The organism is Micromonospora yasonensis, from assembly GCF_026013475.1.
Lineage (GTDB): Bacteria > Actinomycetota > Actinomycetes > Mycobacteriales > Micromonosporaceae > Micromonospora > Micromonospora yasonensis.
In genome coordinates, this window is the sequence record NZ_JAPDPH010000024.1 from 1 (window position 1) to 50738 (window position 50738).

Annotated in this window: 41 protein-coding genes and 1 pseudogene; 26 read left to right on the forward strand and 16 right to left on the reverse strand. The window is 71.6% G+C overall.

Features of this window, described 5'->3' with window-relative positions; translation table 11 throughout:
* Positions 1-4 precede the first annotated feature (4 nt).
* A complete protein-coding gene (locus tag ONA70_RS07920) occupies positions 5-2680 on the reverse strand; it encodes a glycoside hydrolase family 2 protein (protein WP_265005686.1) in 2676 nt (891 codons plus the stop codon).
* A 54-nt stretch (positions 2681-2734) separates the two neighbouring features.
* Positions 2735-4336, reverse strand: coding sequence for a family 20 glycosylhydrolase (locus ONA70_RS07925; RefSeq protein ID WP_319956419.1), 1602 nt, complete (start codon positions 4334-4336; stop codon positions 2735-2737).
* 242 nt (positions 4337-4578) lie between these two features.
* Here ONA70_RS07925 and ONA70_RS07930 point away from each other — a divergent pair, with 242 nt between their 5' ends.
* From ONA70_RS07930 to ONA70_RS36890, 5 genes are all read left to right on the forward strand, one after another.
* Complete coding sequence (locus ONA70_RS07930; protein WP_265005687.1) at positions 4579-4899, forward strand: CU044_2847 family protein; 321 nt, start codon at positions 4579-4581, stop codon at positions 4897-4899.
* Positions 4896-8339 carry a tetratricopeptide repeat protein gene (locus ONA70_RS07935; RefSeq protein WP_265005688.1) on the forward strand — a complete coding sequence of 1148 codons (3444 nt, stop codon included), beginning with the start codon at positions 4896-4898 and terminating at the stop codon, positions 8337-8339. The genes ONA70_RS07930 and ONA70_RS07935 overlap by 4 nt, the downstream gene beginning before the upstream one ends.
* 238 nt (positions 8340-8577) lie before the next feature.
* The gene (locus ONA70_RS07940) at positions 8578-8754 is read left to right on the forward strand and encodes a hypothetical protein (protein WP_265005689.1); all 177 of its coding nucleotides are present in this window, start codon (positions 8578-8580) and stop codon (positions 8752-8754) included.
* A 58-nt stretch (positions 8755-8812) separates the two neighbouring features.
* Complete coding sequence (locus ONA70_RS07945; RefSeq protein ID WP_265005690.1) at positions 8813-11107, forward strand: FxsB family cyclophane-forming radical SAM/SPASM peptide maturase; 2295 nt, start codon at positions 8813-8815, stop codon at positions 11105-11107.
* Positions 11108-11205: 98 nt separating this feature from the next.
* Positions 11206-11571 carry an AAC(3) family N-acetyltransferase gene (locus ONA70_RS36890; protein WP_406601166.1) on the forward strand — a complete coding sequence of 122 codons (366 nt, stop codon included), beginning with the start codon at positions 11206-11208 and terminating at the stop codon, positions 11569-11571.
* On the opposite strand, the pseudogene ONA70_RS07950 reads toward ONA70_RS36890, so the two are convergent.
* Positions 11490-12026 (reverse strand): annotated as a pseudogene (locus tag ONA70_RS07950) (SDR family oxidoreductase); the annotation flags it as partial. The gene ONA70_RS36890 and the pseudogene ONA70_RS07950 overlap by 82 nt on opposite strands.
* Positions 12023-13036 carry a dTDP-glucose 4,6-dehydratase gene (gene rfbB, locus ONA70_RS07955; RefSeq protein WP_265005691.1) on the reverse strand — a complete coding sequence of 338 codons (1014 nt, stop codon included), beginning with the start codon at positions 13034-13036 and terminating at the stop codon, positions 12023-12025. The gene rfbB and the pseudogene ONA70_RS07950, both read right to left, overlap by 4 nt.
* 87 nt (positions 13037-13123) lie before the next feature.
* Here rfbB and rfbA point away from each other — a divergent pair, with 87 nt between their 5' ends.
* From rfbA to ONA70_RS08010, 11 genes are all read left to right on the forward strand, one after another.
* Positions 13124-14008, forward strand: a complete 885-nt coding sequence (rfbA, locus tag ONA70_RS07960) for a glucose-1-phosphate thymidylyltransferase RfbA (protein ID WP_265005692.1) — start codon at positions 13124-13126, stop codon at positions 14006-14008.
* Positions 14005-14628, forward strand: a complete 624-nt coding sequence (gene rfbC / locus ONA70_RS07965; RefSeq protein ID WP_265005693.1) for a dTDP-4-dehydrorhamnose 3,5-epimerase — start codon at positions 14005-14007, stop codon at positions 14626-14628. Before rfbA ends, rfbC begins: the two co-directional genes overlap by 4 nt.
* A gap of 521 nt (positions 14629-15149) precedes the next feature.
* Entirely contained in the window at positions 15150-16283 is a 1134-nt protein-coding gene (locus ONA70_RS07970; protein ID WP_265005694.1) for a glycosyltransferase, read from the forward strand.
* A gap of 21 nt (positions 16284-16304) precedes the next feature.
* On the forward strand, positions 16305-17180 hold the full coding sequence (locus ONA70_RS07975) for a glycosyltransferase family 2 protein (RefSeq protein ID WP_265005695.1): 876 nt from the start codon (positions 16305-16307) through the stop codon (positions 17178-17180).
* Positions 17177-18418, forward strand: coding sequence for a lipopolysaccharide biosynthesis protein (locus ONA70_RS07980; RefSeq protein WP_265005696.1), 1242 nt, complete (start codon positions 17177-17179; stop codon positions 18416-18418). Before ONA70_RS07975 ends, ONA70_RS07980 begins: the two co-directional genes overlap by 4 nt.
* Entirely contained in the window at positions 18411-19307 is an 897-nt protein-coding gene (locus ONA70_RS07985; RefSeq protein ID WP_265005697.1) for a glycosyltransferase family 2 protein, read from the forward strand. The genes ONA70_RS07980 and ONA70_RS07985 overlap by 8 nt, the downstream gene beginning before the upstream one ends.
* A gap of 1 nt (position 19308) precedes the next feature.
* A complete protein-coding gene (locus tag ONA70_RS07990; protein ID WP_265005698.1) occupies positions 19309-20454 on the forward strand; it encodes a glycosyltransferase family 4 protein in 1146 nt (381 codons plus the stop codon).
* A complete protein-coding gene (locus ONA70_RS07995) occupies positions 20451-21821 on the forward strand; it encodes an O-antigen ligase family protein (RefSeq protein WP_265005699.1) in 1371 nt (456 codons plus the stop codon). Before ONA70_RS07990 ends, ONA70_RS07995 begins: the two co-directional genes overlap by 4 nt.
* 206 nt (positions 21822-22027) lie before the next feature.
* Positions 22028-23347 carry a polysaccharide biosynthesis tyrosine autokinase gene (locus ONA70_RS08000; RefSeq protein ID WP_265005700.1) on the forward strand — a complete coding sequence of 440 codons (1320 nt, stop codon included), beginning with the start codon at positions 22028-22030 and terminating at the stop codon, positions 23345-23347.
* 237 nt (positions 23348-23584) lie between these two features.
* Complete coding sequence (locus tag ONA70_RS08005; protein WP_265005701.1) at positions 23585-24856, forward strand: DUF1800 domain-containing protein; 1272 nt, start codon at positions 23585-23587, stop codon at positions 24854-24856.
* 1 nt (position 24857) lies between these two features.
* Positions 24858-26117, forward strand: coding sequence for a DUF1501 domain-containing protein (locus tag ONA70_RS08010; RefSeq protein ID WP_265005702.1), 1260 nt, complete (start codon positions 24858-24860; stop codon positions 26115-26117).
* 78 nt (positions 26118-26195) lie between these two features.
* Here the strand turns inward: ONA70_RS08010 and ONA70_RS08015 are convergent, their stop codons facing one another.
* Positions 26196-28142: a S1 family peptidase gene (locus tag ONA70_RS08015; RefSeq protein ID WP_265005703.1), complete on the reverse strand. Its 1947-nt coding sequence runs from the start codon at positions 28140-28142 to the stop codon at positions 26196-26198.
* Between the two features lie 11 nt (positions 28143-28153).
* Between ONA70_RS08015 and ONA70_RS08020 the strand changes: the two genes are divergently transcribed.
* Genes ONA70_RS08020 through hutH form a run of 6 tightly spaced genes read left to right on the forward strand, consistent with a single transcriptional unit; the run spans position 28154 to position 35922 of the window.
* Positions 28154-29002 carry a MurR/RpiR family transcriptional regulator gene (locus ONA70_RS08020; RefSeq protein WP_265005704.1) on the forward strand — a complete coding sequence of 283 codons (849 nt, stop codon included), beginning with the start codon at positions 28154-28156 and terminating at the stop codon, positions 29000-29002.
* Positions 29003-29014: 12 nt separating this feature from the next.
* The gene (hutU, locus tag ONA70_RS08025) at positions 29015-30670 is read left to right on the forward strand and encodes a urocanate hydratase (RefSeq protein WP_265005705.1); all 1656 of its coding nucleotides are present in this window, start codon (positions 29015-29017) and stop codon (positions 30668-30670) included.
* Positions 30667-31866, forward strand: a complete 1200-nt coding sequence (locus tag ONA70_RS08030; protein ID WP_265005706.1) for an allantoate amidohydrolase — start codon at positions 30667-30669, stop codon at positions 31864-31866. Before hutU ends, ONA70_RS08030 begins: the two co-directional genes overlap by 4 nt.
* Positions 31863-33221: a formimidoylglutamate deiminase gene (locus tag ONA70_RS08035; RefSeq protein ID WP_265005722.1), complete on the forward strand. Its 1359-nt coding sequence runs from the start codon at positions 31863-31865 to the stop codon at positions 33219-33221. The genes ONA70_RS08030 and ONA70_RS08035 overlap by 4 nt, the downstream gene beginning before the upstream one ends.
* Complete coding sequence (hutI, locus tag ONA70_RS08040) at positions 33218-34396, forward strand: imidazolonepropionase (protein ID WP_265005707.1); 1179 nt, start codon at positions 33218-33220, stop codon at positions 34394-34396. Before ONA70_RS08035 ends, hutI begins: the two co-directional genes overlap by 4 nt.
* Entirely contained in the window at positions 34384-35922 is a 1539-nt protein-coding gene (gene hutH / locus ONA70_RS08045; RefSeq protein ID WP_265005708.1) for a histidine ammonia-lyase, read from the forward strand. Before hutI ends, hutH begins: the two co-directional genes overlap by 13 nt.
* An 18-nt stretch (positions 35923-35940) precedes the next feature.
* Here the strand turns inward: hutH and rdgB are convergent, their stop codons facing one another.
* The 11 genes from rdgB to ONA70_RS08100 form a co-directional block, all read right to left on the reverse strand.
* The gene (rdgB, locus tag ONA70_RS08050) at positions 35941-36558 is read right to left on the reverse strand and encodes an RdgB/HAM1 family non-canonical purine NTP pyrophosphatase (protein WP_265005709.1); all 618 of its coding nucleotides are present in this window, start codon (positions 36556-36558) and stop codon (positions 35941-35943) included.
* Entirely contained in the window at positions 36555-37283 is a 729-nt protein-coding gene (rph, locus tag ONA70_RS08055; RefSeq protein WP_265005710.1) for a ribonuclease PH, read from the reverse strand. Before rph ends, rdgB begins: the two co-directional genes overlap by 4 nt.
* Positions 37270-37863, reverse strand: a complete 594-nt coding sequence (locus tag ONA70_RS36665; protein ID WP_319956434.1) for a glycosyltransferase — start codon at positions 37861-37863, stop codon at positions 37270-37272. The genes rph and ONA70_RS36665 overlap by 14 nt, the downstream gene beginning before the upstream one ends.
* Positions 37860-39002 (reverse strand): glycosyltransferase family 4 protein, encoded by a 1143-nt coding sequence (locus ONA70_RS08065; protein ID WP_265005711.1) that lies wholly within the window; start codon positions 39000-39002, stop codon positions 37860-37862. Before ONA70_RS08065 ends, ONA70_RS36665 begins: the two co-directional genes overlap by 4 nt.
* 89 nt (positions 39003-39091) lie before the next feature.
* Positions 39092-39838: an MBL fold metallo-hydrolase gene (locus ONA70_RS08070; RefSeq protein WP_265005712.1), complete on the reverse strand. Its 747-nt coding sequence runs from the start codon at positions 39836-39838 to the stop codon at positions 39092-39094.
* Between the two features lie 223 nt (positions 39839-40061).
* Complete coding sequence (locus ONA70_RS08075) at positions 40062-41027, reverse strand: PLP-dependent cysteine synthase family protein (protein ID WP_265005713.1); 966 nt, start codon at positions 41025-41027, stop codon at positions 40062-40064.
* 10 nt (positions 41028-41037) lie between these two features.
* The gene (locus ONA70_RS08080; protein ID WP_265005714.1) at positions 41038-41412 is read right to left on the reverse strand and encodes a MoaD family protein; all 375 of its coding nucleotides are present in this window, start codon (positions 41410-41412) and stop codon (positions 41038-41040) included.
* Between the two features lie 71 nt (positions 41413-41483).
* Positions 41484-41972, reverse strand: coding sequence for a M67 family metallopeptidase (locus ONA70_RS08085; protein WP_265005715.1), 489 nt, complete (start codon positions 41970-41972; stop codon positions 41484-41486).
* Between the two features lie 54 nt (positions 41973-42026).
* Positions 42027-42524, reverse strand: a complete 498-nt coding sequence (locus ONA70_RS08090; protein WP_265005723.1) for a DUF2017 domain-containing protein — start codon at positions 42522-42524, stop codon at positions 42027-42029.
* Positions 42525-42526: 2 nt separating this feature from the next.
* Complete coding sequence (gene clpS, locus ONA70_RS08095) at positions 42527-42817, reverse strand: ATP-dependent Clp protease adapter ClpS (protein WP_111242404.1); 291 nt, start codon at positions 42815-42817, stop codon at positions 42527-42529.
* Positions 42818-42932: 115 nt separating this feature from the next.
* The gene (locus ONA70_RS08100) at positions 42933-44507 is read right to left on the reverse strand and encodes a P-loop NTPase family protein (protein WP_265005716.1); all 1575 of its coding nucleotides are present in this window, start codon (positions 44505-44507) and stop codon (positions 42933-42935) included.
* Between the two features lie 189 nt (positions 44508-44696).
* Between ONA70_RS08100 and ONA70_RS08105 the strand changes: the two genes are divergently transcribed.
* The 4 genes from ONA70_RS08105 (at position 44697) to ONA70_RS08120 (ending at position 50545) form a co-directional block, all read left to right on the forward strand.
* Positions 44697-47375: a LuxR C-terminal-related transcriptional regulator gene (locus ONA70_RS08105; RefSeq protein WP_265005717.1), complete on the forward strand. Its 2679-nt coding sequence runs from the start codon at positions 44697-44699 to the stop codon at positions 47373-47375.
* 16 nt (positions 47376-47391) lie between these two features.
* On the forward strand, positions 47392-48678 hold the full coding sequence (locus ONA70_RS08110; protein WP_265005718.1) for a nicotinate phosphoribosyltransferase: 1287 nt from the start codon (positions 47392-47394) through the stop codon (positions 48676-48678).
* 12 nt (positions 48679-48690) lie between these two features.
* A complete protein-coding gene (locus ONA70_RS08115) occupies positions 48691-49272 on the forward strand; it encodes an isochorismatase family protein (protein ID WP_265005719.1) in 582 nt (193 codons plus the stop codon).
* A gap of 64 nt (positions 49273-49336) precedes the next feature.
* Positions 49337-50545, forward strand: coding sequence for an MFS transporter (locus tag ONA70_RS08120; RefSeq protein ID WP_265005720.1), 1209 nt, complete (start codon positions 49337-49339; stop codon positions 50543-50545).
* Positions 50546-50738: the final 193 nt, after the last annotated feature.

Genomic DNA, 50738 nt, shown 5'->3' on the forward strand with positions numbered 1-50738 from the left:
GTTGTCACGCCAACGGGATCGATGTGGTCGGTACGTTGTAGCCGCGGATCCGCAGGTACGGCGCCTGGCCGCCGAGGTCGCTGGTCTGGTAGGTCGCCGTGATCGTGGTCGACTCACCCGGCCACAGGGAGACGTAGTTGTCGGTGTAGTTCACCGGCAACACCTCGTTGCCGCCGTTGCCGGCCGTGATCTCCGGTCGCAGGAAGAACGCGATGTTCGTCGGGCTGTTGTTGGTCAGCGTGACGGTGGCGGTCTCCTGCCCACCCGAGGCGGTCCGGGTCACGCTGGTCGCCAGGTTGGGGTTCGACGGCAGGCTGTTGAGCCCGGTCAGGTTGGCGTACGTCTTGACCGCCGTCATGTACCAGTTCTTCTTGTTCCCCAGCGCGTCCGGCTGGGTGGAGTACCAGTAGAGGTTGTTGCTGACCACCGCGCCCGCCGAGTCCTTGAGCTGCAGCCGGATGAAGTACGTCGCGGACAGGCCGGACACTGCCGGGAGGGTGAGGACCTGACTGGACGCGTTGGCGGCCGCGGTGACCGGCACCGTCGTCGTGTAGGCCTGGGTCAGGTTCGGGATGTTGTACACCGTCGCGGTGGCGGTCAGGCCGGTCCGTCCGCCCAGGGTGGAATTGACGACGTACACGTTCCTGGTCTTGTAGTCGTAGGCGATGTGGATCGGCTCGTTGGCCTTCTTGCTGCCGAAGTAGCCGCCGCCGGGCTTGAAGTAGTAGTCGTAGAGGTTCCAGTGCACCGCCGGCCAGGCGTTGTTGAGCATCCAGAAGATGACCCCGAACGACTGGCTGTACTGGTGCGAGTTCCAGGCCTCGAAGAACGACCTGGTGTTCTCGTAGTTCTGCAACTCCGACTTGCGGGAGTAGTCCTCGGCGCTGCCGGTGGTGCCGTAGCGCTTGTTCACGCCGTCGGTGTAGACCTGGATGTTGTCGAACACGCTACGCGGCTTGCCGGCGTGGTAGTTCCAGGTGGTCCCGATCGGCCACAGCTCGGTGGCGGGGATGAACTTCTGCAGGCTCTCCAGCGGCGGCGGGGCTTCCGTGCCCTCCTCGCCGGTGGTACCGAACGCGCTGCCCGACTGGGCGGGGCTGTCCCACCACAGCAGCGGCGGCTCCCACTTGTACGGGCCGTCCATCTTCAGGCCGGCATTGGCGTTCGACCAGGTCGCCACGTTGTCGACCGTCGGGTTCTGCCAGTGCAGCCGGGTGGCGATGTTCTTGTACGCGGTCAGGTGCGCGGCGGTCGGCGGCTGGTCGCTGCCGTAGTTCCACATGAACGGGCTGGCGTGGGCGCGCAGCGCCCGCAGCTGGCTCTCCAGGGACGCGTTGGCCACCTGCTCCTGCTCGGCCGTCCAGGTGTTGTCGTTCTCCCAGGCGCTGCAGCAGACGAAGCCGGGCATGATCATGATGCCGGCCCGGTCGGCCAGGTCGTAGAGTTCCTCGTTGCCCAGGGTGCCTTCCAGCCGGATGGTGTTGAGGCCCATGTCCTTGACGTACTGGACGTGCGTGGCGTTGGTTTTGGTGTCCCAGCGCTGCAGCATGTCCCAGACGTAGCCGCCGCCGCGGAAGAAGATGTTCTGCCCGTTGACCCGGTAGCCGACGAACGAGGTGCCGTTGACGGTGGTCCGGTAGTCGGTGAACTGGCGGACGCCGAAGTTGATCGACTTGGTGTCGGAGGTGGCGCCGGCCACGGTCGCCGAGGTGGCGAGCTGGTAGAGCTCCGGGCTGCCGAACTGGTAGGGCCACCACAGGGCGGGGTTGGCCACGTGCAACTGTGGATAGGCGGCCGGGTCGAAGGTGACCTCGCGGCGTTCGTTGGCGGCCAGGGTGACCGCCTGGTTGACCGAGATGGTGGGGTAACCGGCCTTGGTCACGGTGGCGCTGACCGTCGTGGTGACCGGGGCGTTTGTGGCATTGACGGCGTCGACGTAGACGGTCAGGTCAGCCGCGTTGGTCGCCGGCAGCGGCAGCACCGTCCTGACGTACGGATCGCGCAACGCGACCGGCCCGGTCGTGTCCAGCAGAGTTCTGCCCCAGAGCCCGGCGTTCATGTCGGGCGCCTCCGGGTTCCAGTCGACGGTGCAGAAGGAGAGGTCCTTGCAGTCGTGCGCGGGCGGGGTGACCAGGATCGCGAGCGCGTTGAGCGCGCCGGGCCTGATCAGGTTCGTCACGTTGTACTCGTGCACGACCATGGTGCCGACGGCGTTGGCGTCGAGTTGGGTGCCGTTGAGCCAGATCTGGGCCCGGTAGCTGATCCCCTTGAAGCGCAGCCAGTACGCCTGGTCCGCGGTGGCGGCCGAGGCGGTGAACTGCCCTCGGAACCACCAGTTCTGGCCGGTCAGGTCCGGCACCGACTGCAGATTCTGGCCGAAGTAGATGTTCTGGTAGACGTTGTCGGCGACGAGCCCGGCCAGGACGGTCGACGGAAGCGACACGGGATTCCAGCCGGCGGTGCTGTAGCCGACCTGGGAGATGGCCGTGCCGGGGTCCGTGACGCTGGTGGCTGATCGCAACGCCCAGCCCGACGACAGCTCGGTCGAGCCGACGGTGGCGGCGCTCGCGGTCGGCACGCCGACCGCGCCGACGCCGGCCACCAGGGCGAGCGCCAGCAGCAGTACCGCGACGGATCGGCGCGGGCGACGGGCAGGGCGGATGGCAACGGGCGGTGACATGGGTGGCCTCCTCGATCCGATCGAAGGAAAGCGGTGCGCCGCTCGATGCGACGCCTAGGAGCCGGTTGGCCAGGACACCTGGGTGGAGTGGTAGTAGTTGATCCCCATGACGTGCCAGCGCGGCCCCTGGGCACCCAGCCGTTGGTTGAACGACGCCCAGTCGTGGGTGCTCATCGGGGACCAGCCCAGCTCGGCGATCGCGGGCAGGCGCGGGAAGGCCATGTATTCCACGTCCGCGAGCGTCTCGATCGTCTCGGTCCACAGCGGCGCCTCGACCCCGAGCACGGACGTTTCGCCGACGCCCGCCAGATACGCCCCCGGGTCCCAGCCGTACGCGTCCTGGACATCGATGTATCCGGCCCAATGCTGACCGAGTCGGGTGCGGGAGTTGTACTTCATGTCGAGATAGGTGTGATTCGCCGGCGACATCACGACCTTGGTGCCGTTCTGCGCCGCCGCCGTCACCGCGGCATTGGACGTGGTGGTCCCCCAGAACTGGGCGACGGTCGACGGCAGGACCGGGGCGTTGACGATGTCGTGCCAGCCGACCACGGTCTTGCCGTGCGCCGCCACGATCTGCTGCGCCCGGTTCATGAAGGTGGTGTAGTCCGACGCGGTGGTGGAGCTGGCCTCGTCCCCGCCGATGTGCAGGTAGGGCCCGGGGGTCAGCGCGGCGATCTCGCCCAGCACCTGGTCGAGGAAGGTGTAGGTGATCTCCTTGCTCACACACAGCGAGCTGAACCCGACCTTCGTGCCGGTGTAGAGCTTCGGCGCCACGTTGTCACAGTTGAGTTCCGCGTACGAGGCGAGCGCCGCGTTCGTGTGACCGGGCATGTCGATCTCGGGCACGATCGTGATGTACCGGACGGCGGCGTACGCGACGATCTGCCGGTATTCGTCCTGGGTGTAGTACCCGCCCGTGCCGCCGCCCACCTCGGTGCTTCCGCCGTAGATCGCGAGGTTGGGCCAGCTGTTGACGGCGATCCGCCACCCCTGGTCGTCGGAGAGGTGCAGGTGCAGCCGGTTCAGTTTGTAGAGCGCGATCTCGTCGATGTACCGCTTGACCACGGACACCGGCAGGAAATGCCGCGCGACGTCGAGCATGGCCCCCCGGTGGGCGAAGCGGGGATGGTCGACGATCTGCCCGCCGGCCACCTCCCACGGCCCGGGCTGCACGCTCGCGCTCTCGACCGCCGGGGGCAGTAGCTGGCGCAGCGTCTGGACACCGGCGAAGAGGCCGGCCGGCTGGTTGGCGCGCACGACGATCGACGCGTCCGTGACGTCCAGTTGGTAGCCCTCGTCGCCGACCTCCGTCGGCGCCCCGGACAGCAGCAGGGAGATGCCGTCGGCCGGTCCGCTGCTCGGCGCGGCGGCGATCGGCACGGGATAGCCGGTCGAGGGGCGCAGGATGGCGGCGAGCTGGCCGGCGATGTCCGCCGCCGCGGCCGAACCGGCCTGGGCGTAGATCGTCGTCGTCGTGGTGATCCGGTAGGTCACCCCTTGCGTCGCCGTCGCGACGACCGGCGCCGGCAGGACGGACGCCAGCGACGCGCTGGTGGCCTCCTGCTGGACGTCGGAAGCGGCAGCGCCGCTCAAGCCGCTGGTAACGGCGAGCATCACGGTGGTGAGGAGCAGAGGTACGCCGCCGATCGTCATGGCTGCCTCCGGAGGCTAACGATCCGCAGGAAGCGGACTGTCACGCTCACCGCGCATCGATCCTTGTCGCTAGCAGTCAACGTAGCGGGCATCTTTTCGTAAGGCAAGCTTCCTAACAAATTTCGACCGCTCGCTGCGTCGGTCACGGCCCCCGGTCGATTGTGGACTTCGAGGTGTCGATGGCACCGTTGCGCGTGCGACCATTCAACGTGAGTCGATTTCGTTGATCGGGGAGTGTCGTCATGCAGCCTGATCACCCTCGGCGGGTACGGGTAGAGCCGGTGAGCGCCGGTGACGTGGAGTTCTTCGTGGAACTGGCGGACGAGGGCGGCCCGGAGACCGTCGGCACCGGGAGGCTGCTCTCCTTCGACGGGGTCCGCGACACGGTCCAGGCGGTCGCCGGTGAGCTGGCCCAGGTCTGGGAGCAGGTGAAGCCGGCGGAGGCGACCGTCGAGTTCGGGCTGTCGCTGACCGCCAAGGGTGGGCCGCTCACCGGCCTGATCGTCGCCGGCGACGGGTCCGCGACCCTCAAGATCACCCTGGTCTGGAAAGGCGGTTCGTGACCAACGCGGGTCATCCGGCGAGCGGCACCGGTGTCGCCTCCCTCCAACTGCGCCGACACGTGGTGCGGGTGGACGGTGTCGCCGGCGAGTTGCTGGGGAGTGGCTTCTTCATCGCGCCCGGCTGGGTGGTGACCGCGGCTCACGTCGTGTTCGACCAGGGCCGGGGGACCTTCCGCGAGCTGGTCGGTGTGACGCCCGCGGCCGGCGACGTCGGCGACGTGGCGGTGCAGGCCGAGGTGGTCGCGTGCTCCGACCCGCCGGACGGCACCACGCTGTGGCCCTTCCCGGACCTGGCCCTGCTGCGGCTGCACGACACCCAACCCTGGGTGGACCGCCACCCCTGCGTGTGGGCCGCGAAGGGCGAGCCACTCGGGGACGACTGCCACGCCTACGGCTTTCCGCCCCGGGAGCGCAACGCGCCGTCGTACGGCGCCCCCGCCCGGTTCACCTTCGAAGGCGTCGACGGCGACGGGTTCTTCCGGCTCAAGTTGGGCCAGGCGGCCCCGGGCCTGTCGGGCGCGCCGCTGCTGTGCCCGACGCGACGTGCCGTGGTGGGGGTGATGACCGGAACCCGGGACCGGAGCGGCGACCTGGGTGGCTGGGCGGCACCGATCTCCGCCCTGCTCGGCGAGGTGCCCGGCGTGCCCGAGGAGTTGGTCTCCTACGGGCGCGGCCTGGTGCGGCAGGGGACCGAGGCGGTGCTGGCCGACCGACGGACCTGGCATGCCGTGGTCCCGGTGACCGTCCCCGAGGAACTGTGGCCGGACTGGGACGGCTTCGAGCGGGTGCCCGGCTCGCTGCCGGCCGAGATGCTGCTCGCCGACTCGCGCGTGGTGCCGTACCGCCTTCGGGACGAGGACCTCAGACACGCCGTGCGCTGGTGCGAGCAGCCCACGGCGATGGAGGTGTGGCGCTTCGCCGGCGTCGGCGGCGCCGGAAAGACGCGCCACGCGATCGAACTGTGCCGGGTGATGGCCGAGCGGGACTGGCTCGTCGTGCGGTGGACCGAACTGACCGCGCTGCACGCCGCCGTGCAGGACGTCGCCGGCCTGCCGCTGCCGCGTCTGATCGTCATCGACTACGTCGAGGCGATCGCGGTCGACACGCTGCGCGCGCTGCTCGACAAGCTTCGCGCGAACGCCACACAGCTCGCGCCCGTACGGGTGGTCCTGCTCACCCGCACCGTCGCCGGATATGGGTTGAGCAGCGGGGACGTCCTGCGCGAGATCGGCAAGGGCGCGGGGCCGGCACTGCGGAGGATCTTGAACAGCAGCGGCGACCCGATCGCCATCCGGGGCATCTCGGCGGACGAGCGGAGCGAACTCTACGACGCCGCCTTCCGGGCGTTCCGACGCGCCTGGCTGGGCGACGAGCCGACCCAACCGGTGCCGGCGCCGGACCTCACCGGCCGGCAGTACGAGGTGCCGCTGGAGGTGTTGCTCGAGGCGTTCGACCGCGCGCTGTCGGGCAGCCTGGCCGCCAGCGACCGGCCGCCGGTCGACCGGGCGCTCGACCACGAGGCGCGGCACTGGAACGGCCGGGCGCCGGACGCGCTGCCCGAGCGGTCGCGCCGGGCCGCGGTCGCGCTGGCCACCCTCGCCGGTGCCGAGAACGACCACCAGGCCGACGCCCTGCTGCGGGTGCTCCCGGAGCTGCGCGGCGACGCGGCGGCGGCGCTGCGGAGGGAAACCGTGGCTTGGCTCTCGGGGCTCTACGCCGGCCCCCTGCACATCAACCCGGTCCGACCCGACCTGTTGGGAGAGACGTTGGTGGCCGAGGTTCTCGCCGGCCAGGGCGACGGCGGCAGGGAACTGCTCGGGGCGGTGCTCGAACAGGACGACGACGCCCAGGTCGCCCGCAGCCTCGACCTGCTGGCCCGGCTGGCCGTTACCGACAACGCCGCCGCGGGCTGTGTGGCGACCGCGCTGTTCGACCGCCATCGACAGCTGGTCGACCGGGCGGAGGGGCGCGCCAGCGGCACCGCGGAGCGGCCCGGGAATCTGGACCTCGCCATCGGCCTGCAGCGGCTGTTCGGCGGCGAGGTCGAGGCGAGAATGGAGGATCTCGCCCGGGCGGCATCGGCCAGCGACGTCGAGATGTTGGAACTGTCCGTGTCGTACAACCGGATCGGCGACCTGGCGCGACGCTCCGGCCAGAGCGAGCGGGCCGAGGCGCTGTACACGCGCGGTCTCGTCATTCGCGAACGGCTCTCCTGGGCCCATCCGGAGGACGACCGGTTCGCGCGTGAGCTCTCCATCTCCTACAACAAGCTGGGTCAGCTGGCCCTCTGGCTCGGGCAGCCCGAGCGCGCCCGCGGGCTGTACGAGAAGGGCCTGGCGATCCGTGAGCGGCTGGTCGAGCTGCACCCGGAGGACAGCACCTTCGCCCGTGACTTCGCGGTCTCGCAGGACCGGTTGGCCGAGCTCATCCGCGAGTCGGGCGACAACAGGCGGGCGGAGGTCCTGTACCGGCAGGTGCTGGCGATCCGTGAACGGCTGTGCGAGGAGGATCCGACCAACACGACGTTCGCTCGTGACCTCTCCATCTCCTACGACGTGCTCGGCGATCTCGCGCTGGAGGCGCGGCGGTCGGGTGAGGCACGGCAGCTCTACGAGCAGGGGCACCGCATCCGGGAGAAGCTGTGGGCCGACGAACCGGACAACACCACCTTCGCCCGTGACCTGTCGAACTCCTACGACCGCCTGGGCGACCTCGCCGTCGAGGCCGCGCGGTACGACGAGGCGAAGCAACGGTACGAGCTGGCGCTGGGGATCCGGCAGCGGCTGCGGGCCTCGCAGCCGCGCAACACCGACTTCTCCCACGACCTGTTGGTCTCCTACGGCGGACTGGGCGACCTCGCGGTCAGCAAGGGGCAGCTCGACGAGGCCGAGCGGCTCTACCAACTCGGGCTGCTCGTCGCCGAGGACCTGCTCGCGGCCGAGCCGCGCAACGCCACCTTCGCCCGCGACGGCTTGTTCTTCCACATCAACCTGGGCGAGCTCGCGGCTCGGCGCGGGGATGTCCGGGAGGCGGAGCGGTTCTATCGGCTCGGCCGCACCCGGGCCGAGCGGCTGCTCGCCGGCGAGCCCGACAGCATCCGGTTCGCGCGGGACGTCGCGTCCTGCTACGAGCGCCTGGGCAGGATTGCGCTCAACGCCGCGCCGGACGAGGTCACGGTCAACGCCGAGACGCTGCTCAGCGCGGCGGTGCACTTTCGCCGGAACCTGCGGGCCAGGGAACCGGGCAGCGTCGAGCTCGCCGAGGAACTGGCGTGGTCGTTGCAGCTGTTCAGCCGACTCGCCGACCGGGCGGGCATGGAACGGGCCATGGTCGAGGCCCGGGAGGCACTCGAGGCGTTCGAACACTCCGCCACGCTCAGCAGGTCCGGCCGCGAACTGCTCGACCGACTGCGGCCGCTGGACCCCGAGTCCCTGTGGTGACCAATATCGGTCAGCCGCCCTGGGGTGATGCGAACTTTAGGCCGAATGGATACTGTTGTCCTCCACATCCTCGGACCATGCTGAGGTGTGGAGGGCCGGGCCGTCCATCGATGTGGCCGCCGGCTACGACCCTCACACCATCCCACACAGTGCCAGCCCCCGATTCCCGGGGTGCCCACCGGGCCGCCGCCTGATCGCCGGGTCGCCAGGGCATCCCCGCAATAGAAAGAGCGAGCTCGTGAAGATCGTTGAGGCGCAGCGGGCCACCATGACCGAATCGCTCGGCGAGGTGCGGCGTACGCCGCTGCACCAGATCCCGGTCGACCAGGCGGCGGACATCGTCAGGAAGGTCATGCGCCACCGCGACGCGGCTCCGGGCACCGTGGAGGTGGCCCGGTTCGGATCCGCCGCGTGAGCGCGGGTCCGCCGTGACCACCGCCGGGTCGCCGCGGCCGTGGCCCATCAGCCAGTACGTGTTGAAGGTCCACAGCCGCTGCGATCTCGCCTGCGACCACTGCTACGTCTACGAGCACGCCGACCAGAGCTGGCGCGACCGTCCCCTGTTCATGGATCTCGCCACGGTGGAGGCGGCCGCCGGGCGGATCGCCGACCACGCGACGGCGCACCGCCTGACGGCGGTCAGCGTGGTGCTGCACGGCGGCGAACCACTGCTGCTCGGTCCGCGGCGGATGCGGGAGGTCCTTCAGGCGCTGCGCGGGCGGATCGAACCCGCCAGCCGGCTGGACCTACGCATGCAGTCCAACGGCGTGCGACTGTCCGAGGAATACTGCGACCTCTTCGTGGAGTACGACGTCCAGGTCGGCATCTCACTGGACGGAGACCGCGCGGCCAACGACCGGCACCGCCGGTTCGCCCACGGCGGTAGCAGCCACGCACAGGTCCGGCGCGGGCTCGGGATGCTGCGCCGGGAGGCGTACCGGCGCCAGTTCGCGGGCATCCTCTGCACGATCGACCTCGCCAACGACCCGATCGCCGTGTACGAGGCGTTGCGGGCCGAGGAGCCGCCGCGGATCGACCTGCTGCTGCCGCACGCCACCTGGGCACAGCCGCCGCGCCGACCCGACGGGCGACCCACGCCGTACGCGCAGTGGCTGCTGGCCGTCCACGACCGCTGGACGGCGGACGGCCGGCCCATGTCGATCCGGCTGTTCGACTCGCTGCGGTCCACCGCCACGGGTGGGCACAGTGGCAACGAGTGGGTCGGTCTCGACCCGGCCGATCTCGTGGTCGTCGAGACCGACGGCACGTGGGAGCAGGTCGACTCGCTGAAGACCGCGTACGCCGGCGCGCCGGCCACCGGGCTGAGCGTGTTCACCCACAGCGTGGACGAGGTGTCGGTCCTGCCCGGCATCGCCCGCCGGCAGACCGGGCTGGACGGACTCGCGGCCGAGTGCCGCGCCTGCCCGGTCGTGCGCCAGTGCGGCGGGGGGCTCTTCGCGCACCGCTACCGCGAGGGCAGCGGCTTCGACAACCCGTCGGCGTACTGCGCCGACCTGAAGGAGCTGATCGTGTCGCTCAACGCGCGGATGACCGCCGAGCCGGCACCCGTGCCGGTCGACGGGGACGGTGCGGACCTGCCCGACGGCCTGCTGGACCGGATCGGCTCCGGCCACACCGACGCGCACGCCGTACGGTTTCTCGCCGACTCCCAGCTGGCGATCACCCGAGCGCTGCTCGTCGCGGTCGCCGACAGCGGTCCGGCGTCCACCAGGGCCGGCTGGGAGCTGCTGGCCCGGCTGGACCAGGAGGCGCCCGAGGCGGTCGACGCCGCGCTTCGCCACCCGTACGTCCGGGTCTGGGCCGTCGACGCGTTGCGACACGCCGGGGTCGACCGTGGCGCGGGCTCCCACCTGTCCTGCGTCGCCGCCGCGGCCGCCGTACGGGCCGGTGTCCGCGCCCAGATCGAGGTCCCGGTGCGGGTCGGCGTGATCCACCTGCCCTCGGTCGGTGCGGTGGCGCTGCCGAACCCGGCCACCGGCACCGCGACCCTGACCGTGACGCCGGAGAGCTGGACCATCCGCCACGGCGCGGAGCGGGCGCGGCTGGTCTTCGACGGCGATCCCGCCCGCGACCCGCAGGTGGTGGGGGCCCGCTGGCAGGCCAGCCGACGGCTCGCGTTCGGCGGGACGACGATCCTGTTCGAGGATCTCGACCCCTTCCGGGACTGCCACGACTGGAAGGCGGCCGAGCGGGTGAGCGCACCGGAGTTCGCCGCGTGGGGCGAGGCCGTGGCCCGCGCCTGGGCGGCCATCGAAGCCGACGTGCCCCACCAGGCGGCCGGCGTGCGGGCCGGGCTGCGGGCGGTGGTGCCGCTGGTGGACGATCCGACCGGGACGATGCGCAGCTCCACGGCGCGCCAGGCGTTCGCGTCGGTCGGTCTCGCCCGCGCGGACGGTCCCGCCACCGCGGTCATGATCGTGCACGAGTTCCAGCACAGCGTGCTGGGCGCGCTGCTCGACCTCTGCGACCTCTTCACCCCGGAACACACCGGGCGCCTGAGCGTCGGCTGGCGCAACGACCCCCGCCCGATCGAGGGCGTGCTGCAGGGCACGTACGCGCATCTGGCGATCACCGACATCTGGCGGCAGCGGGCGCGGCGGGCGGGCGCCGACAGCGTGGCGCACGAGCGCCACCAGCAGTACCGGGCCTGGACCGCCGACGCCGCCGACGCGCTGCTGGGCTCAGGCGCGCTGACCCCGGCCGGCGAGCGGTTCGTCGGCCGCATCGCCGAGGCGTTGGCGAGCTGACGGCGATGACGGCGGTGCCGGCCACGGTCGAGTCGCTGAGCGAGCAGCTCGCGGCGGTGGGGGTCGCCGGCGGCCGCAGCGTGCTGGTGCACGCGTCGATGCGTGCGGTGGGTCCGGTGGTCGGCGGCGCGGCGACGGTGCTGGCGGCGCTGCGGCGGGTGGTCGGGCGGGCCGCGGTCGTGGTACCGGCGCAGACCGCCGACAACTCCACGTCCAGCCCCGCCTTCCAGGCGGCGACCAGGGGGCTGACGCCGGCCGAGGTGGCCCGTCACATCGCCCGGATCGAGGGGTTCGATCGGGCCACGACCCCGTCGGTCGGCATGGGGGTGTTCGCCGAAACTGTCCGGCGAGACCCGGCGGCGATCCGCAGCGCCCATCCGCAGTCGGTCACCACGTCGAGCCGCTCGCGTTCCCCGGCCAGCCGCAGCATGGTCGCGACGAAGTTGGGTCCGTGCGCGCCGTAGAGCCAGGCGGTGCGCACGACATAGCCCGTCTCCGGGAGAAGCCGGGTGACGGCGAGCTCGCCGGTGAGCTTGCTGCGCCCGTACGCGTTGATCGGACAGGTCGCGGCATCCTCCGGGTACGGCGCCGTGGCGTCACCCTTGAAGACGTAGTCGGTGGAGATGTGGATCATGCGGGCCCCGGCCACGGCGCAGCCGCGGGCGAGGTTCGCCACCGCCTCGCCGTTGACCGCCGTGGCGGCCCGCTCCTGTGCCTCGGCCCCGTCGACGTCGGTCCACGCCGCGGTGTTGATCACGACGTCGTGTCCGGCGACGGCGTCCCGCACGGCGTCCGGGTCGGTGATGTCGAGGTCGGCGCGGGTGGTGGCGGTGACCGACAGGTCGTCCCGGGAGCGGAGGACGGCCAGCACGTCCCGCCCCAGCATGCCGGCCGCGCCGGTGACGAGCAGCCGACTCATGCGGCGTCGGTCGAAGCGCCGGTCGCCTTCAGCGGCTCCCACCAGCCCCGGTTGTCCCGGTACCAGCGCACCGTCTGTGCCAGGCCGCTGTCGAGGTCGATGCTCGGCGCGTACCCCAGCTCGGCGCTGATCTTGCTGATGTCCAGCGAGTAGCGGCGGTCGTGACCCTTGCGGTCGGCGACCGGGACGACCCGGTCCCAGCCGGCGCCACAGGCCTCCAGCAGCCGGGCGGTGAGTTCCCTGTTGGTCAGCTCGGTGCCGCCGCCGATGTTGTAGACCTCGCCCGCGCGGCCCTTCTCCTGGACCAGCGCGATGCCCCGGCAGTGGTCGTGTACGTGCAACCAGTCGCGGACGTTGCCGCCGTCGCCGTAGAGCGGCACGGTGTCACCGTCGAGCAGGTTGGTGACGAACAGGGGGATGACCTTCTCCGGAAACTGGTACGGCCCGTAGTTGTTGGAGCAGCGGGTGACCACCACGTCCATCCCGTGGGTCCGGTGGTAGGCCAGGGCCAGCAGGTCGGAGCCGGCCTTCGAGGCCGAGTACGGCGAGTTCGGCGACAGCGGCCAGGTCTCCGTCCAGGAGCCCTCGTCGATGGAGCCGTACACCTCGTCGGTGGAGACGTGCACGAACCGGTGCGCGCCGTGCCGCAGCGCGGCGTCGAGCAGGGTCTGGGTGCCGAGCACGTTCGTGGTCACGAACGGGGCGGCACCGGCGATGGAGCGGTCCACGTGGGATTCCGCCGCGAAGTGGACGATCACGTCGTGGCCTGCCACGACCTCGTCGACCAGCGTCTGGTCGCAGATGTCACCCCGTACGAAGCGCAGGCGCGGATCCTCGCGCACCGGGGCGAGGTTGTTCAGGTTGCCGGAGTAGGTGAGCTTGTCCAGCACCGTCACCACGGCAGGCTCGACGGCCGGAACGCCGGCAGCGCCACCGCCAGGCACGCCCAGCAGCATCCGGACGTACTCCGACCCGATGAATCCGGCTCCGCCGGTGACGAGGATCCTCACGGGTCGAGGAGTCTACGCGAATCAGCAGGACAGCCGGGGACTGCGACCGGGACCGCGGCCGGTGCCTGGTGCGGGTAGTCTCCGCGGGTGCGCGGAATCCTTCTCGCCGGCGGCACCGGCTCCCGACTCTGGCCGATCACCCGGGCCGTCTCCAAGCAGCTCATGCCGGTGTTCGACAAGCCGATGGTCTACTACCCGCTCTCCACGCTCGTCATGGCGGGGGTACGGGAGATCCTGATCATCACGACGCCGGAGGATCAGGACCAGTTCCGGCGCCTGCTCGGTGACGGCAGCCAGTGGGGGCTGCGGCTGGAGTACGTCGCGCAGGAACGGCCGGAGGGGATCGCGCAGGCGTTCCAGCTGGGCGCGGACTTCATCGGCGACGAGGCGGTCGCGCTGGTCCTCGGCGACAACATCTTCCATGGCGTCGGCCTCGGCCGGCAGCTCGCCAGCCACGGCGAACCGGTCGGCGGCCGGGTCTTCGCGTACCCGGTGGCCAACCCTGAGGAGTACGGGGTGGTCGACTTCGACGCGGCCGGGCGCGTGCTGTCGATCGAGGAGAAGCCGACCCGGCCGAAGTCCCGGTACGCCGTGCCCGGCCTCTACTTCTACGACAACCGGGTGGTCGACATCGCCCGCAAGCTCACCCCCAGCGCCCGGGGCGAGCTCGAGATCACCGCGGTCAACGAGACCTACCGCGAGTGGGGGGAGCTCTCCGTGACGGTGCTCGACCGGGGCACCGCCTGGCTGGACACCGGCACCTTCACCTCGATGATGCAGGCCGCCGAATTCGTCCGGGTCATCGAGGAACGCCAGGGCATGAAGATCGGCTGCGTCGAGGAGGTCGCCTGGCGAGCCGGCCTGATCGACGACGAACAGCTGCGGGCGCTGGCCCACCCGCTGACCAAGAGCGGATACGGCACCTACCTGCTCGGCCTGCTCGCCGAGCAGCCGCAAGGCGGTGGCCGGTGAAAATCCGGCCGCTGAGCATCGAGGGCGCCTGGGAGATCGCCCCGCAGCAGCACGGCGACCCCCGCGGGTTGTTCATGGAGTGGTACCGCTTCGACCGACTCGCCGAGGCGGTCGGGCACCCGCTCCGGCTCGCCCAGGGCAACCTCTCGGTCTCCTCCCAGGGAGTGGTCCGTGGCATCCACTTCGCCGACGTCCCACCTGGCCAGGCCAAGTACGTGACGTGCGTACGCGGAGCCGTGCTCGACGTGATCGTGGACATCCGGGTCGGCTCGCCGACCTTCGGCCAGTGGGAGACCGTCCGCCTCGACGAGGTCGACCGACGCGCTGTCTACCTCAGCGAGGGGCTGGGGCACGGCTTCTGTGCCCTGACCGACGACGCCACCCTGAGCTACCTCTGCTCCGCGACCTACAACCCGACCGGCGAGCACACGGTGCACCCCCTCGACCCCGAGTTGGCGATCGACTGGCCGGCCGAGACGCCGCTGCTGTCGGCCCGGGACGCGGCCGCGCCGAGCCTGACTCAGGCCCGCGAGTCGGGGCTCCTGCCGGACTATCACGCCTGCCGGTCGTTCACGGCCAGCCTGGGGTCGGGTGCGGGCCAGTTCCGCCCCGGCGGGTAGCTGCCGTGGAGGCTCGGAACGGGTCCGCCGCCCCCCGTCCAAGACACTCGCGCCGTCGGTAAGGACGACGGTGAAATGTCTTGCCGGCTCTGGCGGCACCGCTGATCAACCCATATCCTGCGATCGCCCAGTTGGCTGGCGTGCCGGCCCAGGGCTGCCACGGGGAGGATGGAACATGTAAGCGAATCGTCGGCACCTCAGTCGGGCTGCGACCGAGGCCCGTCTCGCCGAAGGTTGCGCGCTTAGTCGACGGTCGGGCCCATCCCCCTGTCTGGCTGCTCCGCCTCGACAACCCCCACATCGAGAACTGGTCGCGGTGGCCGGGATCCACGGTGCTGCCGGACGACGGCAGCGTTGCGTCACGGCGGCCCCCTTAACAGTGGGCCGAAGCCACACCACCCAGGCTCGACCAGTGCTGTGCACGCCGCATTCGACGAGAGGACGTTCAAGGTGATTCGCGAGGGCCGGACGCCCCCGATCCAGTCAGCGCCAGGGCGCTACCCGCACGGTGGTGCGGCCTGATGGATATGACCGAGCAGACGCCTCCGGTCGGGCAGCACGAAGGGCTTCGCGCTCTTGCCGGTTCATCCGTGGCACTCGTGCACGAATGGTTCGGCGTCACCGGTGGCTCTGAGAAGGTGTTCGGAAGCATCGCCGACCTCGTTCCCCATGCCGAACGGTTCGTGCTGTGGAAGGACCGGGGTGTCGAGGAGCCGGCCCTGCGGGAGTCCTGGCTGGCCCGCACCCCGCTGCGGCACAACAAGGCCATGGCCCTTCCCCTCATGCCGATGACCTGGCGGACCCTCACGCGTCGGCGGTTCGACGTGGTCATCTCCTCGAGCCACGCCTTCGCGCACACCGTCAAGCTGGGGCCACCCGAGACGACCCGGCATCTGAGCTACGTCCACGCTCCGGCCCGGTACCTCTGGAGCCCGGCCTTCGACAGCCGCGGCTCGAGCCCGCTGCTCGCGCTCCCGCGGCGCGCCCTCCAGGCCGTCGACGTGCGGTTCAGCCGACACGTCCACAGCTACGCGGCGAATTCACGTGAGGTGCAGGCCCGGATCCGCCACTACTGGCAACGGGACGCCGTCGTGGTCAACCCGCCGGTGGATGTCACCTTCTTCTCGTCCGCTCCCGCTGCGGACCGGAACCAGGCACGCGACTATCTGCTCGGCGTCGGGCGGTGGATTCCGTACAAGAGGTTCGACCTGATCATCGCGATCGCCGAGGCCGCCGGACTTCCGGTCGTCATTGCCGGTTCAGGGCCCGAGGAGATCAACCTCCGACGTCTCGCGGAGCGCACCGGCGTTCCGGTCACGTTCGAGGTCACGCCGAGCAAGGAGCGGCTGCGACAGCTCTACTGGGGCGCGAAGGCGCTGCTGTTCCCGGTTCACGAAGATTTCGGCATCATCCCGGTCGAAGCACAGGCGTGCGGCACCCCGGTCATCGGCATCAACCGCGGGGGGTTGCTGGAAACTGTCGTTGACGGCGAGACGGGCTTCCTCATCGATTCGGCCGACGCGGCAGCCTTCGCCGCAGTGCTGGACCGCCTCGACGAGCTCGACCGAGACCGAGTGCGGTCCAATGCGTCCAGGTTCTCCGAGGCGGCGTTCGCGGCGAACTTCTCGGCCTGGGTGGAAGATGCCGTTGCGTAGGGTGGCCGGGGTGGCGGGCCGATGAACACTCTCGGTATCGCCATCGTCAACTACATGAGCGCCGACGACACCGCGGGGCTTGTCCGTTCGCTGGTGGCGCACCACACCGATGCCGGCACACGCATCGCCCTCGCGATCGTGGACAACAGCGACCAACGGCAGGAACTCGAGCGGGTTGTCGAGTTCGCCCGAGCACACGGCCTGTCCGGCCGGGTGATCCACGGGCAGGGCAACGTCGGGTACGCGGCGGGGAACAATCTCGCGGCGAGCTGGCTCATGGAAATCGGTGCCGAACTCATCTGGGTACTCAACCCCGATACCAGGATCACCGGTGGAGTCCTCGCGTCGGCGCTGGGCCTGGGCTCGGCAGGCGACCGGGCGATTGGGGCGACAACGAGCATCGACGTAAATGGCGACATCCGCCCCGATCTGGGGATGCTCGACCTATGGACCGGCCAGAGCGGGCAGCCATTGCCCGGCGAGGATCCACCGTCGCGCAAACTGACGTACGTCGCGGGGCATTCCATCCTCATCACCCGCAAGGCGTTCGAGACGCTGAACGGCTTTTCTGAAGACTTCTTTCTCTTCTACGAGGAAGCGGACATCGCGGTCCGTTCAGCCCGTCTCGGCATACCCGTCGCGGTCGTGTCCGGCCTCACGGTCGCCCACGCAGGCGGCGGCGCGACCGGTGCGACCGCAGACATGACAGCCAAGTCGATCATCACCTACTTCCACGCCAGCCGGAGTTGCATGATCTTTTTCCGGAAGCACTACCGTCACCGGCTTCCCTTGGCAGCTGCCGCCAGGCTGCTTTACGCGGGGAAGGCCCTGTTGGTCGCCGGTCCCAAGGCAGCGACCGCGGTCATCCGAGGGACGGTTGCGGGGTTGCGGGCATGAGCCGATCACTGAGTGAACCGCTGCGGCGCGCGGCCGGTAGCGCCACGCTGATGTACCTCTCCGCGCTGGCGATGTCGGGCATCGCCATTCTGCTCAGCGTCGCGCTTCCGCCAGCCGAGCGGGGCCTTCTGGTGGCCACGACGACAAGCGCGACCATCGGCGTCGCGGTAGGCGGGTTGTCTCTCGAGACGTTCCTCCTGGCCCAGGGGGGTCAGTGGCTGAACGGCGCGGCCGGGCGTCGCAGCCTCGTCATCTACGTCGCGACCGTGCCCCTGACGGCTGTACTGGCCTGGGCATTCGCGCACTATTCCGAAGAGGGGACGCCGGGCATCGCCGCTGCGGGCGCTGCCTGCATCGCGGCGAGCAACATTCCTGCCGCCGCCGGGCTCACCCTTGGTCAATTCCTGAGCGTCTACCGATACCGTGCCGTGTTCGCCACCGTCGCGCCGGCGCTCTATGCCGTGCTGATTCTCGTTTCGGTCAAGGATGCCCAACTGTGGTTGCTCGCCTGGCTCGGCTGCCAGGCGCTGATGGCGTTGGCACTGTGGGCAAAGCATGGTCGTCCGTTGGCCCGGATGGCGCGACGCGCGTCACCTCCGAAGGAACGCCTCGACCGGCTGGGGCTCACCCACACCGGAGCGGTGGCGCAGGTCTTCACCTATCGCTTCGACCAACTCGCACTGGCCCGTTACCAGGGTCCGGACGTGCTTGCCGTTTACTCCCTTGCGGTGGCGGCGATCGAGTTCACCCAGGCCGGGGCAGTCGTTGCGGCTCAGCGCACCCTCGGTGACCACGAGGACGGCTCGGACCAGCGCTTGTTCGGGCTGCTACGTAGGGCGGTGTACCTCGCGGTCGGCATGGGCGTCCTTGTTCTCGTCGGGCTCGCCGGCATCGGGGTCCTGACGAGCGGATACACGGCCGCGCTGCTGCTCGGCCTGATCCTGGTGCCGCGCAGTATCGCGGTGACCATCGGCAAGGTGTTGAGCGCCAGGCTGGTCAATCTCGGTGGCGAACGGGCGACTGCGACGATCGCCGTGGGCACCGCACTGGTAGCGGTTGTCGGCTACTCTCTCGCCGCTCAGCGGTTCGGCGCCCTGGGCGTCGCCGCCATCTCCGTCGTGCTGTTCTCCCTGCACAGCACGGTCACGGCTCTTGTCCTGCGGACGCGGTCCCGAGTGCAGATCGAGCCTGATTCCGAAGCACATTCCATGGACAGTAAGGTTGGCACCAGTGCCTGACAGAGTCGTTGCAGTGATCCTCAACTGGAACTGCGCGGACGACACAGTGCGATGCCTCGAGGCGGTCAGGGCCGGTAGTACCGTGCCGGAGATCATCGTCGTCGACAACGGCTCGAGCGACGACTCCATCGCAAGGCTCGAAAAGGTGGAGGTGCCCTTCACGCTACTGCGGCTGGACCGCAACCTGGGATACGCGGGCGGCATGAACGCGGGCATCCGGGAGGCGCACGACCGCGGTGCCGAGTGGGTCTGGCTGTTGAACGCCGACGCGGTGCCGCGGCCGCACGCCCTGTCCACCCTGCTCCGGCACGAGGACCGATTCGCGGTCTCGACGCCGCTGCAGACGACCTCGGCGCAACCGGACGATCCGAATCCCGAGCCCTACCTCGTTTCCGCGATGCTCCCCAAGGGCAAGGTCCGCCCATTCCGCTGTGCCGGCTGCGCCGAAGGGGCGCACGAGGTGGACATGGTCACCGGCGCGGCCCTCCTCCTGCGCGTTTCCTGGGTGATCGGGGTCGGGCTGTTCGACGAACGGTTCTTCCACTACAAGGAGGAGTTCGATCTTGTTCGCCGCATCGGAGATGCGGGCGGCCGGATCGGATTCGTGTGCGGCTCCGAGGTCTGGCACAGACGGGGCGGCAGCCTGAGCGGATCCAGCCCCAGGGCCAGGTACTACTACCACCGTAACGAGATCCTCTACGTGCGGAAGCACTACTCCCGGCCGTTGCGGCGGCTCCTGTTCGGCGAGCCGATCCACTACAAGAACGTGGCGAGGTCATTGTTCCGGATCGCTGTCGGCACCGGAGAGCATCGGCGCAGGTCACTCGCTGTCCTGGCCGGATACTGGGACGGCCTACGGGGCATTCACGGCCCCACCGAAAGGTTCTAGGGTGCACATCCTGTTCGTGAGCCACTCAGCCGACCTCATGGGCGCGGAGCGTTCGCTGGCCGCACTGGTGCGGGAGGCTGTCGAAATCCGCGGCCACCAGGTCACCGTCTCGTTGCCAGCGGAGGGCCCGCTGCGCGCTGAGCTGACCCGGGTCGGCGCAGCGGTGGTGGTCCTGCCGACCAGACTATGGATGGGACGCAGACACACCGCGTTGGTGGGCCTGGTCCGATCCGGTCAGGCGGCGGCCTCCGTGCCCAGGTACTGGCGGTATCTGCGCCGAACGCGGCCGGACCTTGTGGTGACCAACTCGGCCGTTGTCCCGGCCGGTGCGATCGCCGCCCGGATGGCTCGTATCCAGCACGTCTGGACGATCAGGGAGAGTCTCCTCACCAACCCGAGCCTGCGGTCAGCCGTGCCGAGACGGATCATCGCCCGACTCATCGCCAGCCTCGCGGACGGCCTCGTCGTGATCTCCCACTACGTCGCCGGCCAGTTGCTGAGCGCGGCCCCCGCCGGGCGGCCGAAACTGCGGGTCATTCCGCCGTCAGTGGCGCCTCGCGCGATGGAGTCCGTGGTTCAACAGCGCCGCAACACGCAGGAGCTGAAGCGACTCGTGCTGCTCGGGCGCTACTCGGCGGAGAAGGGCCAAGCGGACGCCATCGAGGCGTTGGGCCGGTGCGTCAGAGCGGGGCTGTCCCTCGAACTGAAGCTGGTGGGCGTCGGCGACCCGACCGCGCAGCGAGCACTCCGGGCGCTCGCCCAGGAGCACGGAGTGGGCCACCTCGTCGACGTGTCCGAGTGGACGAACGATCCCCAGGCGCTGTATTCCGAGGCGGATGCAACCTTGATGCTGTCCCGCAACGAGGCCTACGGCCGGGTGACACTGGAGTCACTCATGTCGGGGACACCGGTGATCGGATTCCGTGCCGGTGCCACGACCGAGATCCTCGCCGACGGCGGCGGCGTACTGGTGGAACCGAATTCCGAGGCGTTGGCGCGGGCCCTGCTCGCCGTGGCCGAGGACCGCGAGACCGTCGGCCGGCTCAGGTCTGAAGCAACGCGACGGGCGCGGGAGCTGAATTCCGCGCCCTCGTCGGCGCCGACCTTCATCTCCTATTTGGAAGAACTACAGGCGAGCTGCCCGTGACAAGGTCGGGGAGGAGTTTCGGCCCTCCTGCCGTACTGGCCGTCTCGGCTGGCATCCTACTCAGCTGGAAGCCTGTCCTGCTGGGCATCCTGGGGCTGGTCGCGCTGCTCGTCTGGGGGCTCTGGACCCCATCCCGGCTGAACTACGCGCTGTTCGCGGTGTTGTTCCTCGTACCGGTCACTGCTGATCCGGGCTATCCCGCCAAGCCCGTATGGATGGTCCTGCTCACCGCGACAGCGATCGCCCTGTTCGGTCGCCTTCAGCGGTTCCATCCGGACAAACCGTTCGCGTCGGTCGGAATGCTAGTCATGGCTCTGCCGGCCGCAGGTGCCGTGGCCGCCCTAGTGCACTGGCACGGACCGAAGGACCTGATCTTCGCCCTCGCGCCCTTCGTCTGCTATGCCGTCATCGCCTGGCACGTGGTGGAGGAAGCGCGGCAGGACCCGGAGGCGCTCAAGAGCTTGGCAAGAGCGTTCGCCTGGGTGGGCGTACCTGTCGCGCTTCTGGCGATCTACCAGCGCGTGACCGGCACGTGGCCGATCCTCGACGAGCTGGCTACCAGCAACGCGTTCACCTCGTCAGCCGGTGCCGGCAGATCGGTGGGCACCATCGGGCACCCGATCGTCTACGGCACCTACTGCATGATGTCGATGTGCGTCGCGATAACCCTGCGTGGTCGCCTCTGGCAGTTGCCGTTCGCCGCCGGCGCGGTCGGCCTGCTGCTGTCCGGCTCACGTAGTGCGTGGATCGGTACGGCGTGCGCCGCCGTCGTCTGGTATCTCGCGCAGAGACGAAAGGTGACACGCCGCGGTCTGGTTCTCGTCGCGGTCAGCCTCGCGGTCGGCGCGGTGGTGGTGGTTGCCCGGCCCAGGCCCCTGCGGGGGACGATTGATCTGGTCGCTTCCCGGCTGACCAACCTGACGGGATCAAGTTCCGCCACCGCACGTTACAGCCGATCCGAGACGGCGCTTTCCGGCCTGCGGCAAGGCTTCGACACCGTGCTGTTCGGCCAGGGACCAGAGGCGCACGTCCGGTTCTTCCAGGAGGTGGGAATCGGCGACCACCTGGCGCAGACCTTCGACAACAGCTTCCTCACGTTGTGGTACGACCTCGGGCTGATCACACTCCTGCCCTTCCTGGCCATCCTGGTGGCGCTGTTCGTCCGATCGAAGTCGTTGACCGCCCGGCTGTTGGTCGTCGGAATTGCGGTGCAGATCTATTTCTTTGATTTCTACCTGTGGCCTTGCGCGGCGGCGGCCCTCATTCTGGCGGCTGGCCTGGCAATTGCCAGGGATTCCAGCGAGACAACCCTCCCTCCCCGGGATACGCGCGCATCCGCTAATGTCCCGCTCGCCCGGCCGGGATGAGGGGTTCCCGGGCAGGCGTCCTGCTAGGATCCGCCGGGCGCATTTCGCATGAGTTGGCTTTGACTTGGTTGGCGCCAGGCCGCAGCGAGTGAGGTTCAAGAGTGAGGCTTTCGGGCAGAATCCGGCCGACTGGCGTGCCCAGCCCGCCAACGGACACCGGGCAACACCCGACGGGTGTCCGGGGCATCGTCAACAGATCACTCCTGGTGGCCAGACAGTGGACCCAGTTGACGCCTCGGCATCACTTGCAGGCATTACGCGCCTACCGTTGGGCAGTGCTGGCACTCGCCCTCCTCGGCGGGGTCGGGGGCGGCGTGGCATCCCTGCTGCAGACCCCGGTTTACCGGGCGAGCGCGCAGCTGTTCTTCTCGCCAAATTTCCCGACGGCGGACGTCCGCCAGTTGGACGCGGGCGGAAACTACATTCTGCAACGCGTCCGATCATACACCGAGATCGCCAACAGTCCCGAGGTCGCCACGACGGTAATCAATCAGTTGGACCTCCCGTATTCGCCTGAAGAATTGATGTCGCGGGTCAATGTCACGGGCAAGGCCAGTACGGCTGTGCTGACGGTCGAGGTCGCGGACGAGACACCCGAGCGAGCCCGGGACATCGCCAATGCGATCGCGGACGAATTTCCAGGATTCATCGGCCGGTTGGAGAAACCGACCGGGGTCGAATCAACGCCGGTCAAGGTTTCGGTCGTCCGTCGGGCGACCACGCCGCCCTCGCCGGAATCGCCGCAGCCACTCACCGACGTCTCGCTGGGTCTTGCCGGCGGTCTGTTCGTCGGCACTGCAGCGGCGATCATCGGTTACGCGCGGCAGCGCACCGTACGTGACGAGAGCCACGCGGCCGAGGTTGCCGACCTGGCCCTGGTCGGGGTGGTCGACGCCGGTTCACCGGCTTCGGCGCTCATGACGCGCGACGAACGATCCGTCCGGGCAGAGGCCTTCCGGCAGATGCGGACCGACGTCCGGCTGCAAGCGGTCGGCGAACGATTGACGAGCATCATGGTCACCGGGTGCGGCGCGGGCGACGGCCAGGCGGCCGCCGTGGGAAATCTGGCGATCGCGTTCGCGCGGGCGGGCGAGACGGTGGTGCTGGTTGACGGCAACCTGAGGAACCCCGAGATCCACGAGCTGTTCGCCGTCGCCAACGAGGCCGGATTGGCGACCGTCCTCCGCGGGGAGGCGTCGGTCAACGGCGTGGTGACTCAGTGGCGCCAGGAGCTTCCGCTCTACCTCCTGCCCACCGGCAGGGTCGAACCAGGCCCGGCCGAGAAATTGTTCCAACCCGACCGGCTGGCCAAGCTGATGGAATCGTTCCGTCTCGGCCAGGTCCTGGTGATCGTCAACGGACCGCCGCTGTTGTCCGACGCCGAGGCGACGTTTCTGGTAAGCGCTACCGACGCGACCGTGGTTGTCGCACGACTCGGGTCGACGGAGGCCGACCAGCTCGCCGCCACGGTGGCGGTGCTGCGAAAGATGCGCGCAAACATGCTGGGCCTGATCGCGGTTCGCTGAACCAGGTCGTGCGGTTCGGGCCGGGGTTGGGCAGCCGATCCGGCAAGCGCCCGGCGACGGCCCGCCACAGTGGACCGCTCTTCGCGGCGCGGGCTGGACCGGGTGCGAACAACAGATCTCCTGGTAGGGCTGCCACGGCGAGATCCGTTAGACTGGCGAGCGCCTGGTTTCCGCAGAGGCAGCGGACGACAGAGACCGGGTTCCTGGATCCGGTGACATCCACATAGGTTTACGAGGATGAGCGATAACGTCGCGATGCTGTTGCGGCGGGCGGGCTTCGGTCCGACTGCGTCCGAACTGGCGGCCGCGAAGAAGGCTGGTTACGCGGCGACCGTGGCAAGGCTGACCGCGCCGTCCGGGCCGGACCGGGGTGCCGCCGCCGCACCGATGCCGGACCTCGGCCGGGACCCGTTCGACAATCTGCCGAATCCGACCACGGAGCAACGGGCTGCGGCGGAGTCGACACGGAAAGCGCATACCGACGCGATCATTCGTTGGTGGCTGGACCGCCTGACAGTCGCGGACCATCAGGCCACCGAAAAGCTGATGTTCTTCTGGCACGGGCACTGGGCCACATCGATACGCAAGGTCGGCAGCCCGCAGTTCATGCTCGCGCAGCACCAGAAGATCCGCGAATCGCCGAACTTCAAGGTGATGGCCAGGCGGCTGGTTTCCGACCCGGCGCTGGTCTACTGGCTCGACGGGCAGCTCAACACCAAGGATGCGCCGAACGAGAACCTCGCCCGGGAGCTGATGGAGCTGTTCATGCTGGGCATCGGACACTATTCCGAGCGGGACGTGAAGGAGGCAGGGCGCGCGCTGACCGGGTGGAGGACGGACCTGGGTGTGCCGAGCACGGCAATCTACTTCCCCGCCGACCACGACGCCGCGCCGAAGACGATTCTTGGCCGGACCGCCAACTTCGACGCCTACACACTCGTCGATTTCCTGGCGAAGCAGCCTGCCTGCGCGCGCTTCATCGCCTCCCGCCTGTGGTTCCGATACGGCTCTTCCCACGAGCCGATCATCGACGCCACGCAGAAGAGGATCGCTGCCGCATTCCCGGTCGGCATGCAGATGCTACGGGCCCTTTTCGAGGACGAAGAATTTCGGTCGGGACGCCACCGGCTCGTGAAGCAGCCGGTCGAGTGGCTCGTCGGTGCCATGCGGCAGTTGAACATCCGACCCGCCCACTTCTCGCAAAAGACCCTGAGTCAGGTCGTGAGTGGACTGAACGGGCTCGGTCAGGTGCCCTTCGCGCCGCAAAGCGTGGGCGGCTGGCCGAGCGGAACGGCCTGGCTGAATTCTGCGGCGGCTCAGGTTCGCCTCGGTCTGGCCGACCTGCTCGCCGGGTTTGCCGAGGTCGACGGGATGAACGCCGAGGAGTTGGCCAACGTACTCGCGATCGAGACGTGGACGAACCGGACCTATCTGGCCCTGAAGCAGGCGAAGGAGCCACGAAAGCTGCTGATCATCGGCCTGGCGAGCCCCGAATATCTGGTGAGCTGACATGGATGCGCTGACCCGACGTAGGTTCCTCCTCGCCTCGGCCGCGGCCGGGGGGGCCGCCGCACTTGCCGCTGGCGGTGTAGGACTGGCCGAGCTCCTCGCAACCGCGACAGGCGGTGACGGACCGGATCCGGGTGAGGGCCCCGACAAGCTGGTCATCGTCACTCTGTACGGCGGCAACGACGGGCTCAACACCGTCGTTCCGTACGCCGATCCGGCATATCACTCCGCCCGCCCGGAGTTGGCGTATGACCCGGAGCGGGTACTGCATCTCGACGAATCGCTCGGACTGAATCCGGTGATGACCGGATTCAAACGACTCTGGGACAGCAAGCAGTTGGGCGTCGTGCTCGGCGTCGGCTACCCCAGGCCGGATCGGAGCCACTTCCGGTCAATGGACATCTGGCAGACGGCGTCGCCGGCCGTACCCGTGCCGACCGGGTGGGTGGGCCGCTGGCTCGACGGCACCAAGGCCTCCGCCGAGGCCGCGGTCAGCTTCGAGCCGGCGCTCCCGCCACTGCTCGTCGGTGCGACGCGTGTGGGGGCGTGTGTGGCGCTCGGCGGACTTCAGCTTCCACAGGGGATCGACGCCGAACTGGTTGCCGCGCTCGGGCGGATACAGGATGGCGAATCGGAGCTGGAGATGCACGCGGCGGAGGCGTACCGCGACTTCCTCCGGATCGACAAGCTTGTGCGGCAGGCGGAGAACGCGGAACTGCCGGCGGATGCCGGGGACCTTTCTCTCCTGTCGTCCACCGCCACCGGCGGTGGAAGTTCGCTGGCCGCCCAGCTCGCACTGGTGACCCGGTGCGTCGAGGCGGGCGTGCCCACTCGCGTCTACTCGGTGAGTCTGGGAGGGTTCGACACACATGCGAATGAGCGGGTCGGACATGAGTCGCTGCTCAAGCAGCTCGACGAGGCATTGTCCGCGTTCGTGCACCGGCTGGCGCGGACAAGGGCCGGCCGGCGGGTGACCGTGGTCGTCTACAGCGAATTCGGTCGCAGAGTCAGGGCCAACGCGTCGGACGGCACCGACCACGGAACAGCCGGCCCGCTCTTCGTGATGGGCCCTAGGACGGTTGGCGGCTTGTATGGTGAACAGCCGAGCCTGACGGACCTGGACAACGGCGACCTCAAGGCCACCACCGACTTCCGCGACGTCTTCGGCACGCTCATCGGTTCCGTGCTCCAGGCCGACCCGGCCGAGTACCTCAATGGCTACGAGGCGAAGCTGCTGCCGCTCGTGCGCACCGGAATTTAGCGGCGGGCGGCCGGCTTCCCACTCGGCTCGCAGGCATGGCTGCTGTCCGACTGAGGGGCCAGCCGCCCCGGGGCGTCGTCAATGCCGGTCGCGCCCTCTGGCCATGAAGACCAGGACGACGAGCGTGACGATCAAGGCTCCACCGAGCGCGGCAAACAGGACGACCGCCCAGGACGGGAAGGATGACCCCTTCCGTTCGATCTTCTGGCGGTCGACCGCGTTCTGCCGGTACGTCTGCGCGACGAGGTTCTTGGGTGCGTGGGTCGCCACGGTCTGGAGTTGAGTTTTGGCGTCCGAATACCTGCCGGCGAAGTAGGCGTCGAGCCCGCGTCGGTACAGCTTGTCGGTGTCACCGAGTTCGGCGGTGACGCCCGCCTCGTTGAGCAGCGTGGTGAGCGTCGACGCCGGCACGATCACCCGGTTCGCCTTGTCGGGAAGCGCTTGGTCGTTGTCGAGCATGCCGACGACCCGGCCGCTCGTGTCGACCGCCAGTCCCCCTCGGGAATAGATCCCGACATCGTCGTTGACCCGGTAGACGGGCACCGGTCCCTGGCTGCCTGCGCCGGTAACGGTCACCGGTTTCGAGGCAACGGTGAAGGTGGCGGTCAGGGGATCCCGGTCGCTCGTACCGTAGCCGATCATGAGCAGCGACGTTCCCTGCCGGACGTCGGCCGACGGGTTCAGTTCGGCGACGGGGAGGTGGTCCTGGGCGAGCTTGACCAGGGCGACATCGCCCATCTCCGGCGCCCACGTCTTGACGATCTCGCCCGGAATCGCCGGGCCGTCGGTGATGTTACCTCTGGCCACGTTGAACTGCCCGAACACTCGGACCTCCGGTTCCTTCCCGGCATCGAGGCCGGTCAGAACGGTGCCCTTGAGGTGGGTTGCGACGTAGTTGTCGAGCTGAGCCGAAGCGAGCTTCTTCTCCCCGATCAGAGTTCGCCCCAGCGCGTAGAGGGCGTTCTGCCGTGCGGTGTCCGAGGCGGGCTGCACGCAGAGGCCGTTGGTGAGCACGTGGCCAGCCGAACCCACCACGAATCCACTGCAACGGCGGTTGAAGGTGACCGGCGTCGCCCGCAACGGGGTCTCGGTCTCCTTGTCCCGGAGGTAGCCGGTGAACTGGACCTCCACATAGACCAGCGCGGGTGAGGCGATCGCTACGGCTCGTTCGTCGAGGCTGTACGGCGGCGGGGCACTGTCGGTGCCGCTCGATCTCACCCAGGCGAAAGCGCCACCGGCACCGGTGAGTACGACCAGGATCAGGGCGACGATCCCGATCCAGAGCCCGGTGCGGCGCTGAGGCGGCGCCGAGGGGGTGATCCGGCGAGCGGTCCCGGCGAAGGGGTCCTGCGGCGGGCCACTGACCGGCTGGTACACCGACAGCGGGCCCGGGGACACCTGCTGGGGCGCGGGAGACACCTGCTGGGGCGGAGACGACACCTGGTGCGGCACCGCGGCGTGCATCGCCCACGGCAGTGGCGCGCCGGAGATGGGGCTGGGCGTGCCGGAGGTCGGCACGCCGGAGACCGGCTCCGGCGGCCCGGCGACGCTGCCGGTCTCGGGGACCAGGACGTCGGCCTCGGACTCCGCCGGCTGCAGGTCCATGCCGAGGGTCTGGAACAGCCGCGACGCCCCCATCCCCTCCTCGGACGGGTACGCCACCCAGGGCTTCGCCGCAGCGAAGTCGGCGTTGACGTAGCGCTGACCGCCCGGGGTCAGCGCCATGGCATTGGCGGCGTTGGCGAACGCTTCCCGCCAGGGCTGGTCGGTGGCCGCGGCGCCGTCGAGCACGGCCACCGTCACCAGCCGATCATGTCCGTCGACGGCCCACCACGCCGTGCCCACCTGGCACACGCCGAGCGCCTCGGTGAACCTGTACGGACCGACCGGCTGCATGCCACCACTCCTCTGTTCCTCCGCCGTGCGGATAGTACAGAGGTGACGCACCCGTCGTCGCCGCCCGGCAGCCGGCCAACCGGACACCGTTGCGTGGCCGGAGGTTGCGCTCTGAAAGTTTTCATGCATAGAGTTCTCGCATGAATGAAAGCGGTGCGGCACCCACCGACCGCCTGCTCGACCTGTTCCACGGCGTACGGCTCACCCCCACCCAGCGCCGGATCGCGCACTGCCTGGTGCAGCACGCGGGCGCGGCGGCGTACCTGTCGGCTGCCGAGGTCGCCGAGCTGGCCGGGGTCAGCCAGCCGTCGGTCACCCGGTTCGCGATGGCGCTCGGGCACGACGGCTACCCGGCGCTGCGCCGCCGGCTGCGGGGACTGACCGCCGCCGACGGCGCCGACCCGGCCGACGCCGGCAACGCCCTCCAGCGGGCGGTCCGCGCCGAGATGGGCAATCTCGACCGGCTCGCCGGGCAGCTCGCCGACGCCGGCCGGCTCGCCGAGGTGGGGAAGCTGCTCGCGGCCAGCCGCCCGCTGCCGGTGCTCGGCCTGCGCGCCGCCGCGCCGCTGGCCGCGTACTTCGCGTACTTCGCCGCGAAGGTGCACCCGGACGTGCGGGTGCTCGACGACGGCGGCAGCCTCCTCACCGACCGGCTCGAACAGGCCGCCGCGGCCGGGGCGACCGCGTTGCTCGCCCTCGTGCTGCCCCGCTATCCCCGGGAGACCCTGGACGCGCTGCGCGAGGCCCGCGACCTCGGGTTGACCGTCGTGGCGATCACCGACTCCCCGGTGAGCCCGGCCACCGACCACGCCGACGTGGTGCTCCCCGCCGCCGTCGGCACCGACCTGGTCTTCGACCTGCACACCGCCCCGATGACCCTGGCCATGGTGGTGCTCCAGGCGATCTGCGACGCCATCCCGGCCGAGACCCAGGCCCGGCTCGAGGCGTTCGAGTCGTCCGCCGCCCGCCGCCAGTTGTTCCTCGGCTGAGAGGAGTACGAGATGCACCAGCCCGTCCGCGCCGCCCGCGGCACCGCACGCACCGCGAAAGGGTGGCCGCAGGAGGCCGCGCTGCGGATGCTGATGAACAACCTCGACCCGGAGGTGGCCGAGCGCCCCGAGGACCTGGTGGTCTACGGCGGCACCGGCAAGGCCGCCCGGGACTGGCCGTCCTACCACGCGCTGGTCCGGACGCTGACCGACCTGCGCGACGACGAGACGATGCTGGTGCAGTCCGGCCGCCCGGTGGGGGTCATGCGGACCCACGAGTGGGCGCCCCGGGTGCTGCTGGCCAACTCCAACCTGGTCGGCGACTGGGCCACCTGGCCGGAGTTCCGCCGGCTGGAGCAGCTCGGCCTGACCATGTACGGGCAGATGACCGCCGGTTCCTGGATCTACATCGGCACTCAGGGCATCCTGCAGGGCACCTACGAGACGTTCGCCGCGGTCGCGGCCAAGCGCTTCGGCGGCTCGCTGGCCGGCACGCTGACGCTGACCGCCGGCTGCGGCGGGATGGGCGGGGCGCAGCCCCTCGCGGTCACCATGAACGGCGGCGTGTGCCTGATCGTGGACGTGGACCGCAGCCGGCTGGAGCGGCGGGCGCACGACCGCTACCTGGACGAGATCGCCGACTCCCTGGACGACGCGGTCGAGCGGGTGCTCGCCGCCAAGCGGGACCGGCGGGCGCTCAGCGTCGGCGTGGTCGGCAACGGGGCCGCCGTCTTCCCGGAGCTGCTGCGCCGGGGCGTCGCCATCGACATCGTCACCGACCAGACCAGCGCGCACGACCCACTGTCGTACCTGCCGGAGGGGGTGGAGCTGGCCGACGCCCGGGACTATGCGACGGCGAAGCCGGCCGAGTTCACCGACCGGGCGCGGGCCTCGATGGCGAAGCACGTCGAGGCGATGGTCGGCTTCCTCGACGCGGGTGCCGAGGTCTTCGACTACGGCAACTCGATCCGCGGCGAGGCGAAGCTGGGCGGGTTCGAGCGGGCCTTCGACTTCCCCGGCTTCGTGCCGGCGTACATCCGGCCGCTGTTCTGCGAGGGCAAGGGACCGTTCCGGTGGGCGGCGCTCTCCGGCGACCCGGCCGACATCGCGGCCACCGACCGGGCCATCCTCGACCTGTTCCCGGAGAACGAGTCCCTGGCCCGGTGGATCCGGATGGCCGGCGAGCGGGTGGCCTTCCAGGGCCTGCCGGCGCGGATCTGCTGGCTCGGCTACGGCGAGCGGGACAAGGCCGGGGTGCGGTTCAACGAGATGGTCGCCGCCGGCGAGCTGAGCGCACCGGTGGTGATCGGCCGGGACCACCTGGACTGCGGCAGCGTGGCCAGCCCCTACCGGGAGACCGAGGCGATGGCCGACGGCTCCGACGCGATCGCCGACTGGCCGCTGCTCAACGCGCTGGTCAACACGGCCAGCGGCGCGTCCTGGGTGTCGATCCACCACGGCGGCGGGGTGGGCATCGGCCGGTCCATCCACGCCGGCCAGGTGTGCGTGGCCGACGGCAGCGCCCTGGCCGGGCAGAAGATCGAGCGGGTGCTCACCAACGACCCGGCGATGGGCGTCATCCGGCACGTCGACGCCGGCTACGACGCGGCCCGGGAGGTCGCCGACCGGACCGGCGTCCGGGTCCCGATGACCGAGGGTCCGGCGTGACCGACCTGGCCGCCCGGTTCCGGAAGCTCTGGGACGAGCTCGCCCCGGTCGGGCGGGACGCGGGCAGCGGCGGCTACCTGCGCTACGCGCTGACCGAGCCGGAACTCGAGCTGCGTGCCTGGTTCCGGGAGCAGGCCGACGAGCGGGGCATGCCGGTGCACTCCGACGGCAACGGCAACCTGTTCGCCTGGTGGGGCGACCCGGCGGCCGGCGGGGCGGTGCTGACCGGCAGCCACTTCGACTCGGTGCCGCACGGCGGGGCGTACGACGGTCCGCTCGGCATCGTCAGCGCGTTCCTCGCGGTGGACGAGTTGCGGGCCGCCGGCGTCACCCCGGTGCGGCCGGTGGCGGTGGCCGCGTTCGTCGAGGAGGAGGGCGGCCGGTTCGGCGTACCCTGCCTCGGATCGCGGCTGCTCACCGGGGAGATCGACGTAGACCGCGCGGCCGGGCTGCGCGACACCGGCGGGGTGAGCTTCGCCGAGGCGCTGGGCGACCGTCCGGCGGGTGCCGACCCGGGCCTGCTCGCCCGCTTCGCGGCCTTCGTGGAGCTGCACGTCGAACAGGGCCGCGCACTGGTCGACCGGGCCGCGCCGGTCGCGGTGGCCAGCGCGATCTGGCCGCACGGCCGGTGGCGGTTCGACTTCCACGGCGAAGGCAACCACGCGGGTACGACCCGGATGGCCGACCGCCGCGACCCGATGCTCACCTACGCGTTCACCGTGCTCGCGGCGAACAAGGAGGCCCGGCTGCGCGACGCGCACGCCACCGTCGGCCGGGTGGCGGTGGAGCCGAACGCCACCAACGCCATCCCGGCCCGGGTGACCGGCTGGCTGGACGCCCGGGCGGCCGAGCCGGAGACGCTGCACGGCCTGGTCGAGGCGGTGCGGGCCAAGGCGACCGAGCGGGCGCGGCGGGACGGCACCGAGCTGACCTGCACGCAGGAGTCGGCCACGCCCCTCGTCGCGTTCGACGGCGGGCTGACAGAGCAGCTGGCCCGGCTGCTGGACGCGCCGGTGCTGCCCACCGGGGCGGGACACGACGCCGGGGTGCTGGCCGCGCACCTGCCCACCGCCATGCTGTTCGTACGGAACCCGACCGGGGTGTCGCACTCCCCGGCCGAGTCGGCCACCGACGCCGACTGCGCCGCCGGGGTGACCGCCCTGGCCCGGGTGCTGGAGGAGCTCGCATGCCGCTGACCCGTTGGCTGGCCGAGTACGCCTGGCTGCCCGACCACGCCGAGCCCACCCCGGACGTGCTGATCGAGGCCGAGAACGGCCGGATCACCGCCGTCACGCCGCTGGTCGGCGGTGGGGGCGCGCCGACCGCCGGGGTCGAGGTGCTCCGGGACGCCACCCGGCTGCCCGGGCTGACCCTGCCGGGGCTGGCCAACGCCCACTCGCACGCCTTCCACCGGGCGCTGCGCGGGCGGACCCACGGCGGGCGGGGCGACTTCTGGAGCTGGCGGGACGTGATGTACACGGTCGCGGCCCGGCTCGACCCCGACTCGTACCTGGCCCTGGCCCGGGCCGCCTACGCCGAGATGGCGCTCGCCGGGATCACCTGCGTGGGCGAGTTCCACTACCTGCACCACGGGCCGGACGGGCAGCCGTACGACGATGCGAACGCGATGTCGGCGGCGCTGGTCGAGGCCGCCGCGCACGCCGGGATCCGGCTCACCCTGCTGGACACCGCGTACCTGACCGCGAGCGTGGACGGGGCGCCGCTGGCCGGGCCGCAGCGCCGGTTCGGCGACGGCGACGCGCTGCGCTGGGCGGACCGGGCCAGCGCGTTCAACCCCGAGGACGACCACGTCCGGCTCGGCGCGGCGATCCACTCCGTGCGCGCGGTGCCCGCCGAGCAGCTCGCCACCGTGGCCGGCTGGGCCGACCGCCAGGGCCTGCCGCTGCACGTGCACCTGTCCGAGCAGCCGGCCGAGAACGACGCCTGCCGGGCCGTGCACGGTCGCACCCCGACCCGGCTGCTGGCCGACCACGGGGTGCTCGGCCGGCACACCACGGCCGTGCACGCCACCCACCCGACCGGCGCCGACATCACCCTGCTCGGGGAGAGCCGGACCGGGGTCTGCCTCTGCCCCACCACCGAGCGGGACCTGGCCGACGGGATCGGGCCGGCCCGCCGGATGGCCGAGGCGGGCAGCCCGCTCAGCCTGGGCAGCGACAGCCACGCGGTGGTCGACCTCTTCGAGGAGGCCCGCGCGGTCGAGCTGGACGAGCGGCTGCGCACCCGCAGGCGGGGGCACTTCACCGCCGTCGAGCTGCTCGCCGCCGCGACCGTGGCCGGGCACGCCGCGCTGGGCTGGGGCGACGCCGGCCGGCTGTCGGTGGGCGACCGGGCCGACCTGGTCACCGTACGGCTGGACAGCGCCCGGACCGCCGGGGTGCCGCCGGTCGGCGCGTTCTTCGCGGCCACCGCCGCCGACGTCACCCACGTGGTGGTCGACGGGCGGACGGTGGTCGCCGACGGCCGGCACCTGACCGTCGACGTGCCGGTCGAACTGCACGCCGCCATCACGGAGGTGACCCGGCCATGAGCAGTGTGCTGGTGGACAACATCGGGGAGCTGGTCACCAACTCCCCCTGGGAGGGCGAGCGCGACCCACTCGGCATCCGGCGCAACGTCGCCCTGCTGGTCGAGGACGGGGTGGTGGCCTGGATCGGGCCGACCCGGGACGCCCCGGCCGCCGACCGGCGGATCGACGCCGGGGGCGCGGCCGTGCTGCCCGGTTTCGTGGACAGCCACGCCCACCTGGTCTTCGCCGGAGACCGGGCCGCCGAGTTCGCCGCCCGGATGGCCGGCGAGCCGTACACCGGCGGCGGGATCCGGACCACCGTGGGCGCCACCCGGGCCGCCTCCGACGACGAGCTGCGGGCCACCGTGGGCCGGTTGCGGGCGGAGATGACGCGGCAGGGCACCACCACCGTCGAGATCAAGAGCGGGTACGGGCTCACCGTCGCCGACGAGGCCCGCTCGCTGCGGATCGCCGCCGAGTTCACCGCGGACACCACCTTCCTCGGCGCGCACGTGGTCCCCGCCGAGTACGCCGACCGCCCCGACGACTACGTCGGCATGGTCTGCGGGCCGATGCTGGCCGCCGCCGCCCCGTACGCCCGCTGGATCGACGTGTTCTGCGAGCGGGGCGCCTTCGACGTTGACCACGCCCGAGCGATCCTCGCCTGCGGTCAGGCGGTCGGGCTGGGCGTGCGGGTGCACGCCAACCAGCTCGGCCCCGGGCCGGGCGTGCGGCTCGGGGTGGAGCTGGGCGCGGCAAGCGTCGACCACTGCACCCACCTGACCGACGCCGACGTCGACGCGCTGGCCGGGTCGGAGACCGTCGCCACGCTGCTGCCCGGCGCGGAGTTCTCCACCCGGTCGCCGTACCCGGACGCCCGCCGGCTGCTCGACGCGGGCGTGACCGTGGCCCTCGCCACCGACTGCAACCCCGGCTCGTCGTACACCTCGTCGATGCCGTTCTGCCTCGCCCTCGCCGTACGCGAGCTGCGGATGACCCCGGCGGAGGCCGTGTGGGCCGCGACCGCCGGCGGGGCGGCGGCGCTGCGCCGCACCGACGTGGGCCGGTTGGCGCGGGGCGCGCGGGCCGATCTGGTGATCCTCGACGCCCCGTCCCACCTGCACCTGGCCTACCGGCCGGGAGTTCCCCTGATCCGCCAGGTTCTGCAAAACGGAGTGCCGCAATGTCGACCGTAGTCATCCAGCCCACCGGGATCTCCCCCGCCGACGTGCTCGCAGTGGCCCGCGGCACCGCCAAGGTCGTCCTCGACCCGGCCGCGGTGGAGGCCATGGCCGCCAGCCGGTCCATCGTGGACGGCATCGAGGCGGCCGGCCGGCCCGTCTACGGCGTCTCCACCGGGTTCGGGGCCCTCGCGAACACCTTCGTCGCGCCCGAACGCCGGGCCGAGCTGCAGCACGCGCTGATCCGCTCGCACGCCGCCGGGATCGGCGCGCCGATGCCCCGCGAAGTGGTCCGGGCGATGATGCTGCTGCGGGTACGCTCGCTCGCCCTCGGCCGCTCCGGGGTCCGGCCGCTCGTCGCCGAGGCGCTGGTGGACCTGCTCAACCACGATGTCACCCCGTGGGTGCCGGAGCACGGCTCGCTGGGCGCCTCCGGCGACCTGGCCCCGCTCGCGCACTGCGCGCTGGTGCTGCTCGGCGAGGGCTGGGTGCTCGGCCCGGCCGGTGACCGGATCCCGGCCGCGGACGCGCTGCGCCGGGTCGGGCTGGCGCCGGTCGAGTTGGCCGCCAAGGAGGGGCTGGCGCTGATCAACGGCACCGACGGCATGCTCGGCATGCTGCTGCTGGCGATCCACGACGCCCGGCACCTGTTCACCATGGCCGACGTGACCGCCGCGCTGGCGATCGAGGCGATGCTCGGCTCGGAACGGCCGTTCCTGCCCGAGTTGCACGCGATCCGGCCGCACCCCGGCCAGGCGACGTCGGCGGCGAACATCCACCAGCTGCTGCAGAGCTCGGCGGTGATGGACTCGCACCGCGACGACCTGGCGCACGCGGTGCAGGACGCGTACTCGATGCGCTGCGCGCCGCAGGTGGCCGGCGCGGCCCGGGACACCCTCGACTTCGTCGAGGTGGTGGCCGGGCGGGAGCTTCGGTCGGTGGTGGACAACCCGGTGGTGCTGCCGGACGGGCGGGTCGAGTCGACCGGCAACTTCCACGGGGCGCCGCTCGGCTTCGCCGCCGACTACCTGGCCATCGCCGCCGCCGAGGTGGGCGCGATCGCCGAGCGCCGGGTGGACCGGCTGCTGGACGTCACCCGCTCCCGGGACCTGCCGGCGTTCCTCTCTCCCGACGCCGGGGTCAACTCCGGGCTGATGATCGCCCAGTACACGGCGGCCGGGATCGTCGCCGAGAACCGCCGGCTGGCCGCCCCCGCCTCGGTCGACTCGCTGCCCACCAGCGGCATGCAGGAGGACCACGTCTCGATGGGCTGGGCCGCGGCCAAGAAGCTGCGGACCGTGCTGGACAACCTGACCAGCCTGCTCGCGGTGGAACTGCTGGCCGCCGTACGCGGGCTCCAGCTGCGCGCCCCGCTCACCCCGTCCCCGGCCGGCCGGGCCGCGCTGGCCGCGCTCGCCGCGGTGGTCGGCGACCCTGGACCGGACGTGTTCCTCGCCCCGCTCATGGAGGCCGCACGCGACGTGCTGCGGGGCCCCGAGCTGCGCGCGGCGATCGAGCGGGAGATCGGCCCGCTCGGCTGACCGGAGCACCCGCTCGCGTCAGCTCGCCGGCGGGAGCACCTTCGCCACCAGCTGGGCCAGCTCGCGCAGGGCCTTGCCGCGGTGGCTGACGGCGTCCTTCTCCTCCGGGGTCAGCTCCGCGTTGGTCCGCTCCTGGCCGTCGCCGAGGAAGATCGGGTCGTACCCGAAACCGCCGTCGCCGCGCGGTGCCCGCAGCAGCTGGCCGGACTGGCGGCCGTCGACCAGGTGCTCCTTGCCGCCGGGCAGCACCAGCGCGACGGTGCAGACGAAGGCGGCGCCACGGTGCTCGTCCGGCACGTCGGCGACCTGGTCCAGCACCAGCTGGAGGTTGGCCCGGTCGTCGCCGTGCCGGCCGGACCAACGGGCGCTGAACACGCCCGGCATGCCGTTGAGCGCGTCCACGGCCAGCCCGGAGTCGTCGGCGATGGTCGGCAGGCCGGTACGCCGACAACCCTCCCGCGCCTTGATCAGCGCGTTCTCGCCGAAGGTGAGGCCGGTCTCCGGCAGCTCCGGGTACTCCTCGACGTCGTCGAGGCCGAGCAGGGCGATCCGGTGCGCGCCGAGCGCACCGTCGAGGATCCGCTGGAGCTCGACGAGCTTCTTCCGGTTCCGGGTGGCGAGGAGGACCTTGTTCATGAGGTGAGCGCCTTCCGCTGCGCGTCGGCCAGTTCCACACAGCCCGCCACGCCCAGGTCGAGCAGGGCGTCGAGCTGGTCGCGGGCGAAGACACCGGCCTCGCCCGTCCCCTGCACCTCGACGAAATCGCCGGTCCCGGTGCAGACCACGTTCATGTCGACCTCGGCCGCGACGTCCTCGGCGTAGCAGAGGTCGAGGCGGGGTTCACCGGCGATGATGCCGACGCTGACCGCGGCCACCGACCGGTGCATCACCTTCTCCACCTTGCCGGCGAGCGATTTGCGCTCGGCGAGCCAGGTCACCGCGTCGTGCAACGCCACGTACGCGCCGGTGATCGCGGCGGTGCGGGTGCCGCCGTCGGCCTGGAGCACGTCGCAGTCGAGCACGATCGAGTTCTCGCCGAGGGCCTTCAGGTCGACGCAGGCGCGCAGGCTGCGGCCGATCAGCCGGGAGATCTCGTGGGTCCGGCCGCCGATCTTCCCCCGGACGCTCTCCCGGTCCGAACGGGTGTTCGTGGCGCGGGGCAGCATCGCGTACTCGGCGGTCACCCAGCCGAGGCCGGAACCCTTGCGCCAGCGGGGCACCCCCTCGGTCACGCTCGCCGTGCAGAGCACCCGGGTCGCGCCGAACTCGACGAGGACCGAGCCCTCCGGGTGGGTGCTCCAGCCCCGGGTCAGGGTCACCGGTCGGAGTTGGTCGGGCCGCCGCCCGTCAGGTCGCGCCATGCCTGCACCTTATGCGGTCCCGTGATCGAACCGCCCTGGGGTGCCCGGCGAGCCGGCGGTGGCCTCCGGCGGAAGGTGACCTGAGGCCGCCGTTGGATGCGGTGGTCAGGTGGCGGGCGGGGCCGGCACCGGGCGGGACGCCGGCCGGACGGCAGGCGGGGCAGGCGCCGGGAGGGCCGCGGTCGGGGCCGCTTCCGATGGGCCGGCGGGTGGGGCTTCGAGGCCGTGCGCCCGGAGGAAGCCGGTTGGCCCGGGCCCAGCGGCCGGTCCAGCGCAGGGTGCTGCGGTCGGAGATCTCCAGCCGATCGGGGGCCAGGTCGGCGAGCAGCCGGGCCAGCCCCCGCCGGTCGGTCAGCACGCGGTAGCCGCCGCTGCCCGGCACCACCGGCCCGGGCAGGGTGATCTCCCGGCCCCACGGCCGGCGGTTGTCGGCGTACCGGGCGCCGGGGATCACCAGCACCGGTTCGTGGCCGGCGGCGAGGTAGCCCTCCCCGAGGTGCCGCAGCGCGGTCCGCAGACCGCCCGAGCGGCCGGTCACGAAGTTCGCCACCCGCACGATGCGGGCCTGGCCGCCGGTCATCCCCAGGCAGGCAGGCCCGGTGCCGGGGTACCGGCCCGCACCGCCTCGTAGTGGCCGATCAGTTCGTCTCCCACGGCGTGCCAGCTGCGCCGGCTCACCGCGACCCGGGCGGCCAGGCCGTAGCCGGCGCGCCGGGCCGGGTCGGCGGCGAGTTCCGCCACGGCGGCGGCGAGCGCGTCCCCGTCGTCGGGCGGCACGAGCACACCGGTGACGCCCGGCTGGACCAGGTCGACCGGGCCGCCGCTGGCCGGGGCGACCACGGACACCCCGCTCGCGGCGGCCTCCTGCAGGGTCTGCCCGAACGTCTCGTGCGGCCCGGTGTGGACGAAGACGTCGAGGCTGGCGTAGAGCCGGGCCAGCGCCGCACCGTGCTGGACGCCGAGGAAGCGCACCCGGGGCAGCGCCCGTTCGAGCTGCGGCCGGGCCGGGCCGTCGCCGGCCACCACGACCCGTACGCCGGGCAGCGCGGCGGTCGCCGCCAGCAGGTCGACCCGCTTCTCCGGGGCGAGCCGGCCGACGTACCCGACGAGCAGTTCGCCGCCGGGTGCCAGGACGCGGCGCAGGTCCTCGCTGCGCCGCGACGGGTGAAAGTGGTCCGCGTCGACGCCGCGCCGCCAGAGCCAGATCCGCTGGATCCCGTTGGCGATCAGGTCGGCCGCCGCCCGGGTCGAGGGCGCGAGGGTGCGCTGCGCCGAGTTGTGGATGCCCCGGAGCCGGCGCCAGGCGGCCGCCTCGCCCCAGCCCACGCGGTACGCGCGGGCGTAGGCGGCGACGTCGGTCTGATAGACGGCGACGGCCGGCAGCCCGTGCCGGGCGGCCAGGGCGGCGCCCGCCGCGCCCAGGATGAACGGGCTGGCCAGGTGCACCACGTCCGGCCGGTGGCCGAGCAGTGTGGCGGCCAGCCGGGCGGTCGGTACGCCGAGCCGGAAGCCCTGGTAGCGCGGGAGCGGCACGCTCGGGATCCGGACCACGGGGTACGGCTGCCGGTCGGTGGCGCGCCGCCGGCCGCCGGCCGGTGCGGGCGCGATGACCAGCGGTGCGTGGCCGCGCTTCAGCAGGTGCTCCGCGGTCCGGACCACGGAGTGCGCCACGCCGTTCACGTCCGGCGGAAACGACTCGGTCACGATGGCGATCCGCATGGCCCGAGGGTGCGGTCCGGACGGGTGCGCCAGGCGACCGCGCGCTGACGCGGCGGCGAACACTACGGCAACGCGCCGCGCCGCCGTCGTCAGACGTCGTAGCAGGCGCCGGGGCGGACCACGTCGAGCGGCCCGGCGTACGCGCCGGCCGCCGCCTCCACGGTCTGCGACTCGCTGCCCCAGGCGGCCACCAGGTGGGTGAGCAGCAGCCGGCCCACCCCCGCCTTGGTGGCGTACTCGCCGGCCTCGCGGCCGGTGAGGTGCAGATCCGGCGGGTTCTCCCCGCCGTCGAGGTAGCTGGCCTCACAGAGGAAGAGGTCGGCGCCCTGGGCCAGGCGCAGCAGCGCGTCGCAGGGCGCGGTGTCCGACGAGTAGCAGAACACCCGGCCGCCGTGCTCCAGGCGCACGCCGTACGTCTCGACGGGGTGGTTCATCCGGTCGACGGTCACGGTGAACGGGCCGATCGGGAAGGTGCCCGGCTGCAGGCCGTAGAACTGGTAGACGTCCTCGACCGTGCTGTCCTCCTGCCCGTACGCGGTGGCGATCCGGTCCGGCGCACCGGAGGGGGCGTACACCGGCAGGGCCGGGTACGGGCCGTCCGGGGCGTACCGCCGCACCACCACGTACGTCACCGCGTCGAGCATGTGGTCGCAGTGCAGGTGGGTGAGGAGGATGGCGTCGGGGGCGTGCAGCCCGACGTAGCGCTGGAGGGTGGAGAGCGCCCCCGAGCCGAAGTCGATCAGGAGTTTGAAACCCTCCGCCTCCATCAGGTAGGCGGAGCAGGGCGACTCGGGGCCGGGGAAGCTGCCCGCGCAGCCGAGGACGGTCAATCGCATCCGGTCGCCTCGATATCACGGCTCGTAGTCGACACGCCGGCAGTCGCTCCGCCGATGATCTCTGCCGACGCGTACGCCACGCTGCGCAGCCTACGCGCCGCCCCCTCCGCCAAGAATCGTCTACCGGAAGTTGTCATCAACGTGACACACGTACACGTCCTGTCGCGGGCAAGACGGTCGGGCTGGTCGACGGGGTGCCGCCGACCAGCCCGACCGGGGGCCGTCAGGCCCAGAGCTGTCCCTCCAGAGCGTTCTCGGCATCCGCGAGGGTGCCGCCGTACGCCCCGGTCGAGAGGTACTTCCAGCCGGCGTCGGCGATGACGAACGCGACGTCGGCGCGGCGCCCGGCCTTGACCGCCTCGTGCGCCACGGCGAGCGCCGCGTGCAGGATCGCGCCGGTGGAGAAGCCGGCGAAGATGCCCTCCACCTCGACGAGCTGCCGGGTACGCAGCACCGCGTCCCGGGTGCCCACCGAGAAGCGCCGGGAGAGCACCTGGGCGTCGTAGAGCTCGGGTACGTATCCCTCGTCGATGTTGCGCAGGCCGTAGACCAGTTCGCCGTAGCGCGGCTCGGCCGCGACGATCTGGATGCCCTCGACCTTCTCGCGCAGGTAGCGTCCGGTGCCCATCAGGGTGCCGGTGGTGCCCAGCCCGGCCACGAAGTGGGTGATCGTCGGCAGGTCGTGCAGCAGCTCCGGCCCGGTCGTCTCGTAGTGGGCCCGGGCGTTCGCCTCGTTGCCGTACTGGTAGAGCATCACCCAGTCGGGGTGCTCGGCGGCGATCTGCTTGGCAGTGGCCACGGCCTGGTTGGAGCCGCCGGCGGCCGGCGAGAAAATGATCTCCGCGCCGTACATCCGGAGCAGTTGGACCCGCTCGGTGGAGACGTTCTCCGGCATCACGCAGACCAGCCGGTAGCCGCGCAGCTTGGCCACCATGGCCAGCGAGATGCCGGTGTTGCCGCTGGTCGGCTCGAGGATGGTGTCACCCGGACGGAGGTGACCGGCCTCCTCGGCCGCGCGGACCATGAACAGGGCAGCCCGGTCCTTGATGCTGCCGGTGGGGTTCCGGTCCTCCAGCTTCGCCCAGAGCCGCACCGGCGGCGCCCCCTCGGGCACCGTCGGTGAGAGCCGGGGCAATCCGATCAGGGGCGTGCCGCCGCACGCGTCGAGCAGGCTCTCGTACCGCGCCATGGCGACCGCCTCAGTGGCGCGCTACGCGCGCCGCACCAGCACTGTGCCGCGCGATCGCGGCTGCCGCCGCGCTGTGCTGCGCGATCGCCGCAGCGGCGGCGAAGCCGAAGGCGCCGCCGGCCACGGCCGGCAGGATGGTGACGCTGTCGCCGTCGGTGAGCTTGGCGTCGAGCGCGCCGAGGAAGCGGACGTCCTCGTCGTTGACGTAGACGTTGACGAACCGGTGCAGCGCGCCGGCGTCGGTGACCAGCCGGCCCTTCAGGCCGCCGTGCCGGGAGTCCAGGTCGGTGAGCAGGTCGCCCAGCGTGTCGCCGGTGCCCTCGACGACCTTCGCGCCGCCGGTGTAGCTACGCAGGATGGTGGGGATGCGAACCTCGATGGCCATGATGTCTCGTGCTCCTTGTTCAGGTGGTGCCAGGTGACGGGAGAAGGAAAGGTGTGCCGACGCTGGAGGGATCAGCGGTCGGAACACTCGTAGTCGACCGTCGCCGGGCTCTGCCCGAACATGTAGGACTGGACGGCGTGCGGGTCCACGGCGGCATCCACGATCTTGACCGGCTCCTCGGTGACCACGCCGTCCACGATGCGGAAGGAGCGGATCTCCTCCGAGTCGGGCTCACGGGTCGAGACGAGCAGGTAGTGCGCTCCCGGCTCACCGGCGAAGGAGATGTCCGTGCGGGACGGGTACGCCTCGGTCGCGGTGTGCGAGTGGTAGATGACGACCGGCTCCTCGTCGCGGTCGTCCATCTCGCGCCAGAGCCGCAACTGTTCCATCGAGTCGAACTCGTAGAACGTCATGGAGCGGGCGGCGTTCTCCATCGGGATGTGCCGGATCGGGGTGTCGCTGCCGGCGGGACCGGCGACCACGCCGCACGCCTCGTCCGGGTGGTCCCGACGCGCGTGGGCCACGATCGCGTCGATGATCGACCGGTCGATGCTCAGCACCCGGACAGCCTAGCGCCCGTGACTCTCCGGTGGCGAGGTGGTGACCGTCACGGATCAGTCGATCAAGGCGTTGAGCAGGGACTCCTGCAGATATCCGAGATACGCGTAGACCGACAGTTGGAACACCCGGGACGAGGTGGGGTCCTCGGCCACCGCGTCGTCGAGTTCCTCACCCAAATCGGTGCCGTCCTTGATCTCCAGCCGAACGCCCATCGCCAGTCGGGCGTCGTTGAGCGCGCGCAGCCACGCCTCGGCCGCCTCGGCGTCCAGGCGTACCTCGCCGCCGACCTCGCCGTCGGGCAGCGCGGCGAGAATCGCACCGGCCTGGTCGATCTTGGCGGTCTTGAGGTCGCCCTCGGTGTAGCGGCGGAACTCGGCGGTGCTCGCGGCGTCGTCCGGGTAGACCTCGGGGAAGAGCCGGCCGACCACCGGGTCGCCGTGGTCGAAGCCGTCGGTGAGCAGGCCGACCACCTCGGAGGCCACCTTGCGCAGTACCCGCACCTCGTCCACCGCGAAGGTGGCCACGTAGCGGTCGCCGTGGCGACGGAACATACTCACGAGCGATCCACCGTTGCCCAGAGCCCGTACGCGTGCAACTGCGACGCGTCGTGCTCCATCCGCTCCCGGGCCCCGCTGGAGACCACCGCCTTGCCCTTGTGGTGCACGTCCAGCATGAGCTGCTCGGCCTTCTCCCGGCTGTACCCGAAGAGCTTCTGGAACACCCAGGTCACGTACGTCATGAGGTTGACCGGATCGTCCCAGACGATCGTCACCCAGGGCCGGTCGGACGCCGGCACCTCGTCGGTGTCCGGCGTCTCGACCGGTGCAACCTGTGGAGCCGCCATGCCCCCCATCGTGCCACCGGATCCGGGGAACCGATGAACCGGAACGCCGCGCCGGCCCGGATCACCCTCCCGGGCCACCCACGCCGGCCCGGTCGAGCGGCGCGCCGCCCCCGCCTCAGGCGAGCAGGATGCCGTGTTCGACTGCATCGATGACCACCGCGCCCAGCGAGAGACGGATCACCTCGAAGCGGCGGGACACCTCGCGGGACAGTTCCAGCTCCACCTCGCGCAGCGCCCGCTGGGCCCAGGACCGCGCGTCGTTCGGGTCGTCGTTGCCGGGTGCCCGCCAGTGCTGCCAACAGCCGCCGGAGAGCGCCACCCCGACCGGGGGCAGCACCTCGTCCCGCTCCGCCCCGGGGAAGCCGGACAGCGCGTCGAACGCCCCGCCGCCGGTCAGCCCGGCCACCCCGGCCGTGCTGGTGACCAGAAGCACCCGGTCCAGCTCCCGGCCGACGGGATGGTCGGCGAGACCCCACCGGACGGCGTGGGTGATCCGGTGGCGGACCCCCTCGGCCAGCGGCGCCCCGAAGACCCGGGCGGCGGTGTCGTCGAGGATGGCCCGGGCCGCCGCGTCGCACTGGGCGGTGGCGAGCAGCGACAACGCCTCCATCTCGCGGTCGAGCAACTGCGGCAGGCCGGCGCAGCCGACCCCGAAGACGATCTCCTGCACCACCCGGAGGTGGATGTTGGCCAACTCCAGGGCGAGGTGCTGACGGATCCGCTGGGCACAGGACCGGGCCTGGCGGTCCAGCCGCTCGGCGATGTCGCCGGGGTCGAGCCCGGACACCACCGGCACCCGGCCGTGCGCGCCGAGCGGCTCCGGCGGCCGGGCGCTGGCCCGCCGCAGCCCCTCGTCCGCCGCCCAGCCGACCAGCGCCCGGCGCAGGGCCCCGTGGTCGGCCGGTCGGACGGCGTACCAGCGGGCGCCGGCCAGCCCGGGCACCGCCGACAGCAGGGCGGCCCGGTGCGCCGCGACGGAGACCTCCACCGGATCGACCCGGCGTCCCGCCGGGCGCGGCAGGAGCCGGCCCGGGCGGCCGATCGACGGGACGGACGCCCCCGCGCCCTCCGTAGCCGTCGGTCCGTCGCCCGGGCCGGCCCAGCCGGCCACCCCAGGGGTGACCGCGAACAGCACCTGGACCCGGGTCCGGGCGAGGTCGGCCAGCAGGTTCAGCTCGGGGGCGGTGAACGCCTGGTCGGCGGAGATCACGAAGAGCAGCGCGCCGGCCCGCCCGACCGTGTCGAGCAGTACCCGGCCGCCGGCGACGCCGAGCGAGCCGGTGTCCGGCGTGTCGAGCACGGCGAAGTGGCGCAGCAGCGGATCGGGCAGGCTCAACTCCACCCGGCGCGGCGGGCGGGCCAGGGCCGGGCCCGCGGCGAGCGGATCGGCGCCGTACGAGTGCGGCTGGCGGTAGCCCGGCACGTACGCGGCCCGGGTCGGCACCCGGCCGTGGTTGACGAGGAGGTAGCTGCCGGCGGGGACGGCCAGCATCCTGGGTTCCAGCCCGAGCAGGCCGGCGAGCAGCTCGCGTCGACCGGCGCCGGCCGGACCCGCGACGACGACGGCCAACGGCTCGTCCGGGTCGGGGTCGGTCACCCCGAGCCGGGACGGCAGGGGCGCAGAGTTCGGCGGCTCCACCGGCCCGCCCGGATCGGGCACGTCGACCGAGCGGAGAGGGCCGGGCTTCATCAAGCGGCCTCCCGGTTGGGCGACCGGGCTGCGGGCCGGTCGCGCGGGGTAATCCGTGGTGGCAGAAGAGTAAGCGTGTCAGGAGTCCGACACGGAACATTTCGGATACTCACCAGTAATCGAGAGATTACTCAACTTCGCTGCGTGACGATGTGGGCGCGGACGGATTACCGTCGATATGCTGCACCGATGAGTCGGTGGGACTTTGTCGGGCGAAGGGACGAGCTCAACCGTCTGTTGTCGGCGGTCAGCGGCCCCGAGGGGCGCGGGTTGCTCTTCAGCGGCAGTGCCGGGGTCGGCAAGAGCCGGCTGCTCCGCGAGGGGATCGCCGCCCTCCCCACCGACCGGTACGCGATCTGGTCCGTGGCGGCCAGCGCCACCACGGCCGCGCTGCCCTTCGGCGGCCTCGTCCAGGTGCTCCCGGCCGAGCAGCCGCAGGGGCTCTCCCCCGCCGGCATCCTCCGCTGGGCGGTGGACCGGCTCCAGGAGCAGGCCGCCGGCCGGCCGATCGTGCTCGCGATCGACGACGCGCACCTGCTCGACCCGCCGTCGGCCGCGCTGGTCCACCTCATCGCCCGGGCCGAGAACGCCACCGTGATCGGGACGCTGCGCAACGGCGAGCAGATCCCGCTGCCGATCCGCGCGCTGTGGACGGACGACCTGGTGGACCTGGTCGAGCTGGCGCCGCTCGGTCCGGCCGAGATCACCGGGCTGCTCGCCGCGATCCTCGGCGGGCCGGTCGACGCGGGCACCGCCGAGCGGCTGTTCCGGCTCTCCGCGGGCAACCCGCTGCTCCTGCGCGAACTGGTGCTGGCCGCCTCCGGTGGCGACGAGCTGAGCCGGACGTACGGGATCTGGAAGTGGACCGGCCGGCTGGAGCTGGCGCCCAGCCTCACCGACCTGATCGACACCCGGATCGGCCAGCTCACCCCCGGCGTGCGGTCGGTGGTCGAGCTGGTGGCGTTCGGCGAGCCGCTCGGCCTGCAGCTGCTGCAGCGCGCGGTCGACCCGGCGGACGTGGAGACCGCCGAGGAGCGCGGCCTGATCACCATGGTCCACGACGACCGGCGACTGGACGTCCGGCTCGCCCACCCGCTCTACGGCGAGGTGATGCGCCGGCAGTGCCCGGTCAGCCGGACCCGCCGGCTCAAGGCCAAACTGGCCGAGCTGCTCGAACAGGTCGGCAAGCGGCGCCGGGACGACCTGCTCCGGGTCGCCGTGTGGCGGCTGGACTCCGGCACCGCACAGAACCCGGCGCTGCTGCTCGACGCGGCCGGCCAGGCCTTCGGCCGGTACGACGTGCCGCTGGCGACCCGGCTGGCCCGCGCCGCCCTGGACGCCGAGGGCGGCTCCGACGCCGCCGAACTGCTCGCCACCATTCTCATGTTCGGCGACCGGCCCGACGAGGCGATCCAGGTGCTCGACTCGGTGGCCGGCGCGATCACCGACGACCGGCGGCGCAGCCGCTGGCTGACCGTACGTGGCATGGTCAGCTACTGGGGGCTCAGCCGCGAGTCCACGGTGGAGGAGATCGCGGCGCGCGTCGCCGAGCTGACCGACCCGGCCGACAAGGCCCGGGTGCGCGCCTTCGAGGCGATCATGCGGCTGCACCGGCTGGACACCGGCGCCGCGCTGCGACTCGCGCAGGCGGTGCTGGACCGGCCGGCCGCGTCGGTGGCCGCGCGGGAGCTCGCCCGGTGCACGCTGGCCCACCTGCAGGCCGCCGAGGGGCAGTACCGGCGCAGCGCCACCGCCATCGCCCGCGTGCAGGCCGAAGCGGCCCGCTGGCGGGGCGACATGCCGTACCTCCAGCTCGCCATGGAGCTGGCCCGGGGCACCCGGTTGGCGCTCTCCGGCGACCTCACCGGCATCGACGCGATCGTGGCCGACGAGTTCGCCGACCTGGCCGGCGCCGGGGACTTCCGGCTCGGCACCGGCTACCTGGCCATCCTCCAGGCGTACGCGGCGCGGCTCCGCGGGCGCAGCGACGAGGCGCTCAAGACCAGCCTCGGCGCCTGCGCGGTGCTCGCCACCAGCCGGGTGTACGCCGGCCTGGCGCACGCCGAACGGGCCCAGGCGGCGGCGCTGCGCGGCGACGCGACGCACGCGGCGGAGGCGATGGCGGAGGCGGACCGCACCCACACCCCCGGGATGGCCGTGCTCTACCCGTGGCTGGAGCAGGCCCGGGGCGCGACGTACGCGGCCGCCGGTGACCTGCCCGCCGCCACCAAGCACCTCTGCGCGTTGGCCGACCGGCTCCGCGCGGACGGCCTCGCCGGCCACGAGCTGCTGATCCTGCTCGACCTGGTCCGGCTCGACCAGGCCGCCGCGCCGATCGGCCCCACCTGCACCGACGGCGGACGGCGGACGGCGGCGCAGCGCCTGGCCGAACTCTCCGAACGGGTCGACGGGATCCTGCCCTCGCTGGTCGCCCGCTACGCCCGCGCGGCGGTCGACCGTTCCCCCACCGAACTGCTCGCGGTCGCCGACGGCTTCGCCGCGCGGGACCTGGTCGTGTACGCCGCCGAGGCCGCCGCGATGGCCCTGCACCACGCGGGGCGGACCCGGGCCACCGCGACCGGACCGGCCCGAGAACGCCTCGCCGAACTGCTCCGCCACTGCGACGGGGTCTCCACCCCGGCGCTGCAGCGGCTCCGGCCGGCGCTCAGCGAGCGCGAGTGGGAGGTCGCCCGGCTCGCCGCCGAGGGCGCCACCAGCCGGGCCATCGCCGAGCGGCTCTACCTGTCCAGCCGGACCGTGGAGAACCACCTCCAGCGGGTCTACAGCAAGCTCGGCGTGACCGGGCGGGCCGAGCTGCGGGCCGCCCTGCGGTCGATGCCGGGCCACGACGGCACGGATCTTGCCTGAACTCTAGGCTGGAGGCGTGAGCACCCTTCGCCCCGCGCTGCTGACCGACCACTACGAGCTGACCATGGTCAGCGCCGCCCTGCGGGACGGCACCGCCGACCGCAGCTGCGTCTTCGAGGTGTTCACCCGGCGCCTGCCGGCGGGCCGGCGCTACGGCGTGGTCGCCGGGACCGCCCGGCTGGTCGACCTGATCCGGGAGTTCCGGTTCGACGCCGAGGAGGTCGACTTCCTGCGCCGCACCGGAGTGGTGGACGACCGGGCCGCGGAGTGGCTCACCAACTACCGCTTCACCGGCGACGTCGACGGGTACGCCGAGGGCGAGTTGTTCTTCCCCGGCTCACCGATCCTCACCGTCTCCGGCACCTTCGCCGAGTGCGTGGTGCTGGAGACGCTGGTGCTGTCGGTGCTCAACCACGACTGCGCGGTCGCCGCGGCGGCCGCCCGGATGGTCACCGCCGCCCGCGGCCGGGCGCTGATCGAGATGGGTTCCCGCCGGGCGCACGAGGGGGCGGCGGTGGCCGCGGCGCGGGCGGCGTACCTGGCCGGGTTCCGGTTCACCTCCAACCTGGCCGCCGGGCAGCAGTACGGCATTCCCACCGCCGGCACCGCCGCGCACGCGTTCACCCTGCTGCACGACGACGAGCGGGCGGCGTTCGCCTCGCAGGTCGCCACGCTGGGCAAGGACACCACGCTGCTGGTCGACACGTACGACATCAGCCAGGGCATCCGGAACGCGATCGAGATCGCCGGGCCGGAGCTGCGGGCGATCCGGATCGACTCCGGTGACCTGACCGTCATCGCCCAGCAGTCCCGGGAGCTGCTCGACTCGCTCGGGGCCACCGAGACGAAGATCATCGTCTCGGGTGACCTGGACGAGTACGCCATCGCCACGCTCGCCGCCGAGCCGGTCGACATGTACGGCGCGGGCACGGCCGTGGTGACCGGCTCCGGCGCGCCGACCGCCGGACTGGTCTACAAGCTGGTCGAGGTGGCGGGGCGGCCGGTGGTCAAGCGCTCCGAGCAGAAGGCCACCATCGGCGGCCGGAAGGTGGCCGTACGCCGGCACAAGCCGACCGGCACCGCCACCGAGGAGGTCATCGTGCCGCAGGGCGTACCGGACCGGCAGCCCAACGACCGGCTGCTCCAGCGCTCGTTCATCGTGGCGGGCGAACCGGTGGCGCTGCCCACCCTCGACGAGTCACGGGAACACCTGCGGCAGTGCCTGATCTCCATTCCCTGGGAGGGCCTGAAGCTCTCCGGCGGCGACCCGGCCATCCCGGTGACCGTCGTACCCGCGACCTGAGGAGGCCCCGGCATGGGCAACGCGTTGATCATCGTGGACGTGCAGAACGACTTCTGCGAGGGCGGCTCGCTGGCCGTGGCCGGCGGGGCGGGCGTGGCAGCCGGCATCTCCCGGCTGCTCGCCGCCGAGCCGGACCGCTGGGACCATGTGGTGGCGACGAAGGACTACCACATCGACCCCGGGCCGCACTTCGGCAACCCGCCGGACTACGTCGACTCCTGGCCCCGGCACTGCGTGGTGGGCACCGCCGGGTCGGAGTTCCACCCCGACCTGGACACCGACCGGGTCGAGGCGATCTTCCACAAGGGCGAGCATGCCGCCGCGTACTCCGGTTTCGAGGGGCACGCCGAGGACGGCGAATGCCTGGCCGACTGGCTACGCCGGCACGACGTCGACCGGGTCGACCTGGTCGGGATCGCCACCGACCACTGCGTCCGGGCGACCGCGCTGGACGCCGCCGGCGAGGGCTTCCGTACCACCGTGCTGCTGGACCTCACCGCCGCCGTGGCGCCCGAGACGCTGGACGTGGCGCTGCGGGCGCTCGACGCTGCCGGCGTCACCATGGTCGGCGAGCCTGTGATCCGGACCGCTTGACCAGGTAATTGGTTGCGGCTGTCGTAGCCCCGGTCGAGGATGTCGGCCGGAGGTACGGACCGTCGTGAACTTGAAGCCTTACCGGGAGGCGCTCGCCCTGCCCGGTCTCCGGTCGTTGCTGCTGGTCTCGGTGCTGGCCCGCGTCCCACTCACCGCGACCGGGGTGACGCTCACCTTCCACGTCGTGCTCGACCTCGGCCGGGGCTACGGCGCCGCCGGCCTGGTCGGCGCCGCGTCGACCGTCGGCGCCGCGCTCGGCTCCCCGCTGCTCGGCCGGCTGGTCGACCGGCGCGGGTTGCGCCCGGTGCTGCTGCTGACCACCCTCGCCGAGGGCGTCTTCTGGGCCAGCGCCCCGACCCTGTCGTACCCGGTGCTGCTGCCGACGGCCTTCCTGGCCGGGCTGCTCGCCCTGCCGGTCTTCTCGGTGGTCCGCCAGTCGGTGGCGGCGCTGGTGCCGGCCGAGCGGCGCCGCCCGGCGTACGCGCTGGACTCGATGTCGGTGGAGCTGTCGTTCATGGTCGGCCCGGCGCTGGCCGTGGCCCTCGCCACGACCCTCTCCCCGCGCATCACCATGTGGGCGGTCGGGGCCGGGATCGTCGCCTCCGGGATCGGGTTCTGGCTGCTCGACCCGCCCACCCGCAGCGCCGACGAGCCGGTCGGCCCGCACCGCAAGGTCCCGCGCCGCGAGTGGCTCACCCCCCGGCTGCTCGCCGTGCTGGCGGTGAGCCTGGCCGCCACCCTGGTGCTCGGCGGCACCGACGTCGCGGTGGTCGCCGTGCTACGGGCCGGCGGCGAGGTCGGGTGGACCGGTGCCGTGCTGACCGCCTGGGCGGTGGCCTCGCTGGTGGGCGGCTTCGCGTACGGGGCGGTCACCCGCTCGCTCTCGCCGCTGGCCCTGATGGCGACGCTCAGCCTCACCACGATCCCGGTCGGGCTGGGCGGGGCGCACTGGTGGCTGCTCTGCCTCGCACTCGTCCCGGCCGGCGCCCTCTGCGCACCCACCATCGCCTCGACCTCGGACGCGGTGAGCCGGCTCGCCCCGGCCGGCGTACGCGGCGAGGCGATGGGCCTGCACGGCTCGGCGGTCACCGTCGGCATCGCCCTCGGCGCGCCGCTCGCCGGTGCGGTGATCGACGCGTCGGCCCCGGCATGGGGCTTCGCGGTCACTGGCGCGATCGGCGTCCTGGTGGCCCTGGCGGTGCTCCCCGTCGAACTGCGCCACCGCCGCCAGCCCATCACCCCCACACCGGACCCGGAGCTGGCCCCCGCCTGACCTCGCCCCGCCCTGACCCCGACCCGGGGCCGCCGGGCCTGGCCCACCTCCTCCACCCAAGCGTTGATCAAGGGGTTTGCGTCAGAATTCGCCGCCCGGATCCTGACGCAAACGCCTTGATCAACTGGGCCGGGGGCGGGGGCTGCCCGCGGGCCGGGGTGGGGTGATGAAGTCCATGGTGGACGGCGCGGTC

Bases quoted from the DNA above. Each gene is read 5' to 3' on its own strand.
- ONA70_RS08020 (WP_265005704.1), top strand. From the start codon at position 28,154: ATGAATGAAAGCGGTGCGGCACCCACCGACCGCCTGCTCGACCTGTTC.
- ONA70_RS08070 (WP_265005712.1), bottom strand. From the start codon at position 39,838: ATGCGATTGACCGTCCTCGGCTGCGCGGGCAGCTTCCCCGGCCCCGAG.
- ONA70_RS36890 (WP_406601166.1), top strand. From the start codon at position 11,206: ATGCGTGCGGTGGGTCCGGTGGTCGGCGGCGCGGCGACGGTGCTGGCG.
- ONA70_RS07975 (WP_265005695.1), top strand. From the start codon at position 16,305: ATGAACACTCTCGGTATCGCCATCGTCAACTACATGAGCGCCGACGAC.
- hutU (WP_265005705.1), top strand. From the start codon at position 29,015: ATGCACCAGCCCGTCCGCGCCGCCCGCGGCACCGCACGCACCGCGAAA.
- ONA70_RS08105 (WP_265005717.1), top strand. From the start codon at position 44,697: ATGAGTCGGTGGGACTTTGTCGGGCGAAGGGACGAGCTCAACCGTCTG.
- clpS (WP_111242404.1), bottom strand. From the start codon at position 42,817: ATGGCGGCTCCACAGGTTGCACCGGTCGAGACGCCGGACACCGACGAG.
- ONA70_RS08010 (WP_265005702.1), top strand. From the start codon at position 24,858: ATGGATGCGCTGACCCGACGTAGGTTCCTCCTCGCCTCGGCCGCGGCC.
- hutI (WP_265005707.1), top strand. From the start codon at position 33,218: ATGAGCAGTGTGCTGGTGGACAACATCGGGGAGCTGGTCACCAACTCC.
- rph (WP_265005710.1), bottom strand. From the start codon at position 37,283: ATGGCGCGACCTGACGGGCGGCGGCCCGACCAACTCCGACCGGTGACC.
- ONA70_RS07925 (WP_319956419.1), bottom strand. From the start codon at position 4,336: ATGACGATCGGCGGCGTACCTCTGCTCCTCACCACCGTGATGCTCGCC.
- ONA70_RS08100 (WP_265005716.1), bottom strand. From the start codon at position 44,507: ATGAAGCCCGGCCCTCTCCGCTCGGTCGACGTGCCCGATCCGGGCGGG.
- ONA70_RS08115 (WP_265005719.1), top strand. From the start codon at position 48,691: ATGGGCAACGCGTTGATCATCGTGGACGTGCAGAACGACTTCTGCGAG.
- ONA70_RS08005 (WP_265005701.1), top strand. From the start codon at position 23,585: ATGAGCGATAACGTCGCGATGCTGTTGCGGCGGGCGGGCTTCGGTCCG.
- ONA70_RS07970 (WP_265005694.1), top strand. From the start codon at position 15,150: ATGGATATGACCGAGCAGACGCCTCCGGTCGGGCAGCACGAAGGGCTT.
- rdgB (WP_265005709.1), bottom strand. From the start codon at position 36,558: ATGAACAAGGTCCTCCTCGCCACCCGGAACCGGAAGAAGCTCGTCGAG.
- ONA70_RS07980 (WP_265005696.1), top strand. From the start codon at position 17,177: ATGAGCCGATCACTGAGTGAACCGCTGCGGCGCGCGGCCGGTAGCGCC.
- ONA70_RS08065 (WP_265005711.1), bottom strand. From the start codon at position 39,002: ATGCGGATCGCCATCGTGACCGAGTCGTTTCCGCCGGACGTGAACGGC.
- ONA70_RS08090 (WP_265005723.1), bottom strand. From the start codon at position 42,524: ATGTTCCGTCGCCACGGCGACCGCTACGTGGCCACCTTCGCGGTGGAC.
- hutH (WP_265005708.1), top strand. From the start codon at position 34,384: ATGTCGACCGTAGTCATCCAGCCCACCGGGATCTCCCCCGCCGACGTG.
- ONA70_RS07920 (WP_265005686.1), bottom strand. From the start codon at position 2,680: ATGTCACCGCCCGTTGCCATCCGCCCTGCCCGTCGCCCGCGCCGATCC.
- ONA70_RS08075 (WP_265005713.1), bottom strand. From the start codon at position 41,027: ATGGCGCGGTACGAGAGCCTGCTCGACGCGTGCGGCGGCACGCCCCTG.
- ONA70_RS08015 (WP_265005703.1), bottom strand. From the start codon at position 28,142: ATGCATGAAAACTTTCAGAGCGCAACCTCCGGCCACGCAACGGTGTCC.
- ONA70_RS07930 (WP_265005687.1), top strand. From the start codon at position 4,579: ATGCAGCCTGATCACCCTCGGCGGGTACGGGTAGAGCCGGTGAGCGCC.
- ONA70_RS08080 (WP_265005714.1), bottom strand. From the start codon at position 41,412: ATGGCCATCGAGGTTCGCATCCCCACCATCCTGCGTAGCTACACCGGC.
- ONA70_RS36665 (WP_319956434.1), bottom strand. From the start codon at position 37,863: ATGACCGGCGGCCAGGCCCGCATCGTGCGGGTGGCGAACTTCGTGACC.